Genomic DNA, 57,671 nt, shown 5'->3' with positions numbered 1-57,671 from the left:
AGTTGCGGCGAATATGGAAGCGTACTATGGGTTTGACAAACCGCTTATTGTACAGTATCTGGTGTATATGGGCAATTTGCTTCAGGGGAATTTCGGATATTCCATGAAATTTACAAACAGAACGGTCAACGATATCATCGGAGAAACATTCCCGTTTTCTGCGGATCTTGGGATCCGTGCTTTGGTACTTGCAGTATCCATTGGCCTTGTCCTGGGAATTATCTCTGCGAGAAACAGAGGAAAGAAACTGGATTTCTTCTGTGTCATCATCGCGGTGCTTGGAACAAGTATCCCGGACTTTATCATGGGTGCGGTACTCCAGTATCTTTTTGGTATCAGATGGGGACTTCTTCCGGTTGCAAAATACGAAGGGATCGAATACACGATTCTTCCGGCCTGCGCGCTGGCATTCTATACGCTGGCATCCGTCTCGCGTATCATGCGTGCAAGCATGCTGGAAGTTACGCAGCAGGATTATATTAAGACAGCCCGTTCAAAAGGGGTGTCAGATTTACGGGTAACGTACAAACATCAAATACGGAACGCCATCATGCCGGTTATGACGGTGCTTGGGCCGACAGTAGCGTCCGTACTTACAGGTACATTCGTATTGGAATCGATTTTTGCCATTCCAGGAATGGGAAAATATTACGTGGAAAGTGTTTCAAACAACGATTACTCCATGGTGCTTGGGATGACGATATTCTACGGTATTTTCCTTGTAACATGTAACTTGATTGTGGATATTTTATACGGTGTAGCCGATCCGCGTGTACGTATTGGAAAAAGGTAGGTAAGAGATATGGCAGAATTGAAAAAAGAATCATTTGTTATACGGGGAAAAGATGCTGTCCGGATGGAGAGCATCAGCAGGCCGTCTCTTTCCTTCTGGTCGGATGCGTGGAGACGACTGAGAAAAAATAAAAGTGCGTTTATCGGTCTTTGTATCGTTGTTCTGTACGCGCTCCTTGCAATCTTTGCACCTATGTTCAGCCAGTATACACAGTCGCAGATGGATGTAGATGCAAGACATGCAATGTTTTCGGCGGAACACTGGCTGGGATGCGATTCGACCGGGCGTGATATGTGGGTTCGTATCTGGATGGGGGCAAGAGTATCCTTGTCCATCGGTCTGATTTCCGCTGTACTGAATATGTGTGTGGGAGCCGTAGTCGGAGGCCTGTGCGGATTTTACGGCGGCAAACTTGACATGATCGTCATGCGTCTTGTGGATGTCCTTTATGGAATACCGAGTCTTATCATCACAATTCTTGTCATGATGGTTCTCGGAAAGGGAATTACCCCTCTTATTGTGGCAATGTGCGTTGTGGGATGGATTGGAACATGCCGTTTCGTACGAGGCGAGGTGTACCGCTTGAAGGAACAGGATTTTGTGTTGGCGGCAAAGGTTTTGGGTATTCCAGATATAAAAATTATTTTGAGACACATTATTCCGAATATTCTGGGACTGCTTGTGACGAATCTGTGTATGGCTATTCCGGGAGCGATTTTCCAGGAAGCCTTTTTAAGCTATATCGGGCTTGGTATCGTTCCGCCGGACTGCAGCTGGGGCGTTATCTGTAAAGAGGGAATTCAGTTCCTGAGATATTATCCGCATGAAATACTGGTTCCAGCCTTCTTTGTCTGCACGACGATGCTGGCGCTGAATCTTTTAGGGAACGGTCTTAGAGATGCGGTTGACCCGAAACTGCGAGGAACGGAATAGGAGGACTGAAAAATGTCAGAAAACGATAAAATACTGGAATTAAAAAATGTCGTGTACTCTTTCCGAACATACGGCGGGGAGGTAAAGGCTGTCCGAGACGTCAGCTTTGAAGTACGAAAAGGAGAAATTCTCGGTATCGTAGGAGAGTCCGGATGCGGAAAAAGCGTGACGGCACAGTGTATCATGCGTTTGAATCCGGAGCCGCCTGGATTTTTTGAGGGCGGAGAAATTTTCTTTAATGGAAAAGATATTTTGAAAATGAATAAAAAAGAGCTGCGCAACATCCGCGGACGGGATATTGGATTTGTATTTCAGGATCCGATGACATCCTTAAATCCCACTATGAGAATCGGAAAACAGATTGAAGAAGTTTTTCTCGGACGGACGGATATCTCAAAAAGTGAAGTGAAAGAAAAAGCGTTGGAAATTATGAAACTGGTAGGTATCTCAGATGTGGAAAAACGATACCGTCAGTATCCGCATGAACTTTCCGGCGGTATGAAGCAGCGTGTTATGATCGCCATTGCTCTTGTAAGCCGTCCAAGTCTGGTTATTTGCGATGAACCGACGACGTCTCTTGACGTGACGATTGAAGCACAGATACTGGATCTTTTGTTGGAACTGAGGGAAAAGCTTGGCACGTCGATTATCATGATTACCCACGATCTTGGTGTGATCGCCCGGATGTGTGACAGAGTCATTGTCATGTATGGCGGCAAAGTAGTGGAGAAAGGTACGGCCAGCGAAATATTCTATAATACGGCACATCCGTATACAAAAGGGTTAATGCAGTCCATTGCAAAACTGGACACGCAAAAGGGAGAAAAACTGAAACCAATCGAAGGGACACCTCCGGATCTGTTCTTCCCTCCGAAGGGATGCCCATTTGCGGCGCGGTGTGAGTACGCGATGGATGTGTGCAAAGACAATCCGCCTCTGGAATATCAGGTGTGCAAGGAACATGTGACAAGCTGCTGGCTGCAGCATGAGTATGCTCCGGATACGGATATCAAAAAGCAGGGCGCAGTAGCCATAGAGAAAGGAGAGGTAAAATAATGGATAAGAAAGAAAAGAAGCCTCTCGTTCAGGTTAAACATTTATGCAAATATTTTAAAGTGGGAAGACACGCCGATTTGAAAGCTGTCGATGACGTTTCCTTTGATATATACAAAGGCGAAACAGTCGGATTGGTAGGAGAGTCCGGATGCGGCAAATCAACGACTGGCCGATGTATGATCCGTCTCTATGAACCGACAAGCGGAGAGGTCATATACGACGGGAAAGATATTACGAAATTGTCAAAAGCAGAGAAGAAAGAATTCTGCCAGAAAGTGCAGATGATTTTTCAGAATCCATACGCATCGCTCAATTCCCGTATGACAGTGAAAGAGATTGTTGGGGAAGGGCTGAGACAACACGGTATGTCTGCAAAAGAAGCAGATGCCAGGGTTCAGGAACTGTTAGAGACAGTCGGACTGAATAAAGACCATATGTCCAGGTTCCCTCATGAGTTTTCGGGAGGACAGAGACAGCGCATCGGAATTGCAAGAGCGCTTTCCGTCAATCCGGATTTTATCATCTGTGATGAGCCGATTTCCGCCCTGGATGTGTCCATTCAGGCTCAGGTTATCAATATGTTAAAAGATCTTCAGGAATCAAGGGGACTGACGTATCTGTTTGTTGCCCATGATCTGAGTGTTGTAAAATATATTTCAGACCGTGTGATTGTTATGTATCTTGGAACGATAGTAGAGGAAGCGGAGACAGAAGAACTCTATGGAAATCCAAAACATCCATACACAAAGGCTCTTCTTTCAGCTATCCCGGAAGCGGATCCGGATAAGGCAAAAAGTAATCGTCGAATCCCGATCAAAGGCGAGATACCAAGTCCGATCAATCCTCCGGAATGCTGCAGGTTTGCAGAACGGTGCGAGTATGCGACAGAGAGATGTTTTAAAGAGGTTCCAAAACTCCGGGAAGTTGCGCCAGGCCATAAAGTGGCCTGTCATCTGATGGACAAACAATAAAACAAGAAAGCAGATCCGATGATATCGGAGATGAAAAAAGAATAACAGAGTCAAAAGACACCTGCAGAAAACCTGCAGGTGTCTTTTGTGATTTCGGACGGAAATCATGAGGGCAGTCAAAGGGGAAAATCCTCCGATGGCAGGATATATCCTTTCTCCGGGTGCTGAAATGGATTTGGAACATTGACTGTCAAAAGCTTCACGATTTTATTTGTATGGTTTACCCAGTTGTGCTTTTCATTAGAATGAATCTGGATACTGTCTCCGGGATAAAGGATGTGCTGAGATGAGCCGAGCTGGATTGTGACGATTCCTTCCAGGACATAGATAAATTCTTCGCCGGAATGGCTGTACATCTCCAATTCCTCTTCGTCTGTGTTTGCCAGAGGCATAAGAAGAAAAATTCGGGGCAGAAAATCATACGCTTCGATATCGTGGCTCAAAAAACTCTGTATGATCTGTGGGCTGACCGGTATCGTTTTGCGCGAAAAACTGTGGACTACCGGATCTTCCTTCAGCCCCTCTTCCGTATCGCTGAAAAAGCTGTTGAAGCTTACCCCGAGAACGGAAGCAATTTTGTCCAGCGTATCGATTGCGATAGAAGACATACCGCGTTCCATCTGGGAAAGAAAGCCGATGGACAGATCGGTCATCTCCCCAAGCTGTTTTAAAGTTAACCCTTTCGCGGTGCGGAGAGATTTGATTTTTTCTCCAATTGCAAGATTTTGACTCATCGTCCATCCTCCTTCTTCTTTCTTGAAATACTGACAGTATAAAAGATTTTTATTTTTACGTCAAGATTGCCTGCGTCGGACCTGAATTTCATGATAGTGAAAAATATAACGATAAAAAAGGAAAATACTTCATAAAAGATAAAAAATTAACAAATTATAACAATAAAATACAAAAATAGAAAAACAAATTTTCATAAAAATGAAAATGATATTGACAAAGGTGTGAAAAATGCTATAATAAATTCAGAAACTAGAACGCGGTCTATATAAGTTGCACAAAGAACAGGAGGTTTAGCCTTGAAAATCAGAAAGTCATTTCACACCATCGACACACATACGTGCGGGGAACCGACGAGAAATGTGATCGGAGGAGTCCCGCCTATACCGGGGAAAAGTATGGAAGAGAAAATGGAATATATGGCCGGGAAAGGAGACTGGATACGGAAGCTTTTGACATTCGAGCCAAGAGGAAACGAGGTAATGTCCGGTACGATCATTACGGAGCCTTGCAGGGAAGAAGCGGATTTTGGCGTATTGTATTTTGAAGTCGGAGGCTGGATGCCAATGTGCGGACACGACACGATCGGGGTCGGTACAGCGCTTGTGGAAGCTGGGATGGTGGAAGTAAAGGAACCTTACACTTACGTGACGCTGGATACAGCGGCAGGGCTTGTCAAACTGAAAATCGAGGTAAAAAACTGCTCAGCCGTGAATGTCACATTCGTCAATGCGCCGGCGTTTGTCCTTGCGCAAGATGCGGTTGTCGAGACGGAAAGATATGGGAAAATTCATATGGATATCGCGTATGGCGGAAATATTTACGCGATCATCCCTGCAGAACAGGTGGGGCTCCCTATTGATCCGGAACATGCATCAGAACTGGTAAAAGCGGGAAATTACCTGAAAAAAGAGATCAACCGCACCATACCGGTACAACATCCGACGCTGGCTTTCGAAAATCATGTGACTCATATTGAGTTTTATGAACCTTCCGGCCAGCCGGACGGAGCGGTTCGAAATGCAGTGATTATCCCTCCGGGCGCGGTAGACCGTTCCCCTTGCGGCACAGGCACATCGGCAAAACTTGCCGTGCTGGCAGCCAAGGGACAGATAAAAAAAGGCGGGTCGTTTATCCATCAGAGTATCATTGGGGCACAGTTTTTGTGTAAATACCTGGACGACGCCGAAGTGGCAGGACGCCCGGCAGTTGTGCCGGAAGTGACCGGGAGAGCCTGGGTAACGGGAATCCATACTTTCCTGCTTGACCCGGACGATATTTTCCAGGAAGGATATCAGCTGGCTTAGCATAAGACGGAAGTGGAGAAGAAAGAAGGAGACGCCATGGAAGACAGAAGAGTGAGAGAGCATCCCATTCTGGGGATACAGGAAGAGAATTTTGTGGAAATCACAGTGGACGGGCAGACGCTTCGTGCAAAAGAAGGGGAGACGATCGCGGCGGCGCTGCTTGCAAATGGGATTCAGATCCACCGGTATACAGCAAAAAAACATGAGCCAAGAGGGATTTTCTGCGGTATCGGACAATGCACAGACTGTGTTATGACGGTAGATGGAAATCCGAATGTACGGACATGTATAACGCCGGTAAGGGCGGGGATGACGATTGAGACACAGCAGGGTTACGGAAAGCGAGGAACCGGAAGATGAAACGAGAAGTGGTAATTATAGGAGGAGGACCGGCAGGGCTTGCGGCAGCCATCGAGGCGGAAAGTCGCGGGTGCGACGTCCTTCTGGTAGATGAAAACCGGCGGGCAGGCGGGCAGCTGTTTAAACAGCTTCACAAATTTTTCGGATCAAAAGCTCACAGCGCCGGGGTGCGGGGAATAGATATCGGAAGGCAGCTTTTGCAGAAAACGGAAGAATTGAATGTGGAAGTATGGCTCAACAGTCCGTGCATCGGGATTTTCAGCGATAAACGGGCAGCCATTTTGCACAACGGTGTAACTGAGGTTGTGGAGGCAGAAAAACTGTTGATCTGTACCGGGGGAGCAGAAAACCCGCTTCGGTTCCCAGGTTGGACGCTGCCTGGAGTGATGGGGGCAGGAGCCGCACAGACGATGGTCAATGTGGGGAGAGTACTGCCTGGAAAGAGGATTTTGATGGTAGGTTCCGGAAATGTAGGGGTGATCGTGGCTTATCAGCTGATGCAGGCCGGAGCGGATGTTGTGGGAATTGTGGAAGGGATGCCGAAGATCGGCGCCTATGGAGTGCATGCGGCGAAAATACGTCGGGCCGGAATCCCGTTTTATCTTGGATATACGATCAAAGAGGCCAAAGGGACGGATAAAGTAGAGAAAGCTGTCATTGCACAGTTTCAGGGCGGAAAGATTGTGGAAGGGACGGAACTGGAAACAGATGTGGATGTGATTTGCGTGGCAGTCGGGCTTCGGCCGCTTTCCGAGCTGGCTCAGATGGCGGGCGTACGTCATGGGTTCGTCCCGGAACTGGGTGGATTTATGCCGCTGCACGATGAGAATATGGAATCCAGTGTACCTGGAATTTATGTGGCTGGAGATACGGCCGGAGTGGAAGAGGCAAGTACGGCAATGGATGAAGGAAGGCTGGCAGCCGCGGCAGCAGCACAGGCACTGGGACATTTTCCGGATGAAGAGGCAGAAAAGAGAAAACAGGAAATACGGGATCGCCTGGAATCTCTTCGCCAGGGACCGTTTGGAGAGAGAAGAATGGCGGCGAAAGAACGGATTGTCGGGAAAGGAGTTTGACATATGGGCACAGAAAAAGGGATTATCTATGATGGCTATCCATCTGCGGAGGAAATACGGCAGGCAAACGGATGGCCGGAAGAAGAGCGTTGGGAAAAAGGACCGGTAGCGGTTGTCGAATGTGTGCAGCAGATCCCGTGCAATCCTTGTGAGGGAGCATGTCCGTTTCATGCCATTCAGATTGGGAACCCCATTACAAATACACCGCGTGTCGATACGGAAAAGTGCGTGGGCTGCGGGATGTGCGTAGCGGCGTGTCCGGGTCTTGCGATTTTCGTGGTGGACAAGTCTCTCGGAAACGGGCTTGCAGCAGTCAGTTTTCCGTTCGAGTACGTGCCGCTTCCACAAAAAGGCGACCAGGTGGATGCGCTCAGCAGGGCAGGGGAGTTTGTCTGCAAAGCAGAAGTCATAAAAGTCATGAACCCGGAGAGAAACGATCACACGCCGGTTATCACATTGGCTGTTCCAAAAGAATATGCCGATCAGGTCCGGACGATGAGAAGGCTGCGGCTTCCGGAGAAGGGAGAAGGATTTCACAAGGCAGAAAAGGACGAGATTCTGGATGATGATGTGATTGTCTGCCGGTGCGAGGAGATCACAGCCGGAGAGATTCGAAAAGCGATCCGTGAGTACAAGGCGACAACGGTCACGGAAGTGAAACGAAGAGTCCGCGCCGGCATGGGACTTTGCCAGGGGAGAACATGCGGAAAGATCGTTGCCAGGATGATCGCGGAAGAAACCGGGAAACCGATGAGTGAGATACTGGGAAGTACGGACAGACCGCCGGTGCGCCCGGTAAGCTTTGGGGAATTGGCGGCAGATAAGGAGGAAAGCGATGATGAGCGGGACAATGTATAAGACGTTTGATGTGGCGGTAATCGGAGCAGGATCCATCGGTTCCTCGGTTGCGTATTTCAACGCCAAAAAAGGGGCTCAAGTCGTTCTGATTGATGCGGGCGATATTGCGCAGTCTACGAGCAGCCGCAGCGACGGAAATGTGCTTGTATGTGACAAACAGCCGGGATTTGACGCTATATTTGCAAAGGCAAGCCAGGATATGTTCCCGGAGCTTTCCAGGGAACTGGACTATGATCTGGAGTGGAAGCAAAAGGGAAGCCTGTTCCTCACTGAGACGGAAGAGGAATTTGAGATTGCCTCAAAATTTTGCCAGGACATGAAGGAGTGCGGGATCTCCATGCGTATGATGGATCAAAAAGAGATCCAGGACGATGAACCCCTGCTGGCAAAAGATATCTATGGAGGGTTGGAGACGATATCCGACGGTTCTGTCTATCCAATCGGGCTGGCTTACGGGCTGGCGTTAGGAGCGGAAAAGAAGGGAGCCATCCTCTCTCTTCATAATCGCGTAACGGATATTGAAAAACAGGAGGATGCGTTCCGGATCGAAACGGAAAACGGTACGATCCTCGCCAGGAATGTTGTGGACGCCTGCGGCGTGTGGGCTCCGGCCATCGGAGCCATGGTAGGACTTCCGATTCCCATCCGGCCAAGGCAAGGGCAGATTCTTGTGTCGGAACAGACTTTCCAGGTGGCCAGGAGAAAGGTACACGAGTTTGGCTACATGCTCACGAAATTTCAGTCTGGAAGCTACAGAAGGCCGGTCTCTGAACGGGTAGAAAAACATGGAGTTGCGTTTGTGTTTGAGCCGACGGCATCCCACAATTTTCTCATTGGTTCTTCCAGGGCTTTTGCCGGGGAAGACATTTCCTCGGAGATTGAAGTCATGAAGGCCATGGCGGAACGTGCCATCCGATTCTTTCCGGTTATAGCAGACATCAAAGTGATCCGTTCCTACAGCGGACTGCGGCCGTATACGCCGGATCACATGCCGATTGTGTCCGGGACCCCGGTGGAAGGATTCTATATTGCAGCCGGGCACGAAGGAGATGGGATCGGGCTTGCCCCTATCACAGGAAAAGTCATGGCAGATATGATTGCGGGAGAAGCGCCGTTTATGGATCTGTCCCCGCTTCGCTACGACAGATTTTTTTCAAAAGAAGAAAGATAAAAAACAGTCCATTTCGTATATCAGGAGGTAAGATATGAATCCATTATTTTGCGGAGTATACGCAGTTGCCGTCACACCATTCCAGAAAGACGGTACCTTTGATTATGAGTCAGCCAAAAAAAATCTGGATTGGCTGATCGAAAACGGAGTCCAGGGCGTCTGTATTCTCGGAGCCACCGGAGAGTATCAGAGCATTTCGGATGAAGAACACATGGAGTATGTAAAAGAGATTGTTCCTTATATCAAGGATCGCACAAGTGTGATCGTGGGAGCATCCAGAGAAAGGCCGGAGGATGTTGTAAAACTTGTAAAAAATATCAAGGCATGCGGAGCCCACGCGGCCATGGTGCTCCCTTCTTTCTACTGCCACCCTGCCCAGGATGAGATTGTGGAACATTACCGTTATATAGAAGAACAGACCGAGTTCCCGATCGTGGCATACAATAATCCGGGATCTGCCGGGATCGAGATCGGGCAGGAAGCGTTCAGAAAAATTCTGGCCCTTCCTTACACAGCCATCGTAAAAGAATCCAGCGGGACGATGCAGAAACTGACGGAAGTACTCCTGGATGCGCCGAAAGAAGTGTCCGTCTTCTGCGGATGCGACAATCTGGCGTATGAAAGCTTTGCGGACGGCGCATGCGGATGGATCTCCATGCTGGCAAACGTTGCGCCAAGGCAATGTGTGGAACTGTATCGGTCGGTATGCCTGGAAAAAGACCTGGAAAAAGGGATGCAGATTTACAAGGAGATCCTCCCTGCTCTCAACGTCCTTGAGTCTTTCCCGAAACCGGTACAGGCTTTGAAATATGGGCTTGGTAAAAAGGGACTGAACGGTGGTTTTGTGAGAAGGCCAAGGATGGAACTTACCGGGGAAGAGAAGTCCTATGTGGAAAGAGCAATGCAGTTTGAAAAACTCAGATAAATGCAGGAAAGGAGAAAACAGATATGGAAATCCGCAAATTATTTATTGACGGGGAATGGGTAGACTCCCAAAGCGACGCGTATATTGAGATTGAAAATCCGGCTACCCATGAGATCATCGCGAAAGTGCCAAGAGGAAACGAAAAAGATGTGGATCGGGCGGTAGAGGCAGCCCGCAAGGCGTTTGAAACATGGCAGTATACGCCTCTTGAGACAAGGCTGGATCTGATGGGAAAGGTTGTGGAAGGGCTGAAAAGCCGCAGGCAGGAACTGATCGAAACCATCACAAAAGAGCTGGGCTCTCCGTACAAAGTTTCGGCGGAAGTACACACAGATCCTTTCCTTTTGGAGGCGTCCCATTATGTGAAAGTGGCCTCAGAATTTACATATGAGCAGAGAAGGCAGACATCCGTTGTGAGAAGAGAACCAGTAGGGGTAGTGGGAGGACTTACACCGTGGAATTTCCCTCTGGAACAGATTGAAAAGAAAGTGGTGCCGGCACTTCTGGCAGGAAACTGCGTTGTGCTGAAACCAAGCCAGTTCACTCCTCTTACGGCTTACATTCTGACGGAAGAGATTGAGAAAGCGGGATATCCGCATGGGGTGTTCAATCTTGTGACCGGGCGCGGAGGAGAAGTCGGGAATGCGCTGGCTTCCCATAAAGATGTGGATATGATCTCCTTTACCGGATCCACAGATGCCGGAAGAGAAGTGGCGAGAAAGGCTCTCGTGAACATCAAAAAGCTGGCGCTGGAACTGGGAGGAAAATCTGCAGCCATCCTTCTGAAAGGCGGAGACTGGGAGGGCGGTATTCGGACGGTTCTCGACACCGTTGTCCCAAATGCAGGGCAGACGTGCAATGCGCTTACCAGGCTTCTTGTGCCGGAAGATGAACTTTCCAGGGCGGAAGCAATCATTTTGAACGAGCTGAAGGATTACACATACGGACCGTCTGACGACTGGACGGTGTCACAGGGACCTCTTTCCTCAAGAAAACAGTTTGACAGGGTAAGAAAATATATTGAACTTGGCCTTGAAGAGGGGGCACGGATGATTGCCGGAACAATCCCGGAAGACAATGGCAGTTATTATGTGGAACCGGTCGTATTCAGCGACGTGAAGCGAGATATGCGGATTGCCCAGGAGGAAATCTTTGGACCGGTACTTGTGGTATTGCCGTACCGGACGGTGGAAGAGGCGGTGGAAATCGCCAACGACAGCATATACGGGCTTGCAGGAGCGGTGTTTGGAACAGAGGAAGAGGCAAACAAGGTAGCCCGACAGATGAAGACCGGAACGGTCTATGTCAACGCCGGACAGTGGGACGTGGCATCCCCGTTTGGAGGATATAAACAGTCTGGTCTCGGAAGGGAAGGCGGCGTAGAAGGCTATGAAGAATTCCTGGAAGTGAAAACAATCTATGACAGATAAAACAAAAAGAAGGGTGCATCCAGGCGGATGTGCCCTTCCTTTTTGCTTTATCTGTCACTTGTCTCTTTCAGGGAGAAATCCTTCAAAAATAAAATAGTCAAAGGTTCGCTCGCAGGCGTACAGTTCCCGGACGGATTTTACAGTCCAGGCAAAACACGGAATCCCAAAGAGCACCCGGCACAAGGTCAGGGAAATCGCAGCTTTTGCGTGGTGGTCGTAGGCGATGAAATCCGGCTTGGTAAGGAAATTCAGGAGCAGATGGCGTGGAAAATAGTACACAGGATGGAATTTCCCGTCATCCCTATGAAAATTCATCGCCAGCTGTCCACGACAGATGTCCGGACGGAATTTCCGGTACCACAAAAGTGCCAGCGGGTGGAATGATTCGATACAGTAAGTTCCCGGGTACGTGTCCAGAATCTGTGCGGTTTTCCTGCAGACAGCGCTCCCAATCTTTTTATACTTGATTTCCACGATCAGCGGTACTTTCCCGTCCACAATTTTCAGAACATCTTTCAACAGAGGGATTCTTTGGTCGGTCCCAAGGACGGGAAAGCGGCACAGCTCCTCGTATGTGCATTCATCCACATCTTTTTCGATGCCGCAGATCCTCTTTAAGTCGAAGTCATGGGCTACGACAACCTGACCATCTTTCGTAAGCTGGACATCCATTTCGATCCCATAACCATGGTCCGCCGCAGCCTGGAATGCTGCCAGCGTATTCTCAGGGATCCCATTCTCAATATTGTGGAGCCCCCGGTGCGCAAAATAAAGTCCCGGCATTCTCTTTGCCCGCCCGATGAGCCGCGGTGTAATGGAAAAGAGATAGGCAAGGCCAAGTGCAGCAGCGTGTGTCAAGACAGAAAAATTTTTTCTATTCATAACCTTCCTCCTGAGTGTAAAAAATCTTATGACAAAACATCCTGCAAGCAATGTGTACGGATGAATTCCTCTGCTATCATCATAGCACAAAATCAGAATGATGGTGCGAATTGTTTATAGATTTTTCATTGGAGATTCCAGGGGGGCTCTGTTATACTATACAGAGGGGAATCAGCATTCCCGTGTTTAGAAAAAGCCAACAAAGGTTTTGAGGAAAAAGAGGTGTAAGTCAATGAATGAGAACTTGAAAACTTCTGATCTGGCTCTGGAACTTGGCCGTGGATTGGAAAACAGCGCGGAATTTACAGCATTGATGAACAAATATAAATGTGCGATCATGGAAGTGGAGACAAAGCTCAACGTATTGAATGCGGAGTTCTCCCTGAACTATGACCGCAATCCTTTTGAATCTATCGAGACAAGGCTGAAATCTCCGGAGAGTATCCTGGAAAAGATGCAGCGCAAAGGATTTGAGCTGACGTTGACCAGCATCGAAGAGAATCTGTTTGATGTGGCTGGGATCCGGGTTGTATGTGCGTTTCAGGAAGATATCTATAAGCTGGCAGAGCTTTTGACAAAGCAGGATGATATCCGCCTTTTGCGGACAAAAGACTATATCAAGCATCCGAAGGATAACGGATACCGAAGCCTCCACTTGATACTGGAAGTGCCGATCTTTCTGGCAGACGGCAAGAAATATATGAAAGTGGAGGTGCAGTTCCGCACGATAGCCATGGATTTCTGGGCAAGTGTGGATCACAAGCTGCGGTATAAAAAAGTGATCGAAAATGAAGAACAGATCATTACAAAGCTAAAACGGTGTGCCAATGTCATCTCACGTCTGGATCAGGAAATGCAGGATATACGCAATATGATCGAGAAAAGTGAAGCGGAAAGTTCCGTGCATAGAGAAGACCAAAAAAGCGGCATACTAGATGATAAAGAAAAGAAAAAAGCGGTATAGCGCAGGAACGACAGAAGGAGTGAGCGTATGGACGGAAAAAGATTAGAAGCATATGAAGTGCTGGAACAGAAACGACTGGAAGGCATTCAGTCGGACGGAACGCTTTTGCGTCACAAAAAGAGCGGAGCAAGGCTCGTACTTATCGAAAATGATGATGAAAACAAAGTATTTACAGTGGGATTCCGGACACCGCCGGAGGACAGCACAGGACTTCCACATATTCTGGAACACTCCGTGTTGTGCGGATCGAGAAATTTTCCGGCTAAGGATCCGTTCGTTGAGCTGGTAAAGGGATCACTCAATACATTTTTAAATGCCATGACCTATCCGGACAAGACGGTGTATCCGGTGGCAAGCTGCAATGACAAAGATTTTCAGAATCTGATGCATGTATATATGGATGCCGTTTTTTATCCGAATATCTATGAGAACGACAAAACATTCCGCCAGGAAGGATGGAGTTATGAGCTGGAGAGTGAAGATGCAGAACTAAAATACAATGGAGTTGTGTACAATGAGATGAAAGGTGCATTTTCATCTCCGGAAGGTGTTCTGGACCGTATGGTGCTGAATTCACTTTTCCCGGATACAGCGTACTCAAACGAGTCCGGAGGAGACCCGGATGAGATCCCGTCCCTCAGCTATGAACAGTTCCTGGCTTTCCACAAAAAGTATTACCATCCTTCCAACAGCTATATCTATCTGTACGGAAATATGGATATGGAAGAGAAGCTTGCATGGCTGGATGAGATGTATCTGAGCAAGTTTGAAAAAGAAGAGATCGACTCGGCTATCAGGATGCAGAAGCCATTTGAAAAAACAGTAGAATGGGACCGTGAATACTCGATTTCCAATACAGAGTCTGAGGAAAATAATACGTATCTGTCTTACAATAAAGTGGTGGGAATAAGCCTTGACAGAGAGTTGTATATGGCGTTTTCCGTACTTGATTATGCACTTTTATCCGCCCCGGGAGCACCTCTTAAAAAGGCGCTTTTGGATGCAGGCATCGGCTACGATGTGACAGGCTCCTACGATAACGGCATATATCAGCCGATTTTTTCCGTGATCGCAAAGAATGCAGAGCTGTCGCAGAAAGAAGAGTTTGTCCGTGTCATTGAAGATACGCTTCGGAAGATTGCAGAGGAAGGCATGGATGAGAAGGCCCTGACAGCAGGGATTAATTACCATGAATTCCGTTACCATGAAGCGGATTTTGGGAACTATCCGAAAGGGTTGATGTACGGCCTTCAGATTTTCGACAGCTGGCTTTACGATGACAGCAAGCCATTTATCCACATCGAAGCGTTGGATACCTTTGCATTTTTGAAAAAACAGATATCTACCGGTTATTACGAAACACTCATTCGGGAGTATCTGCTCGACAATCCGCACGCATCCATCGTCACGATCAGTCCGAAAAAAGGGCTGACTGCAAAACATGACAAGGAACTGGCTGAAAAATTGAAAGCATACAAGGAAAGCTTGTCTGAAGAGGAGCTCGCAAAACTTGTGAGAGATACAAAAGAGCTCAGGGAATATCAGGAAGAACCTACTCCTGCCGAAATTCTGGAGAAGATTCCAGTGTTGGAAGTAAGCGATATTTCAGAGGAAATCGCTCCGATCTTCAACGAAGAACTTAAAGCAGGGGATGTGCCGTTTATTTACCATGAAATCGAGACAAACGGTATCGGATATCTGGATATTCTCTTTGATCTCAGAACGTTGACGCAGGAAGAAATCCCTTATGTAGGGCTTCTTCAGGCGGTGCTCGGTATCATTGATACGGAACACTATGAGTACGGAGAACTTTTCAACGAGATCAATATGCGCACCGGCGGAATTGAGACTTCTCTTGAGATGTATGCGGATGTGACGAAAGTAAAAGAAAAAGAATACCGGCCGACATTTGAGATAAAGGCAAAATCACTGTACGAAGGGCTTCCGTTTGCCTGCTCCATGATGAAAGAAATTTTGATGCATTCTGTTCTGACAGATGAAAAACGTTTGAAAGAGATCGTGGATATGCTGAAGTCCAGACTGCAGATGAAATTCCTCTCCGCCGGACACACAAGCGCAGCGCTTCGGGCAATGTCCTATAATTCGCCGCTTGCAAGGTTCAAAGATATGACAAACGGAATCGAGTACTACGAGACTGTGAGCAGGATCGCGGATCATTTTGAGGAAGAAAAAGAAAAACTGACAGCCTGTCTGACGCATCTTGTAAAAAAGATATTCCGCAGGGAAAATATGATGGTAAGCTACACAGCTTCCAGGGAAAGCCTTGATCCGGTACTTCGCGAGATGGAGGAGTTTGCGGGTGCACTCTGCACGGATGAGGTGGAAAAGGGTGGATTTACCCTTGTTTGTGAGAAGAAAAACGAAGGGTTTATGACATCTTCCAAAGTACAGTATGCTGCAATGGCGGGCAATTTTATCGAAGCAGGACAGCAGTATACGGGGGCGCTCCAGATTCTGAAAGTGATCATGGGGTATGAATATCTCTGGCAGAATATCCGTGTTAAAGGCGGCGCGTACGGCTGTATGAGCAGTTTCAACCGGCTGGGAGAAGGATACTTTGTGTCCTACCGGGATCCTCATCTGAAAAATACGCTGGATATCTATAGAGGAGTGACGGAATACCTTCGGAATTTCTCAGTAAGCGACCGAGATATGACAAAATTCATCATAGGAACCATCAGCAATATGGACCAGCCGATGACACTAGCCATAAAAGGAGACCGTTCCATGAATCTGTATATGAACAGAGTATCTGCCCAGACGATCAAAGAAGAACGTCTTCAGGTGCTGCATGCAACACAGGAAGATATCCGTGCGCTGGCAGATATTGTGGAGAAAGTGATCGATGCAGAGCAGATCTGCGTCATTGGAAACGAAGAGAAAGTAGAAAAAGAACAGGCTGTATTTAAAGAAGTGAAAGCATTGTTCTAACAATAAAGGAGAAGAGACGTTGACGGACGAAAGACAATATAAATCAGGTTTTGTAACATTGATCGGAAGGCCGAATGTCGGAAAATCCACGCTGATGAACCGGCTGATCGGACAGAAGATCGCCATCACATCCAACAAGCCTCAGACGACGAGGAACCGCATACAGACCGTTCTTACGACGGATGAGGGGCAGATTGTTTTTGTGGATACACCGGGTATCCACAAGGCAAAAAATAAACTGGGGGAATACATGGTCAATATTGCGGAAAGGACCCTCAATGAGGTAGACGTCGTGCTCTGGCTTGTGGAGCCTACGACCTTTATCGGGGCGGGAGAACAGCACATCGCCAAACAGCTGAAAAAAGTCCACACCCCGGTTGTACTTGTCATCAATAAGGTGGATAAAGTCAAAAGAGAGGATCTGCTTCCGTGTATTGCCGCGTACAAGGATGTATACGACTTTGCAGAGATTGTCCCGGTGTGTGCAAGGAGCGGAGAAAATACGGATGAACTGGTAAAAGTCATCATGCAGTACCTTCCGTACGGACCACAGTTTTACGATGAGGATACGGTCACAGATCAGCCGGAACGGCAGATTGTGGCGGAGCTGATCCGTGAGAAAGCACTTCACAGTCTGAATGAAGAGATTCCACATGGGATTGCAGTTGTGATTGACCGGATGAAATTCAGACAAAGCCCAAAAGGAACGATCGCGGACATCGATGCGACGATCATCTGTGAGAGGGATTCCCACAAAGGGATCATCATCGGGAAACAGGGCAGCATGCTGAAAAAAATCGGCAGTACTGCACGGTATGAGATCGAGAGACTTTTGGACTGCAAAGCAAACTTAAAGTTATGGGTCAAAGTAAAAAAAGACTGGCGTGACAGCGAGTTTTTGATGAGAAATTTTGGATACCGGGAAGAAGAATAAGGACAGAGAGAATCGGAAACCCTACATCCATATACGGATGAAGAGGTGATACGATGAAAGAAACATACTGGGCACGGTTCGAAGAAACCGGGAAGGTGGAAGATTATCTGACTTATAGACGGATGAAAGGAGAGATCCTGGAAGACAGTCGGTATCGCAGCAGGAAGGATGAAAAAGGTGAATCAGACGATTACCGTGACAGGGATGATCCTGTCAGCCATACCGATCGGGGAATACGATAAAAGGATTGTGATTCTGTCCAGGGAACGGGGAAAGATTTCTGCATTTGCCAGGGGAGCAAGAAAACCGGGCAGTATGTTGATGGGAACAACCAATCCTTTTGTGTTCGGTACATTTTCCTTGTATGAGGGGAGATCCTCCTACACACTGAAGCAGACAGATATCCAGAATTATTTTGGAGAGCTCCTCACGGATATTGAGGCGGCATATTATGGATTTTATTTTCTGGAGTTTGCGGATTACTGCACAAGGGAAAATAACGATGAGACAGAGATTCTAAAACTCTTATACCAGACGATGCGAATCGTTGTGAAACGGAGTATTCCGCTGCAGCTCATCCGCTACATATTCGAGCTGAAGATCATCAGTCTCGGAGGAGAAGCACCGAGAGTGTTTGAGTGCAGCGGATGTGGAAAAACAGAGGATATTTTCTGGTTCAGCGCAAGAAACGGAGGACTTCTGTGCGGAGGATGTCAGGGAAAGGCGGAGGATGCTATACCCATCCAGAAGTCGACAGTATATGCCCTGCAGTTTATTGTGGCAACTCCGGTTGAAAAACTGTACACGTTTACCGTGAGCGGCGAAGTGCTCTCCCAGCTAAGCCAGGTATCCCGCCGCTATATGGATGTGTATGTGGGCCACCACTTCAAATCAATGGATATGCTGAAGCTGGTTTAAAGTGACTTTGCATCCTTTATACCGTGTAAAAGCTTGCAAAACAGCAGGTTTTCCCTTATAATGAAAACAATTTAGGAAAGAATGTGAGGTAGAGGACGATGGCAGAAAAAACAATGGAAAAAATCGTGGCTCTTGCAAAGTCAAGAGGATTTGTATATCCTGGGTCTGAAATTTACGGCGGTCTTGCAAATACATGGGACTATGGAAATCTTGGAGTGGAACTGAAAAACAATGTAAAGAAGGCATGGTGGAAGAAGTTCGTCCAGGAAAACAAGTACAACGTAGGTGTAGACTGTGCGATCCTGATGAATCCGCAGACATGGGTTGCATCCGGCCATCTTGGAAACTTCAGCGATCCGCTTATGGACTGTAAGGAATGTAAAGAACGGTTCCGTGCAGATAAGATGATCGAGGATTTCGCAAAAGAACACAATATTGAACTTACGGAGAGTGTGGATGCATGGTCCCATCAGAAGATGATGGATTTTATCAATGAGCATGAAATCCCGTGTCCAAGCTGCGGCAAGCACAATTTTACAGAAATCCGTGAATTTAACCTGATGTTCAAGACTTTCCAAGGTGTGACAGAAGATGCAAAGAACGTGGTATATCTTCGCCCGGAAACAGCACAGGGGATTTTTGTAAACTTTAAGAATGTACAGAGGACATCCAGAAAGAAAATACCGTTTGGTATTGCTCAGATCGGAAAATCTTTCCGAAATGAGATCACTCCGGGAAACTTTACATTCCGTACACGTGAATTTGAGCAGATGGAGCTGGAATTCTTCTGTGAACCGGGAACAGACCTTGAGTGGTTCCAGTACTGGAAAGATTATTGTATCGGATGGCTCAAAGGGCTTGGAATGAAAGACGACGAGCTTCGCGCACGTGACCATGAGAAAGAAGAACTTTCCCATTACAGCCGTGCAACTACAGACCTTGAGTTCCTCTTCCCGTTCGGATGGGGCGAACTTTGGGGAATTGCTGACCGTACAGATTTTGACCTTACACAGCATCAGAATGTATCCAAACAGGATATGACATATTTTGATGATGAAAAGAAGGAAAAATATCTGCCGTATGTCATCGAGCCGTCACTTGGAGCGGATCGTGTCGTTCTCGCATTTTTATGTGCGGCATACGATGAAGAAGAGCTGGAAGGCGGAGATGTGAGAACAGTCCTTCATTTCCATCCAGCACTTGCACCTGTAAAGATCGGTGTACTTCCGTTGTCCAAGAAGCTCAATGAAGGCGCAGAGAAAATTTGTGAAGAACTCAGCAAATATTATAACTGCGAATTCGATGACCGCGGAAATATTGGAAAACGTTACCGGAGACAGGATGAGATCGGTACACCGTACTGTGTGACATACGATTTTGAATCCGAAGAAGACGGAGCAGTGACGGTGCGTGACCGTGACACAATGAAACAAGAAAGAGTCAAGATTGAAGATTTGAAAGCATATTTCGAAAAGAAATTTGAATATTAAAAAGCAGGCCGGAAGTGACAACGCTTTCGGCCTCCTTTGGTTTTAGGAGAGAAAAATGTACCCGGAAATTCATTATAAAAGAGACGGACAACAGATAACAGTGTGCGGATGTTACGGACAGGATCCGGAAGTTCGCCTTCCGGATAGGATAGAAGGTCTCCCGGTTACGGCTATCGCCGCGTACGCTTTTGCACAGACGGAAGAAGAGAAGGGACTTTCGGTCTTCCGGGATGACGCCTGTTTCCGGACAGAGAAAGAAGAACGCCTTTGCGGCGGACGGGTCACAAGTGTGGCGCTCCCGGATTGGACTGAAAGGATCGGAAATTATGCGTTCTACCGCTGTTTTCGGCTGAAAGAACTGGAGTTTACAGATTCTCTGGTGGATATCGGCGGCGGTGCGTTTACCGGATGCCAGCTGGAGCGAATACGGATTTCGTGCAGGAACTCCCAGAAGACATGTCTGAAACAAATTCTGGAAGAACAGCGCTTTTTGCTGGACGTCAGAATCCGGTACGAAAGTCCGGACGGCAAGACACAGACGGCTCATCTCATCTTTCCGGAACACTATGAGGAAGCAGTGGAAAATACACCTGCAAGGATCGTATCTACGCAGTACCATGGTTCCGGAGGAGATTACCGGCAGTGTATCTACAACAGAGAAATCCGTTATGAGGAATATGACGCGCTGTTTGAGAAGGCAAAAATCCAGGAGACAAAGGAGACGGCTGTAAAGATTGCGGTTGCAAGAGTGACGGAACCATACAGGCTTGGCCAACGTGCAAAGGAAGATTACGCTGCTTTTATCAGAGAAGAATGCAGGACAGCCATGAAGATCATTTTAAGTGACGAAGATGAAGACGTTCTCCGCATTCTTTTGCAGGAAAGAGTCTTTCAGGAGATGGAGATGAAAGAGATGCTGGATGAGACGGCAAAGGCAGGACATACGGAATTTACGGCGATCTTGATGGAGGCAAAGAGAAAGATTGCTCACGGTACGAAAAAGAAATCGTTTGATTTGTAGAGGAGGATCAGGATGGAGACAAACGAAACACAGCAGGGAGAATTTTCGGTTCAGGTCGAGGCGATCGGAAAAGAGATCCTGTATGTTGCTAGAAATGAGCTGTATCTCAAGATGCGGTTCATGGATGTGGCGTTCAGCAGCCTTCGTTTCAGTATGGATCCGGAGATCCAAAATATCGGGACAGACGGGGAGATGATCTGGTTTCATCCGGCTTGGCTTGGAGGTGCATACCGGGAAGATCGGCGGATCGTATGCAGGGCATATCTCCACATGGTACTTCACTGTCTCTTCGGCCACCTGTTTGTGAGAGGAAGACGGGAACGGGAATTTTGGGATCTATCCTGCAATATTGCGGTGGAGTCTATCATTGACAGTCTTTCTTATCCGTGTGTTAGGATGCCTATGTCTTATCTTAGAAAGGAAATTTACCGAAGGATCAGACAGGAGACAAAAGTCATGACGGCCCAGAAGATCTATGCTGTTATCACGGCATGGGGAATGACGGAGACGGAGCGAGTGCGGGTGTTTGAAGAATTTGCAGCAGACTCGCATCTGTTTTGGCCTTCCCCGGATGAGCAGAAAAAGACGCCGAATGAGACGGAGAACAGCTGGAAAGAAAAAAGCCAGCAGATGGAACTGAACCTGGATACCTTTGCCAACGATCAGGCAAAAGGAGCGGGAAGCCTTCTCGAACAGCTCCGCATCGAAAACAGAAAACGGTACGATTATCGGGACTTCCTCCGCAAATTTTCGGTGTGGAAAGAAGAGATCGGAATCGACCAGGATGCGTTTGACTATGGATTTTACAGCTACGGACTTTCACTTTACGGCAATATGCCGCTGATTGAACCTCAGGAGACAAAGGAAGTCAAAAAGATCGAAGAGTTTGTCATTGTCATTGATACATCGATGTCGTGTTCCGGAGAACTTGTAAAGAAATTTCTGGAAGAGACGTACGATGTGCTAAGCCAGAACAACAGTTTTTTTCGAAAAGTCCATATCCATATCCTGCAGTGTGACGAGAGAGTACAGGAGGATGTGAAGATTGAAAAAGAAGAAGACTTAAAAAACTATATGGACAATCTGGAACTTCGGGGAGGCGGTGGGACGGATTTCCGACCGGCGTTTGTTCATATTGAAGAGATGAAAGAACAGCATATTTTTCGAAATCTCAGGGGTGTCATCTATTTTACGGACGGACAGGGAATTTATCCTTCCAGGAGGCCGTCTTTTGATACCGCTTTTGTGTTTTTGGAGGAAGAGGGAAAAGATATTCACGTGCCTGCATGGGCGGTAAAGCTTGTGTTGGAAGAAAGCATATTTATGGACGAGGAAAGGAACGAACAGGATGAATATTAAAAGAGCGAAACAGGAAATCAAAGACTCTATCGAAGCTTATCTGCAAAAGGATGAGACAGGGCACTATCTCATCCCTTCGGTAAGACAGAGACCGATTCTTCTGATGGGGCCTCCAGGTATCGGAAAGACACAGATCATGGAGCAGATTGCCAGGGAATGTGGGATTGGACTCGTCTCCTACACCATTACCCACCACACAAGACAGAGTGCAGTAGGACTTCCCTTTATTCGGGAAAAGGAGTACGGAGGCAGGATGTATTCTGTGACAGAATATACGATGAGTGAAATAATCGCGTCGGTGTACGAAAAAATGGAAGAGACCGGACTAGAAGAAGGAATCTTGTTCCTCGATGAGATCAACTGCGTGTCGGAGACACTGGCACCTACGATGCTTCAGTTTCTCCAGTGTAAGATGTTCGGAAATCACAAGATACCGGATGGGTGGATCATTGTTGCCGCCGGCAACCCTCCGGAATATAACAAGTCGGTCCGGGAGTTCGACATTGTGACGCTGGACCGTCTGAAACGTATGGATATCGAGGAAAATTATGACGTGTGGAGAGAGTATGCTTACCAGGCTCAGATCGCGCCCGTCATCCTGGCGTATCTGGAGATACGAAAAGGCCACTTTTATCGCATTGAAAATACGGTGGACGGGATGCAGTTTGTGACTGCCCGAGGCTGGGAAGACCTGTCCGAACTTTTGAAAGCATATGAGCGTCTCGGGAAGAGGGCAGATCGGGACGTCGTTCATCAATATCTGCAGAACTGGGAGGTGGCAAAAGAATTTGCCAATTACCTGGAACTTTATGAGAAATACAAAAAAGACTATGGACTTGAGAAAATTGTGGCGGGAGTTTACAGCGAGGATGTCTTTGAAAAGCTTCAGTATGCTGCCTTTGATGAGAGATTCAGCATCGTTGGGATGTTGAACGGGAAGCTTTCAGAATATTTTCGGAACTACACGACACAAGATCGGTTAACTGAACTGATTTTCGAAAAGCTGAAAGTATACAAGGAAAACCGGAATCTGGATGAGACTATTGAGACTTTTGGACGCCAGATCAGGGAAAAGAAACGGGCGCAGCATCTGACAAGGAACCAGGAATATCTGGAAGAGAGTGCGCTGGAAATCCTGGAGACATACCGACAGAAATGGAAACTTCAGAATGTGGCCGATGACCGCTGTTTTGAAGAGGAATTTGCCTTTATAAAGGAACGGTTCGAAGAGCAGGTCGAAAAGAGAGAAGAGACTGCACATCAGACAGAGGAGGCGCTGGAAAATGTTTTCTGCTTTTTGGAACAGGTATTTGGAGAAAGCCAGGAAATGGCCGCTTTTGTGACGGAGCTGAACACAAACGGGGACAGTATTCGCTACTTAAGAGAGAATGACTGCCCGTATTATTATAAATACAATAAGGGACTGCTGTTTGACGAGCGGCGGAAAGAAATTTTAAGTAAGATGGAAAAGATAGAAAAAACATGCTAAACTGCTGTAAAAAAAATGAAAAATAGAGTATACTTAGAGGGAATACTGTCATTGAAAAGGAGGAGATAAAAATGGACAGAAGAAATGTATGGAAAACATACACCCAGGCAGACTTGAAAAAAGCAGAAGAAATCAGTGCAAGATACAAAAAATGCCTGGACGGAGGTAAGACGGAACGGGAGTGTGTAGAGCTTGCAACCCGCATGGCGGAGGAAGCAGGATACCGCCCGCTTGAAACATATAAAAAAGAAGGACAGGCTTTAAAGGCCGGCGACAAGGTTTATACCTCTTTCATGGGTAAGATGATCCTTCTCTTCCAGATCGGAAGCGAACCGCTGGAAAACGGAATGAACATCCTGGGCGCTCACATTGATTCCCCGCGTATCGATGTAAAGCAGAATCCAGTTTATGAATCGGACGATATGGCATATCTTGATACACATTATTATGGAGGAATCAAGAAGTATCAGTGGCTTGCATCCCCACTTGCCCTTCATGGAGTCATCGTCAAAAAGGATGGCACAAAAGTCTGCGTGAATATCGGAGAAAATGAAAATGATCCGGTATTTGTCATCACAGACCTGCTCGTACATCTGTCAGCACAGCAGATGGAACAGAAGGCAAGCGCTGTTGTGGAAGGGGAAAACCTGGATCTTTTGATCGGATCCCATCCGCTCACTGAGGCAGAAGGTCTTGAAAAAGAAGACAAAGAGGCTGTAAAAGCAAACGTACTCAAAATCCTCAAAGAGACATACGATATCACGGAAGAAGATTTTACATCCGCAGAGCTTGAAATCGTGCCGGCAGGAAAAGCAAGAGACTGTGGTATCGACAGGAGTATGGTTCTGGCTTACGGACAGGATGACAGAATCTGCGCATTTACATCCCTTTTTGCGATGCTTGACAATCCGCAGATCAGCCGGACAGCCTGCTGCATCCTCGTTGACAAAGAAGAGATCGGAAGTGTGGGGGCTACCGGTATGCATTCCAGATTCTTTGAAAACACAGTGGCAGAGCTTGTGGCAATGACATCAGGGGAATCTGAGCTGAAAGTAAGAAGAGCTCTCCAGAATTCCAAAATGCTCTCTTCAGATGTAAGTGCTGCTTACGATCCGATGTTCGCATCTGCATTTGAAAAACGCAGTTCTGCATTCTTCGGAAGAGGACTTGTGTTCAACAAATTCACAGGAAGCCGCGGAAAGAATGGATCTAACGATGCCAACGCAGAATATATCGCACAGATCCGCAAAGTCATGGACGAAGCGGAAGTCGGATATCAGTACGCAGAACTGGGTAAAGTAGACGTAGGCGGAGGCGGAACGATCGCTTACATCATGGCACAGTATGGAATGGAAGTCATTGACAGCGGTGTGGCCGTACTTTGCATGCACGCACAGTACGAAATCGCAAGCAAAGCCGATATCTACGAGGCTGTAAAAGGATATAAGGCATTTATCGAGCACATCGGGTAGAAAATCCGATAAATTTCTTGACGAACTATGTTAAACCATTTACAATATTAGCAGTGGGAAACCGCAAAACAGTAATAGTGGCGCAGGATGATACGGCTTGATTTCAGATAAGAACGAAAGTCGTGCTTTTTCGCGTCGTATATTACAAAATAATATTAGGAGGACATATAAACATGGCTACAAAATGGGTGTATATGTTTACAGAAGGTAACGCTACAATGAGAAACCTTCTTGGTGGTAAAGGTGCCAACCTTGCAGAAATGACAAGTCTTGGACTTCCGGTACCGCAGGGCTTCACAGTGACAACAGAAGCTTGTACACAGTACTATGAAGATGGCAGACAGATCAATGAAGAAATCATGAGCCAGATTATGGAAGCAATCGAAAAACTGGAAGGCATCACAGGAAAGAAATTCGGAGATAAAGAAAATCCGCTTCTTGTATCTGTTCGTTCCGGAGCAAGAGCTTCCATGCCGGGTATGATGGACACAATCCTGAACCTTGGTTTAAATGAAGACGTAGTTAACGTTCTGGCAGAAAAATCCGGAAACCCGAGATGGGCATGGGATTGCTACAGAAGATTTATCCAGATGTACTCTGACGTAGTAATGGAAGTAGGTAAGAAATACTTCGAAGAACTCATCGACAAGATGAAAGCAGACAGAGGAGTTACACAGGACGTAGAACTTACAGCAGAAGATTTACACGAACTTGCTGAACAGTTCAAAGCTGAATATAAAGAAAAAATCGGCGCAGATTTCCCGACAGATCCGAAGGAACAGTTAATGGGAGCTGTAAAAGCCGTATTCCGTTCTTGGGACAACCCGCGTGCGAACGTATATCGCCGTGACAACGATATCCCGTATTCATGGGGAACAGCTGTCAACGTACAGATGATGGCATTTGGTAACATGGGAGATGACTGTGGTACAGGTGTTGCATTCACACGTGACCCAGCTACAGGAGAAAACGGACTCTTCGGAGAATTCCTTACAAATGCACAGGGCGAAGACGTTGTTGCTGGTGTTCGTACTCCGATGCACATTTCCGAAATGGAACAGAAGTTCCCGGAAGCATTCGCACAGTTCAAAGAAGTGTGCAAGACTCTGGAAACACACTACAGAGATATGCAGGATATGGAATTTACTGTAGAAAACGGTAAACTCTACATGCTTCAGACACGTAACGGTAAGAGAACAGCTCAGGCTGCTCTTAAGATCGCATGTGACCTGGTTGATGAAGGAATGAGAACAGAAGAAGAAGCTGTGGCTATGATCGATCCTCGTAACCTTGACACACTGCTTCATCCGCAGTTTGACGCAGCTGCATTAAAAGCTGCTACACCGGCGGCAAAAGCACTTGGAGCATCTCCGGGAGCTGCTTGCGGTAAGATCGTCTTCACAGCAGAAGATGCAAAAGAATGGGCTGCAAGAGGAGAAAAAGTCGTTCTTGTACGTCTTGAAACATCTCCGGAAGACATCGAAGGTATGAAAGCTTCTCAGGGTATCCTGACAGTTCGTGGTGGTATGACATCTCACGCTGCCGTTGTTGCACGTGGTATGGGTACATGCTGTGTATCCGGATGCGGCGATATCGCTATGGACGAAGAAAACAAGAAATTCACACTTGCCGGAAAAGAATACCATGAAGGAGATATCATCTCCATCGACGGTTCTACAGGTAACATCTATGACGGAGCAATCCCGACAGTAGATGCTCAGATCGCTGGAGAATTCGGAAGAATCATGGAATGGGCAGATAAATATCGTAAATTAGGAGTAAGAACAAACGCTGATACACCGGCTGACGCTAAGAAAGCACGTGAACTCGGCGCTGAAGGTATCGGACTTTGCCGTACAGAGCATATGTTCTTCGAAGGCAACAGAATCGATGCATTCCGTGAAATGATCTGCTCCGAAACAGTAGAAGAAAGAGAAGCAGCTCTGGAAAAAATCCTTCCGGAACAGCAGGGAGACTTCGAAAAACTTTACGAAGCTCTTGAAGGATGCCCGGTTACAATCCGTTTCCTGGATCCGCCGCTTCATGAATTCGTTCCGACAGACGAAGAAGACATCAAGAAACTTGCTGATGCTCAGGGCAAGACTGTAGAACAGATCAAGACAATCATCGCATCCTTACACGAATTCAACCCGATGATGGGACATCGTGGATGCCGTCTGGCTGTCACATATCCGGAAATCGCAAAAATGCAGACAAGAGCGGTTATCCGCGCTGCAATCAACGTGAAGAAGAATCATCCGGATTGGAACGTATGCCCGGAAATCATGATTCCGCTCGTTGGAGAAGAAAAAGAATTAAAATATGTAAAGAAATTTGTTACTGAAACAGCAGATGCTGAAATCGCTGCAGCAGGTGTAGAACTGAAGTACGAAGTTGGTACAATGATCGAAATCCCGAGAGCAGCTCTTACAGCAGACGACATCGCAAAAGATGCTGAATTCTTCTGCTTTGGTACAAACGACCTTACACAGATGACATTCGGATTCTCCCGTGACGATGCTGGTAAATTCCTTGACGCATACTATGACGCTAAGATCTTCGAAAACGATCCGTTCGCAAAACTGGATCAGACAGGCGTTGGTAAGCTTATGGAAACAGCAATCAAATTAGGAAAATCCACACGTCCAGACTTACATGTAGGTATCTGTGGAGAGCATGGTGGAGATCCAAGCTCCGTAGAATTCTGCCACAAGATTGGTTTAGACTACGTATCCTGCTCACCGTTCCGTGTGCCGATCGCAAGACTTGCAGCAGCACAGGCAGCAATCAACAATAAATAATAGATTACAATTATCGATTTAAAGATATTGTTTGTAAAAATCTATATTTAGCACTCAAAAAGGGAAGCGCAATGCTTCCCTTTTTAGTGTGTGTGCCGAGCATGGCACTAATCTTACTGGTGCAAGTCCAGTCACGGGTATTTACCGCCAAGTGTAGCGAACCACAAGCCGGTGCCAGTAATGGCATGGGTGAAGGAAGTGGTGTAGCAAAGTTCTTGAGCCTACGAACAGAAACTTGATCAGGCGATTAGGTGGGTAAGGTTGCATATCAAACCGAAGCCCGAATGGTAAACGTAAACCGAAGTTGTAAATCAAGAGGTTGTGGAACGAAAGATTAGTGTCTTACCTCGGGAGACCCTACTCACATACCGGGAGGTATGGTCGAAAAAGGTTTGGAGAGGGAGTCAGATGATGTCATAGTAGGCGAAGCCCCAGTGGGAATATAGCCGAAGGACGGAAACGATTTATAGTACGAATCGCTATGTTTAAAATAATACATGAGCCGGAAATCGGGTGGACAGGAAAAGTAGGAACGTAACCGAGGAATACTGTCTATACCTAGAGGGGCGATATGTATGAATCTTGAGATAGGTCAGAGGAGTAACAACGATGGAATTAATTGAAGTGATTTTAACAAAAGAAAACCTGAACAGAGCCTATTCAGTGACTACAGCTACGGGTTCAGACCGGGAAGAAGTTGCCATGATGCCATCAGACAGGCACTGGAATACTTGAATGAAGGGTATGAATGGGTAGTAGATATAGATATAGAACAGTTTTTCGATAAGGTAAATCATGACAAACTAATTCAGATACTAAGGGAACAGGTAAATGACAGTACCACATTAAATCTGATTCGGAAATATCTGAAAGCAGGAGTAATGGAAAACGGGTTGGAGAAAGCGACAATCACGGGCGTGCCACAAGGGGGTCCGCTTTCCGTCGTATGTTCAAATGTGTATCTTGATAAGTTGGACAAAGAACTGGAATACAGAGGGCTCCGGTTTACGAGGTATGCAGACGATGTGCTGATATTTACAAAAAGTGAAATGGCAGCCAACCGGGTAATGAAATCCATAAGTAACTGGTTGGAAAGGAAACTATTCCTGAAAGTAAATGCAACCAAAACGAAAGTTGTCAGACCGACACGGAGTAAATATCTGGGATTCACATTTCTGAAGAATGGTGGAGAATGGAAAGTAAAACCCACTACGGAAAAGAAAAAGAAACTCAAAAAGAAACTGAGTGAATATCTGAAAAGAGGCAGAGCAGTCGCAAGACCTCTGGCGGCTACAATCAAACGCGTTAATGAAATGGTAAGAGGATGGATTAATTACTTTCGGATTGGGCTGATGAAAGAGTATATGGAGAAGTTTGGGGAATGGCTGCGGCACAAGATAAGAGTAATCGTCATGAAGCAGTGGAAGAAGCCGAAAACCGTCTACAGGAATCTGAGTTACTTAAACTGGAAGAATCATAATGGTTTTAGCCGTGAAGAAATCTATAAAGTGGCAAATTCAAGGCTAGGGTGGTACAGAAGAAGTGGAATGAACGTAGTGAATTTCATAATCAGTAAAGATTTACTTGAAAACAGGATAAAAGACGGAGCTGGACTGCTCAATCCTTTATCCTATTACTTAGTAAAAGTTGGAATATAAGTTGTAGAGCCGTATACGAGACCCGTACGTACGGTTCAACGGGAGGGGCGAGATTTTACTCTCCCTCTACCCTATGGACTTATTTTACAGCCCTGATTCGGTTATCCTGCGAATGGTGCGCCATATATGAACATATTGCCAGAAATTCCGTTGTAGGAGATGCTGTCTGAGTAATCGGATGCGCGGAACAGTTTGTCGAGACCGTACACTTCAAGATGGTGGTTTGCTGGAAGTTCTACCTCGTTTTGCTCCACGGTGTAGCGGAAATAGAGATGGTAGTCTTTTCCTTTATATTCGTAATATCCGTTGCCATTATAGTGAGCGATATGTTCCCGGAAGATAAGAGCTTCTTTGAAAAAGTTTTCCGGATCTGGATTCGGAAAGGCTTTTGTAAGATAGAACCGGAAGTTAGCGGCGTCGTAATTGGTAACGTGGATTACGATGTAATCGCTGCAGTCAGGGTTACGGGAAATCCTGTAAGTGCCGTCTTTTGGAGGAAGCGGACTTGCGATTGTTCCGATGTAGTCTCCTGTTTCTTTGGTGGAAGGAGTGTCCTGCACTGTTTCTTTTTTGGTGTCAGTTTTTGTAGTATTCGCGGTGCTGTTCGGGGTAGTCGATTGTTCTTTTGCGGTATCTTTTTGTTCTGCTTTGTTTTCATTTGCTTCTTTCACGACATTCTCTTTTTCCAGAACTGTCGTTTCTTCATTTTCTTTCTTGTCAAGATCCAGCCGGACTGTTTTTATCTTTTCTTCCTCCGCTTTTTTTTCTTCTGTTTTTTTACCACAGCCGGAAAGGATACAAGAAAGTACAAGTACTGTTATAATAAAAAGTTTCTTCATATCGATCCCTCCTTCAGTGAGATGCCTGTTTATCTCTTCCTGGTTTCAGTATAGCGTATCCAAAAGATAAAAGTCAAAAAATAATGCTACATTTAATTTTGAAGTTAGAAATTATTAACTATAAATATAAATATTCAGAAACAAAAGGCGTTTGTTTCCGAAATATTAAAAGAAGGTTGACGAGATATGTCAAAAGATAAAAATAAAAAGGAGGAGGGGGCGAATTTTTCCTGAAAAAGAAAGTCATAATATTGCGGCAAAACAACTTAAATGATATAATAATTTAGAATAAAGTGAGGAAGATGACAGAAAAATTTGCGGGTAAAAGAGCAAACCGAAAATTACGGGAAAGAAAAAAGAGAGGGGTAATGTCCCGGAAACAGGAAAGGAGTGAGATGGATGAAACAGTTCCATTATATCATTACTGATAAAGCAGGAATCCACGCAAGACCGGCCGGGGTTCTCGTGAAAAAAGCAAAGAATTTTGAATCGTCGATTGAAGTCAGAAAAGATGTGAGGAAGGCAGATGCAAAAAAACTGTTGGAATTGATGGGGCTTGGCATTCGATTCAATGACGAGATCATCGTTGAGGTGTCCGGAACAGACGAAGAAGCGGCATGTGATGAGATCAGAAGAACGCTGAAAGAAGTATTATAGATAAAAAAGAACAGAAGGTGTAAAAATGGGAAGTATTTGGCATGATATCAGTGAAGAAAGGATTTTTCCTACAGATTTTATTTCTGTAATCGAAATATCAAAAGGAAGTAAGAAAAAATATGAACTGGATAAGGAAACCGGGATGATCATCTTGGACCGTGTCCTTTACACATCCACACATTACCCGATGAATTATGGGTTTATTCCGAGAACACTCGGGGATGACGGAGATCCGCTGGATGTGCTCGTGATGTGTTCAGAACCGTTGGAACCACTTACTTTGGTACGCTGTTATCCAATCGGCGTCATGAAGATGACAGATGGAGGAGCGGGCGATGAAAAGGTCATCGCGATCCCATGGGCAGATCCAACTTATGAAATGTACACAGATATCTCGGAACTGCCTCAGCATATTTTTGATGAAATCCGACATTTCTTTACTGTCTACAAAGATCTGGAAGGGAAGAAGACGGCGGTAAACGAGTTTGAAGGAGCGCTCGGGGCAGTAAAAGTTATTGAAGAGTGTATTGAACGGTACAAAGAAAAGTTTGTAAACCCAAAAGAGTAGGCGCCGAAGACAGATACATAGAAAAAATAAAGTGAATTCAGGTGGTGCTATGTCAGACAGAAAGAAAAATCCTCTGAGAAAGAGTTTTGGATACGCCTTTTCTGGGATTTATACCGGGATCAGAAAAGAGAGGAATATGAAAATCCATTGCGTGGCTGCGTGTCTTGTCACTGCTGCGGGTCTGATCGTCGGGCTGACAATCACAGAATGGTGTATCTGCATCATACTTTTTGGAGCGGTCATGGCATTGGAGCTTGTGAATACGGCCGTGGAGGCGGTGGTTGATCTGGTAACGGAAGAGAAAAAACCTCTTGCAAAGATAGCAAAAGATACGGCGGCAGGTGCGGTGCTGATCATGGCGATTGCAGCAGCTGCTGCAGGACTTTTCATCTTTGTCCCGCATGTAATGGAATGGATATTCTAACGGGACAAAAGAAAGGAGATAAAAGATATGGATGGTCTTGGAGAAAACTTAAAGAAAGTCGTTCTTGCAGGGATAGGGGCAGTCGCTGTGACGGCGGAAAAATCTAAAGAACTGCTGGATGAAATGATCAAAAAAGGCGAGTTGACAGTGGAGCAGGGCAAAGTGCTCAACGAAGAACTAAAGCATAACATTAAAAAGACAGTAAAAGAAAAGGTTAACGTTTCTGTAAAACCTTCCTCTCCGGAAGAGCTCACGGAACTTCTCGGCAAAATGACGACGGAACAAAGGGAGGAGCTTAAGACACTCCTGAAAGAGCTTGAGGAGCAAAAAGCCGAAAGAGAAGAGCCTGAAGAGAAAACGGAACAAGAACCAGACAAGCAGCAAGATGAAGAAGGACATAGATGAGTACACAAACATCTGACAAGTACGGAAAAAGGCTGAGAGAAATCACAGCTGTTCTCCACAAACATGAAATTACGCGCGGGGTAACGCCGGAAAAACTCCGCATGATCCTGGAAGAACTGGGACCTACATATATCAAACTCGGACAGATCGCATCGATGCATTCGGATATTCTGCCGAGAAGATACTGCGAGGAACTGATGCGGCTTCGCTCAGAAGTAGCTCCAATGGAATTTGAGCAGGTAGTCGAAGTGCTGGAAGACTCCTACGGATGTCCTTATACGGAAATTTTTGAGGAAATCGAGAAGGATCCGCTGGGCTCTGCATCCATTGCCCAGGTTCACAAGGCTGTCCTGAAATCAGGCGAGCTTGTCGTTGTAAAAGTACAAAGACAGGGAATCTACGACGTCATGTCAAGAGATATCGGCCTTTTGCACAAGGCGGTCAAGGTGCTGCCTACAGGCAGGATGAAAGGGCTTGTGGATCTTGATATGGTCTTGGATGAACTGTGGACGGTAACGCAGGAAGAGATGAATTTTCTTGTGGAAGCAGCTAATATGGAAGAGTTTTCCAGGAAAAATGAACAGATTGCGTTTATAGGTACGCCGAAGTTGTACAAGGAATACACGACCACCCATGTATTGGTTATGGAATATATCGACGGTTTTGCCATCGATGATAAGGAAAGCCTTCTGGAAAACGGTTATGATTTAAAGGAAATCGGGACAAAGCTTGTAGATAACTATATTAAGCAGGTCATGGAAGACGGATTTTTTCACGCCGATCCTCATCCGGGCAATGTGAAGATCCGGGATGGAAAGATTATATGGATCGATATGGGAATGATGGGGAGGCTCACAGAGAGGGACAAGGATTTGGTGGCGGAAGCCGTCAAAGGTGTGGCGTCAAACGATGTGGGACTGATCCTGGAAGTCGTCATGGCTCTTGGAGAATTTCGGGGCAAACCGGATCAAAGCCAGCTTTATAAAGATATCGGCGATTTGCTCTCCAAGTATGGGACAACGGATATCGGAAACATAGATATCGCGGATGTTATCCAGGATCTGATGGAAGTGATGAAAAATAATAAAATTACCATGCCGCATGGGCTTACGATGCTTGCACGGGGGCTTACCCACATGGAAGGTGTTATCGCAGAGATCTGTCCGGATATCAATATGGTGTGGATAGCGGCTGCCAGGATGGAGAATCCGTTATATCTGCAAAAAAACTGGAAAAAGGCTTTGAAAAAGAGCGGCAGGAGCATGTACCGTTCTTTTCAGAAGGCGCTTGATCTTCCGGCTCTGGCGGCGGATATCCTGCACGGTTTTCTGAAAGGACAAAATCGGATCAATCTGGATCTCCACGCTACCGAGGATTTAAACGAGATGCTGACAAGCCTTGTGAAAAAGCTCGTTATGGGTTTCCTTGTGACTGCGCTTCTGATCAGCTCAAGCATTATCTGTACGACGGATATGGAGCCGAAAGTGTGGGGGATACCGGCCCTTGGGGCTTTTGGGTATATTTTGGCGCTCGGGATTGCGCTTTTCATTTTTTTGAGTCATTTTAAGTTCAAAAAGTAGGAGATAAAGGGATGTGCCAGTGCACATCCTTTTTAAGGAATCTGTTTGTATTTATTGTGATATACGGAAAAATCGTATATACTATTATACATGTATGTCCTTCGGAAAAATGGACAGAAAGAAAGGAAAAGAAAGATGAGTCAAGAAAATAAACAGAGTATTCCAGGTAAAGAAAAATTAGCGGTAATGGCAAAAATGCAGAGAGCGGCCATCGTTTACAGTCTCTTGTCTGTGTGCACGAGAATGCCGTATGTGATCTGTGATCCGGAGACATTTGACGATCAAATCCTTTTGTATCTGGATATGGACAAGGCAAAGGAAATGGCGACAGAACTAAAAGAGAAAAATGAGCCGGTGCAGATTTTAAAAATCGATAAAAACCAGCTGCTGGTATTTTTCTCCAATCTGTATACCATGGGAGTAAATTCGGTTATCATAGACGACGGAAGCCAGAAGACACGGTTTCAGCTGGAAGAGATCGTACATAGGGTAGATGAACAGGAGATCCCGGAAGGACAGTTCCGCATTGAAAATCCACAGTTTCATCTTACAGCTCTGTATTTGATGCAAAAGATGGTGCATGCCTCGGAAGAAGGTGAACAGGAGGAGATAAACGAACTCCGTGAGGAAGCTATGGCACACTTTAAAAAAGGCCGTTATATCGTTGCCTTTGAAGAAAAAAAAGGCGCGCCGCTTCTGACAGCAAAAAACGGGGATCAGTATCAGCCGATTTTTACAGACCTGTTGGAATTTCAGAAATTTAACAGGGAAAAGAAATTTAAGACAGCAGTCGTGGAGGCAAGCAAGGTAGTAGAGATTATTCCGAAAAACGTGAAGGGAGTTGCGGTAAATCCATTTGGAGTCAATCTTCAGCTTCAGATCAACCGGAAACAAAAAGAAGAGCAGTAGTGTAAGTAGTCCAAAGCTCTGCCAGTAATGCAAAAATCGTCAAATTAGTAGTATATTAAAATGAAAATATCAAGAAAGTATGATATAATATAGAAAAATATACTGAAAACGGAAAAGACGAATAAAAAGGAGGCAGAGAAATGTTAAAAGGGAAAGTTGCAGTTGTAACAGGAGGCACAAGAGGAATCGGATTTGCTACAGTAAAAAAATTTCTGGAGAACGGTGCCAAGGTTGTACTTTTCGGTTCCAGAGAAGAGACGGTCAAGAAGGCAGTGGATAGCCTCAAAACGGAAAACCCGAACTGGACTGTAGAAGGGGCATGGCCGGATCTTGGAGATGCGGATCAGGTGGCGGGTGCAATCGAAAAAGTAAAGGAAAAATTTGGAAAGATCGATGTTCTTGTCAACAACGCAGGGATTTCACAGAGTACGAGAATAGAAGATTATGATCCGGCAGATTTTGACAAGATTATGAACCTGAATGTGAAGGCGTTGTTCTACACGATCCAGCCGACAGTGAAGATCATGAAAGAACAAGGCGGAGGCTGTATTTTAAATACAAGTTCCATGGTCAGCATCAGCGGACAGCCGTCTGGTGTCGGATATCCGACAAGTAAGTTTGCGGTAAACGGAATGACAATTTCCCTCGCAAGAGAATTGGGACCTAGCAATATCAGGGTCAATGCGGTGGCGCCGGGTATCACAAAGACGGATATGGTGGCTGCATTGCCGGATGCCATGATTCAGCCGCTGATTCAGACGATCCCGCTTCGGCGGATCGGCGAACCGGAAGATATCGCGAATGCATTTCTTTTCCTGGCCAGTGATCTTGCGTCCTATATCTCGGGAGCAGTGCTTTCTGTGGACGGTGCTACAAGAGTTTAGAGCAACAGTGTAAGGAATGGCAGTTGGCAGGCGGATAGAAGAGATCCGCACGAGTGGACAAAAGGAGATGATAGCATGACCAACAGTACCATCATTACAATAGGAAGACAGTTCGGAAGCGGAGGGCATGAGATCGGAAACCGGCTTTCGGAAAGGCTTGACATTCCGCTTTATGACAATAATCTAATCTCCATGGCTGCACGGGAACTTTCTATCAGCCAGGAAGCTGCGGCGAAAGTTGACGAGACGATACTTGGTAAATTTCTTTCGGCATATGTTGTGAACATGAAAGATTACACAGTGTTTATCAATGAAAACAGCGATGGAGTACCATTGAGCGACAAAGTTTATGAGGCGCAGTCTGCCATCATCACTAAGCTGGCGGCAAGAGGCCCGTGCATTTTTGTAGGACGGTGTGCGGATTATATATTGGGAGATTACAGTAATTGCATCCACACGTTTATCTGCGCATACAAAGAAGACCGGATCCGCAGAATTATGAAGAACTACGGTTTGAATGAAAAACAGGCCTGGGATAAGATCAAAAAGATGGACCGGGAGAGAAAAACTTACTACGAGGCACATACAGGACGGGAGTGGGGAAGTATTTCTGCACATGGGATGCTTTTTAATGCAAGCCTGCTTGGAGTCGGCGGTGTTGTCGATGCAATGGAAGCCATCTACAGAAAATGGGAGAGCCGTGAAAAATAAACTTGAACGGATAATAGAAACTGAGGGTCATAAACACCCTCAGTTTTATGTTTCAGAAGCCAAATTCCGCCGGAAAAGTTGACTTTGCAAGTGGTTTGGAGATATAATCATACCGTCAATATGGGAATAAATAATAGAAAAGGGCAGTGAAATATGAGTAAAATGAGTCGGAAAGAAAGAGAGGCCTATGAAAGGGCGATGGAGCGGAGAAAGCGAATGAATCGTCAGGCAGGGCCGAATCGAAGAAGACCAGATCCGTCATCAAGGGGAGATGGAAGACGGGTTAGGAGAAGGTATGAGGAAGAACGGTACACATACGATGATTATGATCAGCCGTACGGACGTTATGATACATATGAGGAGGAAGAGTACAGACCTCGCAGGAGAAGAATGCCGGAGGATCTGGATTTCCGCTATGAAAAGAGAAGGAAAAGACCAGAAAGGACTGCACCTTCAGGCCGGGGCGAAAGATATCAAAAGCCGGTAAGAAGGAAAAAAGCAGGACGACTGATCCTTCTGATCCAGCTTTTTGCAACGGTATTGTTTCTGTTATCAGCAGTATATCTCGGTATGTTTCCGTGGTTATATCTTGGGATTGTATCCATAGTCCTTTTGCTTCTGGCGCTTGGTGTTTACCGGATGCAGAACGGCTTCCGCCCAAAACGTTTCCTTGGGACGCTGTTAGGGCTAGCGCTTAGCGCGATCCTTGTGGCGAGCTCTTTTTTCATGTATGAGGTGCGATCTGCACTTGGCAAGATCACAGATGGAAATGAGGCTCCGGAACTCACAGAAAAGGCGGCGGGGATTGATGTCTCTCAGGAACCATTCAGTGTATATATCAGTGGTATCGATGTGTACGGGGAAATCACGCAGCAGAGCAGAAGTGATGTGAACATCATCGCTACAGTAAACCCGAAAACAAAAGAAGTGCTTCTTGTTACGACGCCGCGTGATTACTATGTGGAGATTCCGGGTGTGTCCGAAGGTCAGAAAGACAAATTGACCCATGCAGGAAATTATGGAATAGGAACTTCCATCGCCACACTGGAGAATTTATATGAAGTAGATATTCCTTTCTATGTGCGAGTGAACTTTACATCGTTGATCCAGATGGTAGATACCCTTGGAGGGATTGACGTGAAATCAGAGCTGGAGTTTGACACCGGGGAAGAGTCCGGACTTGTCATGCACGTAGAGAAAGGACTCAATCATTTTAACGGGCAGGAGGCGCTGGCTTTTGTAAGGGAGCGGCATGCCCTGGAAGATGGGGATAACCAGAGAGGAAAGAACCAGCAGGCAGTCATCGAGGCAATGATCAAAAAGGCCATGTCTCCATCGATTTTGATCAAAGGACCAAAACTGATCGATCAGGTAAGCGGAAATACGGAGACAAATATGACGACAAAACAGCTGCAGGAACTTGTACGAGCCCAGCTGACAGGACTGAACGGATGGAATGTGACATCTGTGGCGGCAGAGGGTACGTCGGCAAGAAAATATTGCTACTCTTATTCCGGAGGCACCTTATATGTGACGATACCGGACGAAGCTTCTGTAGCCGATATCCGGGATAAGATCAATGCCGTGGAGGAGGGGAAATAAAAGGAGAGTGAAGCTGTGCAGATAGCAGAACTTAGAATCCGAAATTTTAGATCCATACAGGAACTGCATCTTTCAGGAATTGAAAATGCGCTGATCCTTGTAGGACAGAACAGTACGGGAAAAACAGCTGTTCTGGATGCGATACGGGCGGTAAGCGGTATTTATGAAATCCGAAAAGAAGATTATCAGGAAGATTATCCGAATATTGAGATTGCTGTCACACTGAAGATAGAAGAGGAAGATCTGAAAATACTGCACGATCATGGATGTATAAGCGGGTATCGAAGATACGAAGCATGGTTTAAGGATTTTTGTGCGAAGCTGCCGTCTTTCCACAATGGCCTGCTCTCTTTTGAGTATGTGGCAAACAGAGAAGGAAAAATCCGTTACAGTGACGGTATTCAGAAAAATAATCCGTATCTCCGGGAAGTATTCCCCAAAGTGTACGATATCGGAACAGATCGAAGCCTGGAGCATTTTCAGGAAGATCTCTTGATGATGCAGGAGGACGAGCTTTTAAAGCAGATGCGGTCAGGGTGCTGTATGTTTGATCGGGCAAAGATGTGCAATCACTGTTTTTCCTGCATCGGGCTGATTCACAAGAAAACAACGGAAGAACTAAACGCATTCGAGGCGGCCAAACTTCTGGAATACAAACTTTACAATCTCAATCTCGACACCTTTTCCCAGAAAGTAAATGCAACTTTTCGAAAAAACGGCGGAAAGGACAGGATTCGTTACTCCATGAGCCGTGATATGGAAAAAATGCTCAGCGTGACAGCGGAAATATGCAATGACGGGCAGAAACAGCCCCGCCCGGTCCATACAATGGGGAAAGGGATGCGAAGCATCTACATGCTTTCACTTTTGGAAACCTATAAGGAAGAAAAAGAGGAAAGTCTGGATCTCATCCTTGTGGAAGACCCTGAGATTTATCTTCACCCAACTCTCCAGAAAGTGTCCGGAGACATTCTTTACCGTCTTTCCAGGAAGAGCCAGGTTGTCTTTTCCACCCATGCTCCGGATCTTTTGGCCAACTTCAACAGCAGACAGATCCGACAGATCGCGCGGGGAGAAGATGGATTTTCCTTTGTGTATGAAAAGACCGATATCAGCGCGGTGCTCGACGATCTGGGATACTCGGCAAATGATCTGATGAATGTGAATTTTGTTTTTATTGTGGAGGGAAAGCAGGATAAGAGCAGACTTCCGCTTCTTATCCGGAAGTATTATTCCGAGACGTACGATGAAGATGGGAAGCCGTCCCGTATTGCCATCATTACGACAAACAGCTGTACGAACATAAAAACATATGCCAATCTCAAATATATGAATCAGATCTATCTGAGAGATAATTTTCTCATGATAAGGGACGGAGACGGAAAAGACAGTGAAATACTGAAATATCAGCTTTGCCGTTACTATGAAGAAAGAAACAGAGAAGATGCCGACAAGCTTCCGCGAGTGACAGAAAAAAATGTTCTCATTCTCAAATATTATTCTTTTGAGAACTACTTTTTGAATCCGAAAGTGATGGCGCAGCTTGGCATTATTGAAGATGAAGAGACATTTTACCGTATCTTTCTGGAAAAATGGAATCAGTATCTGTACAAGATCAAAAGCGGCAGGAAACTCAGGAAAGTAATCGGAGAAGAAATCCGTACCGAGGAAGATGTGAAAAAGCATATGGAAGATATCCGCATCCACATGCGGGGGCACAACCTTTACGATATTTTTTACGGCAGATATAAAAAGCAGGAAACCGAGCTGCTGAAACGATACATCGACATTGCACCGCGGGATGATTTCAAGGATATTCTGGATTCTATCGAGCGGTTCCTCTACTTTGAAAGCAAAAAGAAGTAAATAGTGAGATACGAAAAAGTACAAGTGTGGAATCGAACATTTGTACTTTTTTGCTTTGCGTACTATATACTTTTATAATTATATTTGCTATAATGTGCAAAGGAGCGGGCAGATGGGTAAATAGTATGTTGTAGATTTATTTTGTTTGAGGAGAATAATATGGACCATTTTGAATTAGTATCAGAATACAAACAAACCGACGATCATCATCGCCCACAATAAGACTCTGGCGGCACAGCTTTACGGAGAATTTAAGGAATTTTTTCCAAACAACGCAGTGGAATATTTTATGACTTTTGGTAAAAAAATTGTGATGAAATAGAGGGGAAACTTTTATCAACAGTATTTAGAGGGTAATTCTGTAATAATCAATTCGAAAGAAAAGCTAGAAAAATTGCGAGAATGTGAAACTAAGTTAGCAAATATTATTATTGCAATATTAGATTCACGAAATACCTTTTCTAAATGTAATACTCAGTGGAATGATTTGAAGGAATATGCGAATAAAATAGTGGAAGTACCCCGAAAGCTAAAACGGTATTCTAGCGAAGATGTAGAAGGTATAGCTATAATAGATGTGTTGAGAAGAGCAAGAAATTGGGAGGAACATCCCGAAAAAACAAATCAGATATTATATAGGTTTATGGCGGATGAATTAGATTTTCAAATATTGTTAGAGTTAACATACAGAGCAGATATTTTGTCATTGTATGAAATGCAAGCATTGGATCAAGAAGAATTCAGAGTAATGATTTCGAACAGTGAGTCATTGCATTCACAAATTTATACATTACAAAATGAACTTGATAAAATTAAAGATGAAATATTACAAAATGAAAATATTTCAGATGAACAAAAGAAAAATTTTTGTGATTTTTTAGAGTTTATACCTGATGATGAAAATATCATGTTATCAGATAATGACGTAGAAAAGTCCAATGGAGGAGTATTCAAAAATTAGTTCTATTTGGTTTATGTTCAAATGACAATATGGAAAGTATATTCTGGTTTATTCGAGAGATTCAATTAGGGAAACAGCGTTTCCCCAATCTGAAAAATAAGAAACATATTTTTATTGAGTATAAAGGAGATTGTAATGAACAACAAGGGAAATGAACTTGTTTTATATCACGGAAGTCCTGATAAACAAATTGTACCGACATACGGATTGGGAAATGACAAGCATGATTACGGAAAAGGATTTTACCTGACTGAGAGTCCAGCATTAGCATCCGAGTGGTCTGTCTGCAATCCGATCGAAAAAAATGGCTGGGTACATAAATTTGTACTGGATACCAGCGAATTAAAGATATTGGACTTTGAAGAATATGATATACTTTCGTGGCTTGCAGAGCTTATGAAACATCGGGATGCAGATACGGGGCGAAGATATAGAGTATTAGCGCCTAAATTCATTCAAAAATACCAGGTATTTACAGAAAAATATGACGTGATCAAAGGCTGGCGTGCAAATGCATCATATTTTTATATTGCCAAGTGTTTTGTCCGGGATGAAGTAGATCTTGATATCTTACCAGAGTTATTAAAATTGGGAGATTTGGGAATTCAGTACTGTTTAAAGACAGAAAAAGCATTTCAATGTCTCAGAGAAGATTTTTCGGCGTTGCGAGAAATTGAGTATAATAAGGTAAATTCGCAATATACACAGCGTGACAGAACAGCAAGAGAGGCAATGTATGCTTTGATTAACTCTGATAAAAATAAGATTGAAAATGTGTTCAGTAAATTAATATAAGAGGTAAGATCATGGAAGTGTTCAGTAAAAGTTACTTGGAAGAAGTTGTTGAAAATCAAGGAAAATTATTTGAATATGCAGAAGGACATTATCCTGGAATTGATGTGGCGGATTTTATAGAGTCATATATGAAAAGCTATACAAGAGCTATGGTCGATGAAGGACAGGCTTATGTCTGTACAATGGATGCAGAAACGTTATACAATTATTTCCTGGAAAATGATAAATATGAACCAAAGCCGGGAAAAGCGGCAGGAGGATTTGCTCCAAACTGGATTGGACAATTTTATGCATTGTTTCAATGGATATACAGACTTCCAAGCAAAGAAGTCGTTAAACTGCTCCCGGTTAAATTTATGTTTGAAGCATATCCTGGCTTGCATGATCTTGATCTGTATGTGGCTGTTCGTAAGGTGGGAGAGCAGTGTGGACTTAATGTGCCGTAAAGCTGCTGATAATTACGGGAGGAAAGAGCTATGATCTGTTTTCATAATCCGGAAGAAGAGAATGGATATTTGAGTAACTGGTATCTGTCTGAATTTACAGTTGATGGCATTAAGTTTTCATCAATGGAACAGTATATGATGCATGAAAAGGCATTGCTGTTTCAAGATCAAGAAGCAGCAGAGAAAATTTTACAGACAGATAATGTAGCAGAAATAAAAGCATTAGGCAGAGCTGTACAGCATTTTGATGATAAGGTCTGGATAAAAGTAAGAGAAGAAATTGTTTATAGAGGTGTACGCGAAAAATTCCGTCAGAATCCTGAACTTGCTGAAAAACTGAAGAAAACAGGTAAAGAAATAATTGCGGAATGCGCTGTAAAAGATAGAATCTGGGGAATTGGCCTTTCTATGAAAGATGAGAACAGGCATTGCATAGATAGGTGGAGAGGCCAAAATCTGTTAGGGAAAATTTTGATGCGTGTCAGGGAAGAAATCAAACATCAGAAAAAGGAGCAAGGATAAATCATGGATCATTTTGAATTGGTATCAGAATACAAACCCACCGGTGACCAGCCTCAGGCGATCGCCGATCTGGTCAAAGGTTTCAAAGAAGGCAATCAGTGTGAGACCCTTCTGGGAGTTACGGGATCCGGAAAAACGTTTACGATGGCCAACGTCATCCAGCAGTTAAACAAACCGACGATCATCATCGCCCACAATAAGACTCTGGCGGCACAGCTTTACGGAGAATTTAAGGAATTTTTTCCTCATAACGCCGTAGAGTACTTTGTGTCCTACTATGATTATTACCAGCCGGAGGCTTACGTACCGTCATCCGACACTTACATTGCAAAAGATTCCGCCATCAATGACGAGATAGACAAACTTCGCCATTCGGCTACTGCAGCGCTTTCTGAGAGACGGGACGTCATCATTGTGGCCAGTGTGTCCTGTATTTACGGTCTGGGAAGTCCTATCGATTACCAGGAGATGGTCATTTCTCTCCGGCCAGGCATGATCAAAGATCGGGATGATGTGATACGGAAACTGATTGACATTCAGTATGACAGAAATGATATGGATTTCAAGCGGGGAACTTTCCGTGTACACGGGGATGTTGTGGAAGTATTTCCGGCCGGAGCGGAAGAAAATATCATCCGGGTGGAATTTTTTGGAGATGAAGTTGACAGAATAACAGAAGTAGATGTTTTGACCGGAGAAATCAAAAATGAGCTGAATCACATTGCTATCTTTCCGGCATCCCACTATGTTGTATCAAAAGAGAACATGGACAGGGCGATAAAAGAAATAGAGGATGAGCTTGAAAAACAAATTCGGTTTTTCAAAGGCGAAGATAAGCTTTTGGAGGCTCAGAGGATTTCTGAGAGGACGAACTTTGACATCGAGATGCTCCGGGAAACCGGATTTTGTTCGGGGATTGAAAACTATTCCCGTCATCTGACCGGGCTTGCAGAAGGGGAACCTCCGCACACACTTTTGGACTATTTCCCGGATGATTTTCTGATGATCATCGACGAGTCTCACAAGACGATCCCTCAGATCGGAGGGATGTACCATGGAGATCAGTCCAGAAAGACGACGCTCGTAAACTATGGTTTCAGGCTGCCGTCGGCAAAGGACAACCGTCCCCTCAATTTTGAAGAGTTTGAAAGCAAGATCGATCAGGTCATGTTTGTGTCTGCCACACCGGGGCCTTATGAGGAGAAAAACGAACTTCTCCGGGCTGAACAGGTTATCCGCCCGACAGGGCTTCTTGATCCGGAAGTAGAGGTCAGACCGGTGGAAGGCCAGATCGATGATCTTGTGGGAGAAGTAAATAAAGAAGTAGAAAAGAAGAATAAAGTTCTGATCACGACGCTGACGAAACGGATGGCGGAAGATCTGACAGACTATATGCGGGAATTGGGCATACGGGTGCGATACCTGCATTCCGATATCGATACACTGGAGAGGACGGAGATCATCCGGGACATGCGCCTGGATGTATTTGACGTGCTTGTCGGGATCAACCTTTTGAGGGAAGGGCTGGATATCCCGGAGATTACGCTGGTGGCAATCCTGGATGCGGACAAAGAGGGATTCCTTCGTTCAGAGACATCCCTGATCCAGACCATCGGGCGTGCAGCCAGAAATGCAGAAGGACATGTGATCATGTACGCAGATACCATCACGGATTCTATGCGGATCGCCATCGAAGAGACAAAACGAAGACGTGCTGTGCAGATGAAATACAATGAAGAGCACGGCATTACACCGAAGACGATACAGAAAGCGGTGCGGGATCTCATCAGTATTTCCAAGAAGGTGGCAAAACAAGAATACATTATGGAAAAAGATCCGGAATCCATGAGCCGGGAAGAGTTGGAAAAACTGATCAAAGACCTTACGAAGCAGATGAAAAAAGCGGCGGCAGAACTTGATTTTGAGACGGCGGCCGAACTTCGGGATAAGATGATCGAGCTAAAACAGCAGCTGAACGAGCTGATATGATAAATTTTGACAGAGAATAGAGCAGGAGAAAAACATGGAGAACAGGCAATATATCCGTATACGCGGAGCAAATGAACACAATCTGAAAAATATCGACCTGGACATTCCGAGGAATGAACTGGTCGTTCTCACTGGACTTAGCGGGTCCGGGAAATCTTCCCTTGCCTTTGACACGATCTATGCGGAAGGGCAGAGAAGATATATGGAATCACTTTCCTCTTACGCGAGACAGTTTCTCGGACAGATGGAAAAGCCAAATGTGGAGAGCATAGAGGGACTTTCTCCGGCGATTTCCATCGACCAGAAATCCACCAACAGAAACCCTCGTTCCACGGTAGGAACGGTAACGGAAATATACGACTATTTTCGGCTTTTGTACGCGCGGATCGGTATTCCGCACTGTCCGGTCTGTGGAAAGGAGATCAAAAAACAGACGGTAGATCAGATGACGGATCAGATCATGGAACTTCCGGAAAGGACAAAGATTCAGCTCCTGGCGCCGGTCGTGAGAGGACGGAAGGGGACGCACGCAAAGCTTTTGGAAAAGGCGAAAAAGAGCGGGTACGTGCGTGTGCGTATCGATGGGAATATGTATGAATTGACAGAGGAGATTTCTCTTGAAAAGAATATTAAGCACAACATAGAAATCATCGTGGACCGTCTTGTCGTAAAGCCGGGTATCGAAAAACGTCTGACAGATTCCATTGAGACCGTTCTTTCTCTGGCGGAAGGACTTATGACAGTGGATGTGATTGGTGGGGAGCCGATCAATTTCAGCCAGAGTTTCTCCTGTCCGGACTGCGGTATCAGTATCGATGAGATCGAGCCGAGAAGCTTTTCTTTCAACAATCCATTTGGGGCCTGTCCGGAATGTTTCGGTCTTGGGTATAAGATGGAATTTGACGAAGAGCTGATGATACCGGATAAGTCGCTGAGTATCAATCAGGGTGCGATCGCAGTCATGGGATGGCAGTCCTGCACAGATCCGTCCAGTTTTACAAATGCCATTTTGAGAGGGCTGTGTGAAGAATATGGATTTGATCTGGATACTCCGTTTGAAGAATACCCGAAAAAGGTCCATGATATCCTTCTTTACGGAACAAACGGGAAAGAAGTCAAAGTTCGGTACAAGGGACAGCGCGGAGAGGGAATATACGATGTCGCTTTTGACGGACTGATCAAAAATGTCGAGAGGAGATACCGCGAAACAGGATCGGAGGCAATGAAGGCGGAGTATGAGACATTTATGAGGATCACGCCTTGCCACGCCTGCAAAGGCCAAAGGCTGAAGAAAGAGGCGTTGGCTGTGACAGTAGGGGACAAAAATATTTACGAAGTGACATCTATGTCCATCGAAAATCTGCAGCAATTTCTGGAGCAACTGAAGCTGACTCATACGCAGGAGCTGATCGGAGGGCAGATTCTCAAAGAAATCCGTGCAAGGATCGGATTTTTGATGGATGTAGGACTGGATTATCTTACTTTGGCAAGGGCGACCGGGACGCTTTCCGGCGGGGAGGCACAGAGGATCCGGCTGGCCACGCAGATCGGATCTGGTCTTGTCGGGGTGGCTTATATTCTGGATGAGCCGAGCATCGGCCTTCATCAGAGGGATAACGATAAGCTCCTGAAGACTTTGCAGCATCTACGTGATCTTGGAAATACACTGATCGTGGTAGAGCATGATGAAGATACGATGCTTGCGGCAGACCATATTGTGGATATCGGACCGGGGGCGGGCGAACACGGTGGAGAAGTCGTGGCTCAGGGGACTGCACAGGAGATCATGGACACTCCGGGATCGATCACAGGGGATTATTTGAGCGGGAGGATCAGGATCCCGGTACCAGATGAACGTGCCAAACCATCGGGATTCCTGAAAATCAGAGGAGCAAAAGAAAATAATCTGAAAAATGTCGATGTGGATATTCCGCTTGGTGTTATGACTTGCGTGACCGGAGTGTCGGGTTCCGGAAAGAGTTCCCTCGTAAATGAAGTATTGTACAAAACCCTTGCAAAAGTACTGAATCACGCAAGAGTCATACCGGGGAAACACAGGGAGATCAAGGGTCTGGAGAAACTCGACAAGGTAATTGATATCGATCAGTCGCCGATTGGGCGCACGCCGAGATCAAACCCCGCAACATATACCGGAGTTTTTGATCTGATCCGAGATCTCTTTGCCGCTACAGCAGATGCAAAGGCCAGAGGTTACAAAAAAGGAAGATTCAGCTTTAATGTGAAAGGCGGAAGGTGTGAGGCCTGCAGTGGGGATGGGATACTGAAGATTGAGATGCATTTCCTCCCGGATGTATATGTACCGTGCGAAGTATGTCATGGAAAACGCTATAACAGGGAGACGCTGGAAGTCAAATACAAAGGAAAGAGTATTTACGATGTGCTGAATATGACAGTAGAAGAGGCACTGGAATTTTTTGAAAATGTGCCAAGTATACGGAGAAAAATGGAGACATTGTATGATGTGGGGCTCTCCTATATCCGCCTCGGACAACCGTCTACCACACTTTCCGGAGGGGAAGCGCAGAGGATCAAGCTGGCAGCAGAGCTCAGTAAAAGAAGTACCGGAAAGACGGTCTACATCCTGGATGAGCCGACGACAGGACTGCACTTTGCGGATGTTCATAAACTGACTGAGATTTTGCGCAGACTTGCGGCGGATGGCAATACGGTCATTGTCATTGAACATAACCTGGATGTCATCAAGACGGCGGACTACATCATCGACATGGGTCCGGAAGGAGGAGACAAAGGTGGTACTGTCATTGCGCAAGGCACCCCGGAGGAAATTGTAAAATGTCCGCAATCCTACACAGGACAATATCTTGCCCCATTCCTTAAGAAAAAATAAAACTTCTATTTTCTTGGAAAAAACTCTTTCCATTTAAAGGAAGATTGATTATAATAACAAATGTATGCTGTGGGATGCGTATTTATGCCTGCCGCAGCGCAGAAGAGGAAGTATGATAGACGAAAGATGATGGAAATAGATGGGATTTGTGAAAGGGGTTTATTTGATTGATGTCATCAGTAGATATTGGAATCGATTTGGGAACTGCGAGCGTTCTTGTTTATGTGAAAGGAAAGGGCGTTGTGCTGAAAGAACCTTCTGTAGTCGCATTTGACAGAGATACGAATGCTATCCGTGCGATCGGGGAAGATGCACGCCTGATGCTTGGCAGAACACCGGGAAATATTGTGGCAGTAAGGCCTCTCAGGCAGGGAGTTATCTCAGACTACACGGTCACAGAAAAGATGATCAAGTATTTTGTCCAGAAAGCACTTGGAAAACGTACTTTTAAAAAGCCGCGCATCAGCGTCTGTGTTCCAAGCGGTGTGACGGAAGTGGAAAAAAAGGCCGTGGAGGAAGCTACATTTGCCGCTGGAGCGAGAGAGGTTCATCTGATTGAGGAGCCGGTGGCAGCAGCCATCGGAGCTGGAATTGACATATCCAAAGCATGCGGAAATATGATTGTGGACATTGGAGGAGGAACATCCGACATTGCGGTCATTTCCCTTGGCGGAACGGTTGTCAATACATCCATCAAGATCGCCGGGGATGATTTTGATGAGGCTATTGTAAGATATATGAGAAAGAAACACAATCTTTTGATTGGAGAGCGTACCGCAGAAGATATCAAGATCCGGATTGGTACGACTTACCCGCTCGTGGAAGACGAAGCGATCGAGGTAAGAGGGCGAAATCTTGTGACAGGACTTCCAAAGACGGTTACAGTGACTTCCTCTGAGACGGAGGAGGCGCTCAGAGAGCCTACCAGCCAGATTGTGGAAGCGGTTATCGGAGTACTGGAGAGGACTCCGCCGGAACTTTCTGCAGATATTCTGGATCGGGGCATTGTCCTGACTGGAGGAGGCGCTCTGCTGAGAGGTCTGGAAGAGCTGATTGAAGAGAAGACAGGCATCAATACGATGACTGCGGAAGATCCGATGAAGGTCGTAGCGATCGGTACGGGTCAGTTTGTGGAATTTATGAGTGAGAGCAAAAAATTCAATGCATAAACATAGCGAGAACTGTTGCAGAAAATATTCTGCGGCAGTTCTTTTCTGCATCAGAGACGGAGGGTAAACTTGGAAAAAATAACAGGATATGTGGATCACATCGTCTTTAGGAACGAAGACAACGGTTACACGGTGTTTCAGCTGAATAATGAAGATGGAGAGTTAACGTGTGTCGGCAAATTTGCATATATTGGAGATGGGGAGTTCCTGGAATTGTCCGGAGAATATGTCACACATCCGACCTACGGAGTTCAGCTCAAGGTAGAAGAACATCGGATCAAAGAACCGGAGGATTTGGAGGCCGTTGAGCGCTATCTTGGCTCCGGTGCAATAAAAGGGATCGGTCCGGCTCTGGCAGGAAAGATCGTGGCAAAATTCAGGAAGGACACGTTTCGCATCATTGAGGAAGAACCGGAACGCCTGGCAGAGATCAAGGGGATCAGTGAGAAAAAAGCTCGGGAGATAGCAGAGCAGGTGGAGGAAAAAAAAGATCTGCGACAGGCGATGATCTACCTGCAGAAATACGGCATCAGTCTGACACTTGCCGTGAAGATCTATCAGAAATACGGGACAAGGATTTATCATATTTTGGAGGAAAATCCTTATCGACTGGCAGATGATATCGAAGGAATTGGCTTTAAGACAGCGGATGAGATCGCAGCGAGGATCGGCATACACACTGATTCGGATTTTCGGATTAAGAGCGGCATTTTCTATACGCTTTTGCAAAGTCTTGCGGAAGGCCATATTTTTTTGTACGAAGATGTGCTGTTGAAAAAAACGTCGGAACTTCTGGGAGTGCAGATCGAAGATATTGAAAAGTATCTGATGGATCTGGCGATGGAAAGAAAAATTGTTATGAAAAAGAACGAAGAATCTGTCAGAATTTATCCGGCAAAATACTACTATATGGAACTAAATACGGCAAAAATGCTTCATGATCTGGATATCGATTACGAGGAAGACGACGATATGATCCTTCGAAGACTGGAAAAACTGGAAGAGTACGGAGAGCTTAGACTGGACGAAAAGCAGAGGGAGGCAGTGAAAGAGGCAGTAAAAAGCGGAGTGTTTGTCCTGACAGGCGGGCCGGGAACCGGGAAGACAACAACGATAAATGCCATGATACGATATTTCGAAAGTGAAGGGATGGATATCCGTCTCGCAGCGCCGACTGGAAGGGCGGCTAAACGAATGACGGAGGCGACGGGATATGAAGCACAGACGATACATCGTCTTTTGGAAGTAAGCGGAAATCCGGAAGAAGGCAAGACGGGAGGATTTGGAAGAAACAGGGAAAATCCACTGGAAACCGATGCGGTTATCATCGATGAGATGTCCATGGTAGATCTTCCGCTGATGCATGCGCTCCTTTCAGCGATCGTTCCGGGAACAAGGCTGATCCTTGTAGGGGATATCAATCAGCTGCCGTCTGTAGGCCCTGGGAAAGTATTGAAAGATATTATAGATTCTAAGGTTTTCAGGGTAGTTATGCTGACAAAAATTTTTCGGCAGGCACAGGAAAGCGATATTGTCATGAACGCCCACAAGATCAATGCTGGGCAGGAAGTCGTCCTTGACAATAAAAGCAAAGACTTTTTTTTCCTGAAACGACAGGATGCCAATGTAATTATCAGCGTCGTCCTGACATTGATCCAGAAAAAACTGCCCAAATATGTGGATGCACGTATGTCCGATATCCAGGTGCTTACTCCGATGAAAAAAGGACTCCTGGGTGTGGAACGATTAAATAAAATTTTGCAGCAGTATCTGAACCCGCCGTCCGATAAGAAGGCGGAGAAGGAATACGGAGAGAAATTATTCCGTGTGGGCGATAAGGTTATGCAAGTGAAAAATAATTATCAATTGGAGTGGGAGATCGCAACAAAGTATGGTCTTGTAGTCGACAAAGGTATTGGCGTTTTCAATGGCGATATGGGGATTATAACAAAGATCAATACATATGACGAGACGCTGGAAGTAGAATATGATGAAAAAAGGAAGGTAACCTATCCTTTCAAAATGCTGGATGAGCTGGAGCTTGCCTATGCAGTTACGATACATAAATCACAGGGAAGTGAATATCCGGCAGTGATCATTCCGCTGCTTGCAGGTCCGAGGCAGTTATATTGTCGGAATCTTTTGTATACTGCTGTGACAAGAGCGAGGAAATGTGTTACACTTGTAGGAAGTGATACTGTTTTTCAGGAGATGATCCAAAATGTGGAAGAACAGAAAAGAAACACAAGCCTTGCGGAGCACATAGCAGAGTTTTTGTAAACGAGAGGGAAGAATCAGAGTTTCAACAAAAGAATGAAAAAAATAGGCGAGCTGCTATATCCTCATGTATGTCCCTTTTGTGGAAACGTAGAAGTTGATGAAGTATGCAAAAAATGTCGAAAGAAATTAAAAAGTGTACACGAACCCACTTGCAAGAAATGTGGGAAAACCATAAGCAATACACAGACAGAATATTGCCGAGACTGTGCGGAGCGGATAAAAGAAAAGGCGTGCTGGTATGAGCAAGGACGAAGTCTGTGGATACACAGACCGCCGGCAAGTGATTCTATTTATCAGTTCAAATTTAGGAACAGGAGAGTTTACGCAGAGTTTTATGCAAAAGAATGGATGAGGCGGTATGGAAAACTTCTTGAGAAATGGGAGATAGAAGCGATCGTCCCGATCCCTATGAACAGGAAAAAGAAGCACCAGAGAGGATTTAATCAGGCTGAGGTTCTGGCAGACAGACTTTCTGAGCTTTCAGGGATACCGGTTAGAAAAGATCTTCTTATCAGGACGAGACAGACAGAAGCACAAAAAACACTTTCCAGAAACAAAAGAAAGGGAAATCTTGAAAGAAGTTTTTCCACGAAAACAGAAGGCAGACTGCCGGACAGTGTACTTCTCATCGACGATATCTATACGACAGGAAACACCATCAATGAGGCGGCGAAAGCGCTGAAAAAAGCCGGTGTGCGCAATACGTTCTTTTTCACGATAAGTGTTGGACAAGATATTTGATTTTTGGTATACTGAAAATGGTTTTTTAAAATAAAACTGACAGAGGTGGCTTATGATTAACGAAGAAAAAATCAAGCTGATGAATAAAATGGCGATGTACGAGGAGAAACAAGGGCAAGAGGATTTTAAGATCAGTTCCTACCATAAAAAAGACTATACCAGTTTTCAGACGATCCTGACGCTGATCTGGGTAACGATCGGTTATGCGCTGATCATCGGGGTTCTTGCTGTGGTATTTTTGGATATGATATTGGAAAATCTCGGATTACTCATGCTTGCAGTCATAGCAGCGGCAATTCTGATCGTTTATATCGTCCTTCTCATATCTTACGGGTTGTTTGCATCCAGATTTTATCAGAAAAAGCATACGAGAGCCAGAGGAAGAGTGAAAAAATACACCCGTATGCTTACGCAGCTGGAAAGATATTATGGTCAGGAAAGGAAGAAAAAATATGAGTAGTCTGTTTGTGTTGAAAGAACAACTTCAGGCATTTTATGCCAAGTACTCCAAGGGCATCGACAAGATGATCCAATTGCTTCTGGCATTTATTGTTTTTTATCTGATCAATTCCAAAATGGGATTTATGGAAACTTTTGCCAACCCGGTCGTCACTGTTGTACTGGCAGTGATCTGTGCATTTTTGCCTTGCACGTTTACGGTCATTGCTTCAGCGGTGCTTATGCTCATACATATGCAGGCTTTATCCATGGGAGTATTGCTCGTGGCTGCAGCGATTTTCGCCGTGATGCTGATTTTTTATTTCCGGTTTGCGCCTGATAAGGCGATCATCGTACTGCTGATGGTTATTGCGTTCTGCTTTAAGATTCCGTTTGCAGTGCCGATTGCATTTGCACTGACAAGTGTACCGACATGCATTATACCGATCTGTTTTGGAACGATTATATATTATATAATGACATACTTGGAAGTATCTTCCACTGTAGTCACAGGGGCTGATGGCATTACCGGTCAGATGACGCTGTTTGCCACACAGGTCATGCAGAATAGTGAGATGTGGACCTATGTTGCTTCCTTTGCTGTCTGCGTGCTGATTGTTTATACCGTGCGCAGAAGTGAGGCGGATCATTCGTGGAAGATAGCTATGGCGGCGGGAGCTGTGGCAGATATTATTGTCATCGTGGCAGGAGGTATTGCTCTCAACATTCAGTTCCCGTATATCACAGTCATATTTGGAAATATCATTTCGGTAATCCTGGCATTGATCTTGGAATTCTGCGTGTTTTCAGTGGATTACTCGAGAGCGGAGAAGTTTCAGTATGAAGACGATGAATACTATTATTACGTGAAAGCCATACCGAAAGTGTCCGTCACTGTTCCGGAGAAAAAAGTGAAACAGATCAGCAAACGGAGGCATGACAGAAAAGAAGAAGGGGAAGAAAACCAGACGGAGTCAAAAGCGGAACATCCAAAGCCGGAAACACGGGAAGGAAAGAAAACAGAAGAGACTTCTTTTATTCCGGGAATGACAGAAGAACTTTTGCTGGCAAAACGGCTTCAGGAGGAGATTGACCTGGAAGAGATTATCAAAAAGGAACTTCAGGATAAAGAAGAAAAGAACAGAAATTAAACAAGATTCATATAGATAAAAGGGGTTTTGACAAGGATGTTAAGGAGTATAGAAAGAACAGGAGGTGGCAAAGATGGAAAGTAAGATTTCACAGATTATGGGACTATATTTTACAGACTGGTATTTTCCGGATCTGAGATGGACTGATGTGGTGGAGATCATCATCGTGGCTTTTTTGATCTATCAGATTATGATATGGATCAAGAATACAAAGGCATGGATGCTTCTGAAGGGAATTTTGTTCCTTGCAATCTTTATCCTGCTTGCCGCCATATTTAAGATGAACACGATCCTATGGATCGCAAGAAACAGTGTGTCGGTACTTGCCATCGCGGCCATTGTAGTATTCCAGCCGGAGCTCAGAAGAGCGCTGGAGAAGCTTGGGGAGAAAAAGTTCTTGACGGCTATTGTTCCAATCGATGCCGGAAAGGAAAACGAGCGCTTTTCACAGAAGACGCTGGACGGCATCACACAGGCATGCTTTTCGATGGGAAAAGTTAAGACAGGGGCGCTGATCGTGGTAGAGCAGGCTATCCGTCTTACAGAATATGAAAGTACGGGGATCGCGCTCGACTGTATCGTTTCGTCTCAGGTGCTGATCAATATTTTTGAACATAATACACCACTCCATGACGGAGCCATTATTGTGAGGGGAAACCGGATCGTATCAGCCACATGTTATCTTCCGCTTTCGGACAATATGGGGATCAGCAAGGAGCTGGGAACAAGACACCGGGCAGCCCTCGGGATGAGCGAGGTAAGCGATGCGCTTATCATCGTAGTATCAGAAGAGACCGGGTATGTATCGGTAGCCCAGGGCGGGCAGCTCGTCCGCAATGTAACTCCGGAATATCTGAAAGAGCGATTGGCCGGCATTCAGAATAAAGCTGTGGAGAACAAAGGAATATCGAAATTGTGGAAAGGAAGGCGGAAACATGAAAAAAAGACTCACTAAAAATATCGGCCTGAAGCTTCTTTCGCTTGCCTTTGCCGCATTTCTGTGGGCAGTTGTTGTGAATATAGACAATCCGGTCGACACAGTTTCCTTTTCCAACATACAGGTAGAGATTCTGCATCCCGAAGTAGTTACCAGCAAAGGAAAGACATACACGACGGAGGCAGGAACAGATCGGGTAAGAGTAACTGTAAAAGCGACGAGACGTGTCCTGCATGAATTAGAAGCGTCTGATATCAAGGCATACGCGGATATGAAGGAAATGTCGCTTGGATCCCAAATCCCGATTGAAGTGACGATTCCGGAATTTGCGGGGAAATATGAAGAAGCTTACTCAACTCCAAGAAATCTTCAAGTCACAATCGAAGACGAGGCGCAGAATACTTTCCCGATCACTCCGACCACAACAGGAAGCGTGAGGGATGGATATGTGCTAGGTCAGGTTAAGGCTGATCCGGAAAAAGTAAGAGTGGACGGCCCGAAATCTGTCATTGACCGTATCGATAAAGTCGTGGCTGAAGTAGATGTGACAGGACTTTCGGAGGATGCGGTTTTGAATTCCAAGCTGGCATTTTATGACAGGGAAGGAAAGATCATCGATACGACACTGCTCACACTGAAAGATTTGAAGAGTGAAAATGACGTGCGTGTACAGGTGGAAGTATGGGAGACAAAGAAACTGCCATTGAAATTTAATACTTCTCAGATCACTCCGGCAGACGGTTATGTCTTTACCGGAATCACATCAGAGCCGGCGGAAGTGCAGGTGGCCGGAAGCGAAGAAGCGTTGGCAAATGTGGAAGAGATCACGATACCTGCGAGTGCGCTGAAGGCGGATAACCTTACTAAAAAAGAGGAGCGGGTGGTGGATATTACACCGTATCTGCCGGATGTGGAACTGATCGACAAAAATGCCGGATCGGTGGTGGTCATGATCGGAATCGAGGAGGCAGGAAGCAAAACACTGGAGATGCCTACCGGAGCAATTGTTGTGAATAACTTGCCAGAAGGGATGAAATATTCTTATCCGTCAGAGGATGTACTGGAGATTAAAGTAAATGGAGATCAGGATATCCTTGAAACTCTGGAACTTGAAGAAGGAAGTGTTTCCATCAATCTCGTGACATATAAAGATCCGGGAGAATACGATGTCCCGGTGGAAGTGAAGCTCCCGGGAAATTGCTCCCTGGCTGAGCCGGTTACGATAAAAGTACTTTTGGAAAGTACGGAAAGCAACGAAAATGAATAACTGGGGGAACAGGTATGGTAAGCCGAAAAGTAAAGATCAGCAACCCTACAGGGCTGCATCTGCGTCCGGCAGGGGTGTTTTGCAAGACTGCCATGGACTTCCAATGTAGTATAAAATTTCGGACAGATGAGAGGGGAATCAGCAATGCCAAAAGTGTACTCAGTATATTGGGAGCTTGTGTAAAATGCGGCGATGTCCTCGAAATCATCTGTGATGGTGAAGATGAAGAGAAAGCATTGGATACAATGATAAAAGCTGTGGAAGAAGGCTTGGGAGAATAAAGAAAAGCAGGAGGGAATAGCATGTTAAATTATAAGAGATATCGAAGAGTACCAGTTGTTCCTTATCCGGAACGCACATGGCCGGATAAGGAAATCGAGAAAGCGCCGGTCTGGTGCAGCGTCGACTTAAGAGACGGCAATCAGGCGCTGACTGATCCGATGACAGTGGAAGAGAAGATAGAGATGTTTCAGCTCCTCCTGAAACTGGGATTTAAAGAAATTGAAGTGGGGTTTCCATCAGCGTCACAGATTGAGTACGATTTTCTTAGGAAACTGGTGGATGACAACCTGATTCCGGACGATGTATGGATTCAGGTATTGGTTCAGTGCAGGGAGCATCTCGTAAAGAGGACATTTGAAGCGCTGGACGGTGTGAAAAACGCGATCGTACATATTTACAACTCCACATCCACGCTTCAGCGGGAAGTAGTATTCAAAAAAGGGAAAGAAGAAATACGGCAGATCGCAATAGATGGAACGAAAATGGTTAAAGAGTGTGCGGCAGATTTTAAAGGAAATCTGAGACTTGAGTATTCTCCGGAAAGTTTTACAGGAACAGAGCTGGAATATGCACTGGAAGTATGTGAAGCGGTCTGTGACGAATGGGGAGCTACAAAGGATGAGCCGATCATTATCAATCTTCCGTCCACAGTGGAAATGACGACACCGAATGTCTATGCAGATCAGATTGAGTGGATGGACAGACATTTCAAAGACAGAAAACGAGTAATCTTAAGTATCCATCCGCACAATGACAGAGGAACGGGAGTTGCATCTTGCGAGCTTGCTCTCCTGGCAGGTGCAGACAGAGTAGAAGGAACATTGTTTGGAAATGGCGAGAGGACAGGAAACCTTGATATCTTGACTGTCTCCTACAACATGTTCTCCCAGGGTATCAATCCGGAGCTGAATCTGGAGAATATAACAGAGATCAAAGATGTGTATGAAAGATGCTGCAAGATGGATGTTCCAGAACGGCATCCATATGCAGGAAAGCTGGTATTTACGGCGTTTTCCGGATCCCACCAGGATGCGATCAACAAAGGGATGCAGGCAATGCGGGAGAAGAAGCAGGAGTGGTGGGAAGTTCCATATCTTCCTATCGATCCTTCCGATATCGGAAGGGAGTACGAACCGATCGTGCGCATCAACAGCCAGTCTGGAAAAGGCGGAGTTGCTTTTGTGATGGACAGCGAATTTGGATTCAAGCTGCCAAAGAAGATGCACAAAGAATTTGCGGATGTGATTCAGAAAATTGCGGAAAAGCAGGGAGAAGTGGCTCCATCTACAATCTATGAGACATTCCAGAAGGAATACCTGAGAAAGCTCGCACCGTATGAACTGATCCGCGCCAAGGCGGAAGATCTGGCGGAAAGCGAGACGGAAGTGGAAGTGGTGTTCTCATCAAGAGGAGAGTTAAAACAGGCGAAAGCGGTAGGAAATGGTCCATTGGCTGCACTTAAGAGAGTGCTTGCCGAAGAATCCGGCATGGATTTCAAACTTCTCGATTACTCCCAGCACGCACTCAGCCAAGGATCGGAGGCTAAGGCGGCAGCGTATATTTGTCTGAGAAATAATAAGACGGGAAAAGAAACATATGGCGTAGGAGTTAGCTCCAATATCACGCGGGCAGGTTTCCGCGCGATGTTCAGCGCGGTCAACAGACTGGAAGAACAAGAATAGAAATAGGGGAAACGGGCTGGAATCATGGATTCCTGCCCGTTTCCATTTTAAAGACTTGCCCATATTGATGGACATCAGATCGGAATTTCAGTATAATCCCATCTTTGACAGTTGAAAAGAAAAATGAGTGCCACAATCCATGAAA

52 protein-coding genes and 2 pseudogenes (1 of these 54 running past the window's edge) are annotated in these 57,671 nt (G+C 45.5%); 51 read left to right on the top strand and 3 right to left on the bottom strand.

What is annotated here, in order from left to right:
* The 4 genes in view from ACLROL_RS05220 to ACLROL_RS05205 are tightly spaced (at most 12 nt apart) and all read left to right on the top strand, a layout consistent with a single transcriptional unit that may run on beyond the window.
* Positions 1–793: the 3' portion of an ABC transporter permease gene (locus ACLROL_RS05220; protein ID WP_087201869.1), read on the top strand. 128 nt of this gene lie to the left of the window's left edge; 793 of the gene's 921 nt are visible here — the last part of the coding sequence; its start codon lies beyond the left edge, outside the window; the stop codon is at positions 791–793.
* Between the two features lie 9 nt (positions 794–802).
* Positions 803–1,726: an ABC transporter permease gene (locus tag ACLROL_RS05215; protein ID WP_087201867.1), complete on the top strand. Its 924-nt coding sequence runs from the start codon at positions 803–805 to the stop codon at positions 1,724–1,726.
* A 12-nt stretch (positions 1,727–1,738) separates the two neighbouring features.
* The gene (locus tag ACLROL_RS05210) at positions 1,739–2,782 is read left to right on the top strand and encodes an ABC transporter ATP-binding protein (RefSeq protein ID WP_087201865.1); all 1,044 of its coding nucleotides are present in this window, start codon (positions 1,739–1,741) and stop codon (positions 2,780–2,782) included.
* The gene (locus ACLROL_RS05205) at positions 2,782–3,753 is read left to right on the top strand and encodes an ABC transporter ATP-binding protein (protein ID WP_087211580.1); all 972 of its coding nucleotides are present in this window, start codon (positions 2,782–2,784) and stop codon (positions 3,751–3,753) included. Before ACLROL_RS05210 ends, ACLROL_RS05205 begins: the two co-directional genes overlap by 1 nt.
* 116 nt (positions 3,754–3,869) lie before the next feature.
* Here the strand turns inward: ACLROL_RS05205 and ACLROL_RS05200 are convergent, their stop codons facing one another.
* Entirely contained in the window at positions 3,870–4,487 is a 618-nt protein-coding gene (locus ACLROL_RS05200) for a helix-turn-helix domain-containing protein (RefSeq protein ID WP_087201861.1), read from the bottom strand.
* 297 nt (positions 4,488–4,784) lie between these two features.
* Between ACLROL_RS05200 and ACLROL_RS05195 the strand changes: the two genes are divergently transcribed.
* Genes ACLROL_RS05195 through ACLROL_RS05165 form a run of 7 tightly spaced genes read left to right on the top strand, consistent with a single transcriptional unit; the run spans position 4,785 to position 11,612 of the window.
* Positions 4,785–5,792 carry a proline racemase family protein gene (locus ACLROL_RS05195; protein ID WP_087201859.1) on the top strand — a complete coding sequence of 336 codons (1,008 nt, stop codon included), beginning with the start codon at positions 4,785–4,787 and terminating at the stop codon, positions 5,790–5,792.
* Positions 5,793–5,828: 36 nt separating this feature from the next.
* On the top strand, positions 5,829–6,152 hold the full coding sequence (locus tag ACLROL_RS05190; protein ID WP_087201948.1) for a (2Fe-2S)-binding protein: 324 nt from the start codon (positions 5,829–5,831) through the stop codon (positions 6,150–6,152).
* Positions 6,149–7,228: an NAD(P)/FAD-dependent oxidoreductase gene (locus ACLROL_RS05185; protein WP_221919259.1), complete on the top strand. Its 1,080-nt coding sequence runs from the start codon at positions 6,149–6,151 to the stop codon at positions 7,226–7,228. The genes ACLROL_RS05190 and ACLROL_RS05185 overlap by 4 nt, the downstream gene beginning before the upstream one ends.
* A gap of 3 nt (positions 7,229–7,231) precedes the next feature.
* The gene (locus ACLROL_RS05180) at positions 7,232–8,086 is read left to right on the top strand and encodes a (2Fe-2S)-binding protein (RefSeq protein WP_087201855.1); all 855 of its coding nucleotides are present in this window, start codon (positions 7,232–7,234) and stop codon (positions 8,084–8,086) included.
* Complete coding sequence (locus tag ACLROL_RS05175) at positions 8,064–9,257, top strand: NAD(P)/FAD-dependent oxidoreductase (protein WP_087211583.1); 1,194 nt, start codon at positions 8,064–8,066, stop codon at positions 9,255–9,257. Before ACLROL_RS05180 ends, ACLROL_RS05175 begins: the two co-directional genes overlap by 23 nt.
* A 34-nt stretch (positions 9,258–9,291) precedes the next feature.
* Positions 9,292–10,182 carry a dihydrodipicolinate synthase family protein gene (locus ACLROL_RS05170; protein ID WP_087201851.1) on the top strand — a complete coding sequence of 297 codons (891 nt, stop codon included), beginning with the start codon at positions 9,292–9,294 and terminating at the stop codon, positions 10,180–10,182.
* A 23-nt stretch (positions 10,183–10,205) separates the two neighbouring features.
* Positions 10,206–11,612, top strand: coding sequence for an aldehyde dehydrogenase family protein (locus ACLROL_RS05165; protein ID WP_087201849.1), 1,407 nt, complete (start codon positions 10,206–10,208; stop codon positions 11,610–11,612).
* Between the two features lie 54 nt (positions 11,613–11,666).
* Here ACLROL_RS05165 and ACLROL_RS05160 read toward each other — a convergent pair whose 3' ends face one another.
* A complete protein-coding gene (locus tag ACLROL_RS05160; protein ID WP_087201847.1) occupies positions 11,667–12,494 on the bottom strand; it encodes a glycerophosphodiester phosphodiesterase family protein in 828 nt (275 codons plus the stop codon).
* A gap of 232 nt (positions 12,495–12,726) precedes the next feature.
* Here ACLROL_RS05160 and ACLROL_RS05155 point away from each other — a divergent pair, with 232 nt between their 5' ends.
* The 13 genes from ACLROL_RS05155 (at position 12,727) to ACLROL_RS05095 (ending at position 29,552) form a co-directional block, all read left to right on the top strand.
* Positions 12,727–13,458: a GTP pyrophosphokinase family protein gene (locus ACLROL_RS05155; protein ID WP_087201845.1), complete on the top strand. Its 732-nt coding sequence runs from the start codon at positions 12,727–12,729 to the stop codon at positions 13,456–13,458.
* Positions 13,459–13,485: 27 nt separating this feature from the next.
* The gene (locus ACLROL_RS05150) at positions 13,486–16,410 is read left to right on the top strand and encodes an insulinase family protein (RefSeq protein WP_413067438.1); all 2,925 of its coding nucleotides are present in this window, start codon (positions 13,486–13,488) and stop codon (positions 16,408–16,410) included.
* A gap of 19 nt (positions 16,411–16,429) precedes the next feature.
* Positions 16,430–17,344, top strand: a complete 915-nt coding sequence (gene era, locus ACLROL_RS05145) for a GTPase Era (RefSeq protein WP_087211592.1) — start codon at positions 16,430–16,432, stop codon at positions 17,342–17,344.
* A 53-nt stretch (positions 17,345–17,397) separates the two neighbouring features.
* Positions 17,398–17,586, top strand: coding sequence for a hypothetical protein (locus ACLROL_RS05140; RefSeq protein ID WP_144018254.1), 189 nt, complete (start codon positions 17,398–17,400; stop codon positions 17,584–17,586).
* Complete coding sequence (gene recO, locus ACLROL_RS05135) at positions 17,522–18,262, top strand: DNA repair protein RecO (RefSeq protein WP_413067437.1); 741 nt, start codon at positions 17,522–17,524, stop codon at positions 18,260–18,262. The genes ACLROL_RS05140 and recO overlap by 65 nt, the downstream gene beginning before the upstream one ends.
* 98 nt (positions 18,263–18,360) lie before the next feature.
* A complete protein-coding gene (locus ACLROL_RS05130) occupies positions 18,361–19,752 on the top strand; it encodes a glycine--tRNA ligase (protein WP_087201838.1) in 1,392 nt (463 codons plus the stop codon).
* A 55-nt stretch (positions 19,753–19,807) separates the two neighbouring features.
* A complete protein-coding gene (locus tag ACLROL_RS05125; protein WP_221919256.1) occupies positions 19,808–20,773 on the top strand; it encodes a leucine-rich repeat protein in 966 nt (321 codons plus the stop codon).
* 12 nt (positions 20,774–20,785) lie between these two features.
* Positions 20,786–22,132, top strand: coding sequence for a VWA-like domain-containing protein (locus tag ACLROL_RS05120; RefSeq protein ID WP_287447880.1), 1,347 nt, complete (start codon positions 20,786–20,788; stop codon positions 22,130–22,132).
* Positions 22,122–23,621, top strand: a complete 1,500-nt coding sequence (locus tag ACLROL_RS05115) for an ATP-binding protein (RefSeq protein ID WP_221919254.1) — start codon at positions 22,122–22,124, stop codon at positions 23,619–23,621. The genes ACLROL_RS05120 and ACLROL_RS05115 overlap by 11 nt, the downstream gene beginning before the upstream one ends.
* Before the next feature lie 71 nt (positions 23,622–23,692).
* Entirely contained in the window at positions 23,693–25,093 is a 1,401-nt protein-coding gene (locus ACLROL_RS05110) for an aminopeptidase (RefSeq protein ID WP_087201831.1), read from the top strand.
* A gap of 173 nt (positions 25,094–25,266) precedes the next feature.
* Entirely contained in the window at positions 25,267–27,894 is a 2,628-nt protein-coding gene (ppdK, locus tag ACLROL_RS05105; protein WP_087201829.1) for a pyruvate, phosphate dikinase, read from the top strand.
* Positions 27,895–28,503: 609 nt separating this feature from the next.
* Positions 28,504–28,629 carry a hypothetical protein gene (locus ACLROL_RS05100; protein WP_413067436.1) on the top strand — a complete coding sequence of 42 codons (126 nt, stop codon included), beginning with the start codon at positions 28,504–28,506 and terminating at the stop codon, positions 28,627–28,629.
* A complete protein-coding gene (locus ACLROL_RS05095) occupies positions 28,605–29,552 on the top strand; it encodes a reverse transcriptase domain-containing protein (protein WP_413067446.1) in 948 nt (315 codons plus the stop codon). Before ACLROL_RS05100 ends, ACLROL_RS05095 begins: the two co-directional genes overlap by 25 nt.
* A gap of 101 nt (positions 29,553–29,653) precedes the next feature.
* Here ACLROL_RS05095 and ACLROL_RS05090 read toward each other — a convergent pair whose 3' ends face one another.
* Entirely contained in the window at positions 29,654–30,391 is a 738-nt protein-coding gene (locus ACLROL_RS05090; protein WP_087201821.1) for a hypothetical protein, read from the bottom strand.
* 399 nt (positions 30,392–30,790) lie between these two features.
* Between ACLROL_RS05090 and ACLROL_RS05085 the strand changes: the two genes are divergently transcribed.
* From ACLROL_RS05085 to leuA, 27 genes and pseudogenes are all read left to right on the top strand, one after another.
* Positions 30,791–31,048 (top strand): HPr family phosphocarrier protein, encoded by a 258-nt coding sequence (locus ACLROL_RS05085; RefSeq protein ID WP_087201819.1) that lies wholly within the window; start codon positions 30,791–30,793, stop codon positions 31,046–31,048.
* 25 nt (positions 31,049–31,073) lie between these two features.
* A complete protein-coding gene (locus ACLROL_RS05080) occupies positions 31,074–31,616 on the top strand; it encodes an inorganic diphosphatase (protein ID WP_087201817.1) in 543 nt (180 codons plus the stop codon).
* A gap of 49 nt (positions 31,617–31,665) precedes the next feature.
* The gene (locus ACLROL_RS05075) at positions 31,666–32,040 is read left to right on the top strand and encodes a diacylglycerol kinase family protein (RefSeq protein ID WP_087201815.1); all 375 of its coding nucleotides are present in this window, start codon (positions 31,666–31,668) and stop codon (positions 32,038–32,040) included.
* A gap of 27 nt (positions 32,041–32,067) precedes the next feature.
* The gene (locus tag ACLROL_RS05070; RefSeq protein ID WP_087201813.1) at positions 32,068–32,445 is read left to right on the top strand and encodes a phasin family protein; all 378 of its coding nucleotides are present in this window, start codon (positions 32,068–32,070) and stop codon (positions 32,443–32,445) included.
* Positions 32,442–34,025 carry an ABC1 kinase family protein gene (locus tag ACLROL_RS05065; protein WP_087201811.1) on the top strand — a complete coding sequence of 528 codons (1,584 nt, stop codon included), beginning with the start codon at positions 32,442–32,444 and terminating at the stop codon, positions 34,023–34,025. Before ACLROL_RS05070 ends, ACLROL_RS05065 begins: the two co-directional genes overlap by 4 nt.
* 135 nt (positions 34,026–34,160) lie before the next feature.
* A complete protein-coding gene (locus ACLROL_RS05060) occupies positions 34,161–34,934 on the top strand; it encodes an SseB family protein (RefSeq protein WP_087201809.1) in 774 nt (257 codons plus the stop codon).
* Between the two features lie 140 nt (positions 34,935–35,074).
* Positions 35,075–35,818, top strand: a complete 744-nt coding sequence (locus ACLROL_RS05055; protein WP_087200059.1) for an SDR family NAD(P)-dependent oxidoreductase — start codon at positions 35,075–35,077, stop codon at positions 35,816–35,818.
* 75 nt (positions 35,819–35,893) lie between these two features.
* On the top strand, positions 35,894–36,529 hold the full coding sequence (locus tag ACLROL_RS05050; protein WP_413067435.1) for an AAA family ATPase: 636 nt from the start codon (positions 35,894–35,896) through the stop codon (positions 36,527–36,529).
* 153 nt (positions 36,530–36,682) lie between these two features.
* Entirely contained in the window at positions 36,683–38,131 is a 1,449-nt protein-coding gene (locus tag ACLROL_RS05045) for an LCP family protein (protein WP_413067434.1), read from the top strand.
* Between the two features lie 15 nt (positions 38,132–38,146).
* Positions 38,147–39,997, top strand: coding sequence for an ATP-dependent nuclease (locus ACLROL_RS05040; protein WP_413067433.1), 1,851 nt, complete (start codon positions 38,147–38,149; stop codon positions 39,995–39,997).
* Positions 39,998–40,178: 181 nt separating this feature from the next.
* Positions 40,179–40,295: pseudogene (locus tag ACLROL_RS05035) on the top strand (excinuclease ABC subunit B); the annotation flags it as partial.
* Between the two features lie 96 nt (positions 40,296–40,391).
* Positions 40,392–40,958: a hypothetical protein gene (locus tag ACLROL_RS05030; protein ID WP_413067432.1), complete on the top strand. Its 567-nt coding sequence runs from the start codon at positions 40,392–40,394 to the stop codon at positions 40,956–40,958.
* Positions 40,959–41,093: 135 nt separating this feature from the next.
* Positions 41,094–41,753: a DUF3990 domain-containing protein gene (locus ACLROL_RS05025; protein WP_287449131.1), complete on the top strand. Its 660-nt coding sequence runs from the start codon at positions 41,094–41,096 to the stop codon at positions 41,751–41,753.
* An 11-nt stretch (positions 41,754–41,764) separates the two neighbouring features.
* Complete coding sequence (locus ACLROL_RS05020) at positions 41,765–42,199, top strand: hypothetical protein (RefSeq protein ID WP_413067431.1); 435 nt, start codon at positions 41,765–41,767, stop codon at positions 42,197–42,199.
* Positions 42,200–42,229: 30 nt separating this feature from the next.
* The gene (locus ACLROL_RS05015; protein ID WP_413067430.1) at positions 42,230–42,721 is read left to right on the top strand and encodes an NADAR family protein; all 492 of its coding nucleotides are present in this window, start codon (positions 42,230–42,232) and stop codon (positions 42,719–42,721) included.
* A gap of 3 nt (positions 42,722–42,724) precedes the next feature.
* Positions 42,725–44,710 carry an excinuclease ABC subunit UvrB gene (gene uvrB, locus ACLROL_RS05010; protein WP_413067429.1) on the top strand — a complete coding sequence of 662 codons (1,986 nt, stop codon included), beginning with the start codon at positions 42,725–42,727 and terminating at the stop codon, positions 44,708–44,710.
* A gap of 34 nt (positions 44,711–44,744) precedes the next feature.
* Positions 44,745–47,579: an excinuclease ABC subunit UvrA gene (gene uvrA / locus ACLROL_RS05005; RefSeq protein WP_413067428.1), complete on the top strand. Its 2,835-nt coding sequence runs from the start codon at positions 44,745–44,747 to the stop codon at positions 47,577–47,579.
* Between the two features lie 170 nt (positions 47,580–47,749).
* Positions 47,750–48,748 carry a rod shape-determining protein gene (locus tag ACLROL_RS05000; RefSeq protein WP_087200072.1) on the top strand — a complete coding sequence of 333 codons (999 nt, stop codon included), beginning with the start codon at positions 47,750–47,752 and terminating at the stop codon, positions 48,746–48,748.
* A 69-nt stretch (positions 48,749–48,817) separates the two neighbouring features.
* A complete protein-coding gene (locus tag ACLROL_RS04995) occupies positions 48,818–51,028 on the top strand; it encodes an ATP-dependent RecD-like DNA helicase (protein ID WP_087211670.1) in 2,211 nt (736 codons plus the stop codon).
* 33 nt (positions 51,029–51,061) lie between these two features.
* Positions 51,062–51,226 (top strand): annotated as a pseudogene (locus tag ACLROL_RS04990) (double zinc ribbon domain-containing protein); the annotation flags it as partial.
* Positions 51,227–51,376: 150 nt separating this feature from the next.
* On the top strand, positions 51,377–51,769 hold the full coding sequence (locus ACLROL_RS04985; protein ID WP_246599079.1) for a ComF family protein: 393 nt from the start codon (positions 51,377–51,379) through the stop codon (positions 51,767–51,769).
* A 52-nt stretch (positions 51,770–51,821) separates the two neighbouring features.
* The gene (locus tag ACLROL_RS04980) at positions 51,822–52,229 is read left to right on the top strand and encodes a hypothetical protein (protein WP_087200077.1); all 408 of its coding nucleotides are present in this window, start codon (positions 51,822–51,824) and stop codon (positions 52,227–52,229) included.
* The gene (locus tag ACLROL_RS04975; protein ID WP_221919244.1) at positions 52,222–53,358 is read left to right on the top strand and encodes a hypothetical protein; all 1,137 of its coding nucleotides are present in this window, start codon (positions 52,222–52,224) and stop codon (positions 53,356–53,358) included. The genes ACLROL_RS04980 and ACLROL_RS04975 overlap by 8 nt, the downstream gene beginning before the upstream one ends.
* Positions 53,359–53,431: 73 nt before the next feature.
* Positions 53,432–54,313: a diadenylate cyclase CdaA gene (gene cdaA / locus ACLROL_RS04970; protein WP_087200080.1), complete on the top strand. Its 882-nt coding sequence runs from the start codon at positions 53,432–53,434 to the stop codon at positions 54,311–54,313.
* Positions 54,294–55,562 carry a YbbR-like domain-containing protein gene (locus ACLROL_RS04965; protein ID WP_087200082.1) on the top strand — a complete coding sequence of 423 codons (1,269 nt, stop codon included), beginning with the start codon at positions 54,294–54,296 and terminating at the stop codon, positions 55,560–55,562. Before cdaA ends, ACLROL_RS04965 begins: the two co-directional genes overlap by 20 nt.
* Positions 55,563–55,576: 14 nt before the next feature.
* On the top strand, positions 55,577–55,843 hold the full coding sequence (locus tag ACLROL_RS04960) for an HPr family phosphocarrier protein (RefSeq protein ID WP_087200084.1): 267 nt from the start codon (positions 55,577–55,579) through the stop codon (positions 55,841–55,843).
* A gap of 21 nt (positions 55,844–55,864) precedes the next feature.
* The gene (gene leuA, locus ACLROL_RS04955) at positions 55,865–57,526 is read left to right on the top strand and encodes a 2-isopropylmalate synthase (protein WP_087200086.1); all 1,662 of its coding nucleotides are present in this window, start codon (positions 55,865–55,867) and stop codon (positions 57,524–57,526) included.
* Positions 57,527–57,671 lie beyond the last annotated feature (145 nt).

The sequence above is a fragment of the Sellimonas sp. genome, assembly GCF_047234585.1.
GTDB lineage: Bacteria > Bacillota > Clostridia > Lachnospirales > Lachnospiraceae > Sellimonas > Sellimonas caecigallum.
Note: the sequence above shows the minus strand (reverse complement) of the source record. Positions and strands in the feature narration are given on the sequence as shown.

What these genes read in the sequence shown, in the direction of transcription:
- ACLROL_RS05215 (WP_087201867.1), top strand. Translation starts at nt 803, where the DNA reads ATGGCAGAATTGAAAAAAGAATCATTTGTTATACGGGGAAAAGATGCT.
- ACLROL_RS05210 (WP_087201865.1), top strand. Translation starts at nt 1,739, where the DNA reads ATGTCAGAAAACGATAAAATACTGGAATTAAAAAATGTCGTGTACTCT.
- ACLROL_RS05205 (WP_087211580.1), top strand. Translation starts at nt 2,782, where the DNA reads ATGGATAAGAAAGAAAAGAAGCCTCTCGTTCAGGTTAAACATTTATGC.
- ACLROL_RS05200 (WP_087201861.1), bottom strand. Translation starts at nt 4,487, where the DNA reads ATGAGTCAAAATCTTGCAATTGGAGAAAAAATCAAATCTCTCCGCACC.
- ACLROL_RS05190 (WP_087201948.1), top strand. Translation starts at nt 5,829, where the DNA reads ATGGAAGACAGAAGAGTGAGAGAGCATCCCATTCTGGGGATACAGGAA.
- ACLROL_RS05185 (WP_221919259.1), top strand. Translation starts at nt 6,149, where the DNA reads ATGAAACGAGAAGTGGTAATTATAGGAGGAGGACCGGCAGGGCTTGCG.
- ACLROL_RS05180 (WP_087201855.1), top strand. Translation starts at nt 7,232, where the DNA reads ATGGGCACAGAAAAAGGGATTATCTATGATGGCTATCCATCTGCGGAG.
- ACLROL_RS05175 (WP_087211583.1), top strand. Translation starts at nt 8,064, where the DNA reads ATGATGAGCGGGACAATGTATAAGACGTTTGATGTGGCGGTAATCGGA.
- ACLROL_RS05170 (WP_087201851.1), top strand. Translation starts at nt 9,292, where the DNA reads ATGAATCCATTATTTTGCGGAGTATACGCAGTTGCCGTCACACCATTC.
- ACLROL_RS05165 (WP_087201849.1), top strand. Translation starts at nt 10,206, where the DNA reads ATGGAAATCCGCAAATTATTTATTGACGGGGAATGGGTAGACTCCCAA.
- ACLROL_RS05160 (WP_087201847.1), bottom strand. Translation starts at nt 12,494, where the DNA reads ATGAATAGAAAAAATTTTTCTGTCTTGACACACGCTGCTGCACTTGGC.
- ACLROL_RS05155 (WP_087201845.1), top strand. Translation starts at nt 12,727, where the DNA reads ATGAATGAGAACTTGAAAACTTCTGATCTGGCTCTGGAACTTGGCCGT.
- ACLROL_RS05150 (WP_413067438.1), top strand. Translation starts at nt 13,486, where the DNA reads ATGGACGGAAAAAGATTAGAAGCATATGAAGTGCTGGAACAGAAACGA.
- ACLROL_RS05140 (WP_144018254.1), top strand. Translation starts at nt 17,398, where the DNA reads ATGAAAGAAACATACTGGGCACGGTTCGAAGAAACCGGGAAGGTGGAA.
- ACLROL_RS05130 (WP_087201838.1), top strand. Translation starts at nt 18,361, where the DNA reads ATGGCAGAAAAAACAATGGAAAAAATCGTGGCTCTTGCAAAGTCAAGA.
- ACLROL_RS05125 (WP_221919256.1), top strand. Translation starts at nt 19,808, where the DNA reads ATGTACCCGGAAATTCATTATAAAAGAGACGGACAACAGATAACAGTG.
- ACLROL_RS05120 (WP_287447880.1), top strand. Translation starts at nt 20,786, where the DNA reads ATGGAGACAAACGAAACACAGCAGGGAGAATTTTCGGTTCAGGTCGAG.
- ACLROL_RS05115 (WP_221919254.1), top strand. Translation starts at nt 22,122, where the DNA reads ATGAATATTAAAAGAGCGAAACAGGAAATCAAAGACTCTATCGAAGCT.
- ACLROL_RS05110 (WP_087201831.1), top strand. Translation starts at nt 23,693, where the DNA reads ATGGACAGAAGAAATGTATGGAAAACATACACCCAGGCAGACTTGAAA.
- ppdK (WP_087201829.1), top strand. Translation starts at nt 25,267, where the DNA reads ATGGCTACAAAATGGGTGTATATGTTTACAGAAGGTAACGCTACAATG.
- ACLROL_RS05100 (WP_413067436.1), top strand. Translation starts at nt 28,504, where the DNA reads ATGGAATTAATTGAAGTGATTTTAACAAAAGAAAACCTGAACAGAGCC.
- ACLROL_RS05090 (WP_087201821.1), bottom strand. Translation starts at nt 30,391, where the DNA reads ATGAAGAAACTTTTTATTATAACAGTACTTGTACTTTCTTGTATCCTT.
- ACLROL_RS05085 (WP_087201819.1), top strand. Translation starts at nt 30,791, where the DNA reads ATGAAACAGTTCCATTATATCATTACTGATAAAGCAGGAATCCACGCA.
- ACLROL_RS05080 (WP_087201817.1), top strand. Translation starts at nt 31,074, where the DNA reads ATGGGAAGTATTTGGCATGATATCAGTGAAGAAAGGATTTTTCCTACA.
- ACLROL_RS05075 (WP_087201815.1), top strand. Translation starts at nt 31,666, where the DNA reads ATGTCAGACAGAAAGAAAAATCCTCTGAGAAAGAGTTTTGGATACGCC.
- ACLROL_RS05070 (WP_087201813.1), top strand. Translation starts at nt 32,068, where the DNA reads ATGGATGGTCTTGGAGAAAACTTAAAGAAAGTCGTTCTTGCAGGGATA.
- ACLROL_RS05065 (WP_087201811.1), top strand. Translation starts at nt 32,442, where the DNA reads ATGAGTACACAAACATCTGACAAGTACGGAAAAAGGCTGAGAGAAATC.
- ACLROL_RS05060 (WP_087201809.1), top strand. Translation starts at nt 34,161, where the DNA reads ATGAGTCAAGAAAATAAACAGAGTATTCCAGGTAAAGAAAAATTAGCG.
- ACLROL_RS05055 (WP_087200059.1), top strand. Translation starts at nt 35,075, where the DNA reads ATGTTAAAAGGGAAAGTTGCAGTTGTAACAGGAGGCACAAGAGGAATC.
- ACLROL_RS05050 (WP_413067435.1), top strand. Translation starts at nt 35,894, where the DNA reads ATGACCAACAGTACCATCATTACAATAGGAAGACAGTTCGGAAGCGGA.
- ACLROL_RS05045 (WP_413067434.1), top strand. Translation starts at nt 36,683, where the DNA reads ATGAGTAAAATGAGTCGGAAAGAAAGAGAGGCCTATGAAAGGGCGATG.
- ACLROL_RS05025 (WP_287449131.1), top strand. Translation starts at nt 41,094, where the DNA reads ATGAACAACAAGGGAAATGAACTTGTTTTATATCACGGAAGTCCTGAT.
- ACLROL_RS05020 (WP_413067431.1), top strand. Translation starts at nt 41,765, where the DNA reads ATGGAAGTGTTCAGTAAAAGTTACTTGGAAGAAGTTGTTGAAAATCAA.
- ACLROL_RS05015 (WP_413067430.1), top strand. Translation starts at nt 42,230, where the DNA reads ATGATCTGTTTTCATAATCCGGAAGAAGAGAATGGATATTTGAGTAAC.
- uvrB (WP_413067429.1), top strand. Translation starts at nt 42,725, where the DNA reads ATGGATCATTTTGAATTGGTATCAGAATACAAACCCACCGGTGACCAG.
- uvrA (WP_413067428.1), top strand. Translation starts at nt 44,745, where the DNA reads ATGGAGAACAGGCAATATATCCGTATACGCGGAGCAAATGAACACAAT.
- ACLROL_RS05000 (WP_087200072.1), top strand. Translation starts at nt 47,750, where the DNA reads ATGTCATCAGTAGATATTGGAATCGATTTGGGAACTGCGAGCGTTCTT.
- ACLROL_RS04985 (WP_246599079.1), top strand. Translation starts at nt 51,377, where the DNA reads ATGAGGCGGTATGGAAAACTTCTTGAGAAATGGGAGATAGAAGCGATC.
- ACLROL_RS04980 (WP_087200077.1), top strand. Translation starts at nt 51,822, where the DNA reads ATGATTAACGAAGAAAAAATCAAGCTGATGAATAAAATGGCGATGTAC.
- ACLROL_RS04975 (WP_221919244.1), top strand. Translation starts at nt 52,222, where the DNA reads ATGAGTAGTCTGTTTGTGTTGAAAGAACAACTTCAGGCATTTTATGCC.
- cdaA (WP_087200080.1), top strand. Translation starts at nt 53,432, where the DNA reads ATGGAAAGTAAGATTTCACAGATTATGGGACTATATTTTACAGACTGG.
- ACLROL_RS04965 (WP_087200082.1), top strand. Translation starts at nt 54,294, where the DNA reads ATGAAAAAAAGACTCACTAAAAATATCGGCCTGAAGCTTCTTTCGCTT.
- ACLROL_RS04960 (WP_087200084.1), top strand. Translation starts at nt 55,577, where the DNA reads ATGGTAAGCCGAAAAGTAAAGATCAGCAACCCTACAGGGCTGCATCTG.
- leuA (WP_087200086.1), top strand. Translation starts at nt 55,865, where the DNA reads ATGTTAAATTATAAGAGATATCGAAGAGTACCAGTTGTTCCTTATCCG.